The following is a 57,671-nucleotide window of genomic DNA, read 5'->3' as shown; positions in this document are numbered from 1 at the left end:
ACTCCCCTGTTAAAATATTGAATCGCTTATGTGAATAATCCTGTAAATCTGTATTTTTCATTTTATTAATATTTTGCAGACTACTTTACAATATGTGTCCCTTCAGATAATTCTATAAAGTAAACCGAACATGCTTTATCGAACTCTTTTTCATAAGCTTTAGATACCACATCTGCAAATGCCCTAGCCTTGGTTTTCTCAACTAGATTAATAGTACATCCACCAAAACCGCCACCCATCATTCTAGCACCCAGAACACTTTTATTTAGTTTTGCCTGTTCAACTAAAAAATCAAGCTCATCACAACTTACTTTATATTGCTTTGATAATCCTTCGTGAGATCTATAAATTAAACTACCAAGTGTCTCTAAATCGTTATCTTCTAAAGCTTTAGATGCCATGATAGCTCTATTATTTTCTTGAATAACATATAAGGCTTTTTGATAGTTTTCCGGCGTTACCTTGTCCTTAACTGTTTCTAAATCAATTACTGTTGCATCCCTTAAGGCCTTAACACCTAATAATTGGGCAATACTTTCACAGGCCGAACGTCTATCGTTATAGGCACTATCAGATAAACTATGTTTTACATTAGTGTTTATTAGCATTAACTGGTGGTCCTTAAAATTAATTTCATAAGGCTTAGATTGTACTGTTCTGCAATCCAATAATAAAGCATGGTCTTTCTTACCAAACATGCTGGCATATTGATCCATAATACCACACTTAACACCTACATAATTATGCTCCGCCTTTTGAGAAATTAAAATCATTTCCTCTTTGGTCAAATTCAAACCAAAAAGCTCATTAAGTCCAAACACTACACTATTTTCTAGTGCTGCCGATGACGACATTCCTGCACCACTTGGTATATCTCCCTTAAAAACGATATTGAAATTACCTACAACCTTATTCCTGTTTTGAATTTCAGCAACAACACCCAGAACATAATTTTCCCAACTACCTTCTTCCTGAGGTTTTAACTTATCCAATTCAAATTCAATATGGCCATCCATATCCAATGCATGTGCAGAAGAATACCCTGATTCGCTTTTTTGAATAGCAGCTGCAATACCCTTATCCACTGCTGCCGGAAAAACAAAGCCTTCATTATAATCTGTATGTTCTCCAATAATATTAATCCTTCCAGGTGAAAAAACAAGTAATGGTTCTATACCAAAGTTTTTTAAATAATTTTCTTTTACATCATTAATTAACTGCTCCTTCATTTTAGTTTGATTTTGTTTGTTATATTATTTTTATAAGCCATTCAATAGTATAAACTTCATTAGGTTTTAAAACCTCTAAGCCCAATTTATTGTTATAACTGTCTGATACACCGGTAGTAGGCTCAATAGCAATGGTATTGGCTTTTGGAGGCGTATATACTTGTAAAAAATTGTTATTCCCCGATGCGTTAAACTGCAGGTCATATTTAGGGGTTTTAAATAATACTTTATCAGAGTTCAAAGCCCAGCAATCATCCAACTGCTTGTTTTCTATTTTTATCGGTAGTTCAGTACTGGTTTTAGTCGTACCTGTGGTGATGTTACGGTCTCCCAAAATAATTTTACATGTACTATCCATAAGTATTTCACTCTCATAAAGATTCTCACTATGAAAATAAGGATGCCAGCCAAGTGTAAACGGAAACGCTTTTGCACTAGTATTTTTAACCGTTACTTTTAAAGCTAACACATCTTTTCTGAACTCATATTTTATTTGAATATTAAATGTATAAGGAAAGCCTTTAGTTTCATTGATTTCATTATATTGAAGTAGTATCGATACACAGTCTGCTTCAGTTTTTGATTCAACGACTTCAAAAGATTTATTGTATACCAATCCATGCAGCGCATTATTTTCTTCTTTCTGATTAGTTTCTAACTTAAAAACCTTTCCTTTAAACATATATTCCCCATCCTTAACCCTATTGGCAAAAGGGAACAAAATGGATGATGCGTAAGTGTCATCATATGTTAATGGTGATAAATCCCGAATAATAGCATGTCCGTTGAGTGTCAATTCTCGAAGGCTTGCCCCTTGATTTAAATATATTTTAGCATACAACCTATTTTTGGCATTTTCTACCTCTATAAAATGTGATACTTTATTATAATTTATCTGGTACATTTAAAAAAGTTATAATGAATTTCTAATAATTAAACTATGGGGGTTTTCAATTCGCACTTGTTCTTTATTAAGTATCATTTCCGCAAGTCGTTTTCCCATAGCATTAAAATCTGTAGATATGGTAGTAATACCTCCTTCAACAATTTCCTTGAGTAAGGTATCATTGTAAGATATAACCCCTACATCCTCAGCCAAAGATAGCTTCTCCTTTTTTAGAGCTTTAATGATATACAACAAACTTTTATCGTCCGGGATAATATATACATCTCCAAGTTTAGGAATATGATTTTTAACTGATTCAATTACTACATTTGAAAAGTTGTGGTCATCACAAAAACGCTGAAATCCCTTTAACATGCCTGCAGGCTGTTTATCTTGTGGAAATACTAATATTAACTTTTCATATTTTTCTATAAGTTGGATCGCTTCTTTAAGATTCTTATAAATTGCTTCTTCAAAATTTTGGTATATGGAAGCATATTCTGTTAAATCATCATGCACCTGATCTAAAATATACACCCTCTCGGCTGGCAAAATTTTAATAACTCCATTAGTATTAAGCAAATTAGCAGGCATAATTACATAGTAACTATACGCTCCTAAATTGTCATAAATAAGTTTGTCGAAAATTGATTTATTAAAATGATGAAAAAATATATCGACATGAACATTATCGGTTAAGTGCTCCAAAAATGAATTATACAAGTCTTCCTTAAACGAATTCAACTCGTCAAACAACAAAAAAATTTTTTGCTGCACTTCTATGTCTTCGCTTGAAACATAATAGCCTTTCCCAACAATGGACTGAATAATACCACGGTTTTTTAATTCATTAAACGCCATTAAAACCGTATCCCTTGACAGTGAATGCTCAGCTTTAACTTTATTTATCGAAGGGATTTTGTCTCCTTTTTTGAGCACACCCGAAGCAATAGCATCTTCAATTGAATCAACAATTTGCTTGTACTTTGCTTTACCAATATTACTCTTAACAGATATCATATTATTAGACAAATATACATATTTTTAAAAAACCTACTACTACCCACTAGTTTGGTTTTTTTAATTGAAATTTCAATTTTAATTTATATATTTGGCTTTCGCATTCATTTTTTATGAATGATTTTAAACAAAAATTATTTATAAACCAATTAAAGATTATACAAACTAAACACCACTAAAAACTATGACAACCGGATTTCACACATGGGATTATATTGTCTTCATCGCTTACGCCATTCTAATTTTAGGCGTAGGCCTATGGGTATCCAGAGACAAGAAAGGGCATCAAAAAAATGCTGAAGATTATTTTTTGGCAAGTAAATCTTTACCCTGGTGGGCCATTGGAGCATCGCTTATTGCCGCCAACATATCTGCCGAACAGTTTATTGGCATGTCCGGTTCTGGTTTTGCCTCGGGCTTGGCCATAGCATCCTATGAATGGATGGCTGCCATTACCCTTATTATAGTCGGTAAATACTTTTTGCCAATCTTTATCGAAAAGGGCCTATACACTATCCCTGAATTTGTTGAAAAACGCTTTTCCACAAACCTAAAAACCATTTTAGCTGTTTTTTGGATTGCATTATACGTATTTGTTAACCTCACAACAGTGCTTTACCTAGGATCTCTTGCCCTTGAGACCATTATAGGTGTCCCTCTAATTTATGGCGTTATTGGTTTGGCTTTATTTGCAGCCGCTTATTCTCTTTATGGTGGTCTATCGGCAGTGGCCTGGACTGATGTTATACAAGTGGTATTTTTGGTTTTAGGTGGACTTGTAACCACTTACCTAGCATTAAACACAGTGTCTGGAGGCGAAGGTGTCCTAGCTGGATTAAATTCCGTTTTTGAGGCAGTTCCTGAAAGATTTGAAATGATACTTGACAAATCTAATCCAGAATACAAGAACTTACCAGGCTTAGGTGTGTTGGTAGGCGGAATGTGGGTTGCCAATTTATATTATTGGGGGTTCAATCAGTATATCATTCAAAGAACTTTAGCTGCCAAGTCCTTAAGAGAGGCCCAAAAGGGTATATTGCTGGCCGCATTTTTGAAACTTATCATACCCCTAATTGTTGTTATCCCTGGAATTGCCGCTTATGTTATTATTAACGATCCTGAATTAATGGCAAGCCTTGGCGAAATTGCAACAAGAAACATCCCATCGTTGGAACAGGCCGATAAAGCTTACCCTTGGTTATTGCAGTTTTTACCAACTGGGCTAAAAGGCGTTGCTTTTGCCGCATTGGCCGCTGCCATTGTATCGTCTTTGGCATCGATGCTTAATTCCACATCCACCATCTTCACCATGGACATTTACAAGCAATACATAAATAAGCATGCAAGTGATAAGGCTACGGTAAATACTGGGCGGATTTCTGCCTTCATTGCTTTGGTCATTGCCTGTGTCATGGCACCCCTTTTAGGCAATCTAGATCAAGCGTTCCAATTTATACAAGAATATACAGGAGTGGTAAGTCCTGGCATTTTAGCGGTATTCCTATTAGGCCTGTTCTGGAAAAAGACCACGAACAAAGCTGCTATTGTTGGTGCCTTGTCCTCAATACCTATCGCTATGTACTTTAAAGTTGCCCCTAAAGGCTGGTCTTCGTCACCGTTCTTTGTTGACGTTCCGTTTATGGACCAAATGGGATATACCTTGTTATTGACCATGTTGGTAATTGCCATTTACAGCTACGTCCAACATAAAGGTGCTGATGATACCAAAGGCATTCCGATTACAAAAGCCCTGTTCAAAACATCACCTTTGTTTAATATAGGCTCATTTGTTGTTATGCTTATACTAACTGTATTATACGCTATGTTTTGGTAAAATTAAACCCTCTCAAAAATTACCTTTAGCCTTATAATCCTTTTATAAGGCTATTTTTTTATCAATTACCATATAATCAAATAACAATAAATTGCTGGCTTTATAGTTATAAAAAAATGAAACGGATAAAATTATTCATAGTATTAATAGCTATTGCTCAACAATACTTCTCTTGTTCTAGTAATGGTGAAGGCCCTGAACCGCAAAAACTGGAATTTCAAGCAATAACTAACATCTCTTACGGCACTGATAGTAACCAAATTTATGACATCTATCTACCTGAAGGACGAACTACAAATACTAAACTAATGATTCTGGTTCATGGAGGCGGTTGGACTTCAGGGGATAAAAGTAGCATGAATTATCTTATTGAATTATATCGTGCCTATTTTCCAGATTTGGCATTGGTAAATATTAATTATAGGCTTTCGGACGAAAATAATCCCCCCTATCCCATGCAAATCAATGATATTACTTTAATCATCAATCAGTTAAAAAATAAAAAAAACGAGTATGTCATCTCAGAAAATTATGGGTTTTTAGGTGTAAGCGCGGGCGGTCATCTATCACTATTATGGAGTTATGCTTTTGACAAGGGTAATAACGTAAATATGGTTTGTAGCATTGTTGGACCAACTAATTTTACCGATCCGGCTTACCTAAATAGTACCAATCCCCAACTGCAGGAACTTTTGGAAATCTATGGAATCAATCCTTCCATAGATTATTTAAAAGAAGTAAGTCCGTTACATCAAGCCACAAAAATGTCACCACCTACAATTTTATTTTACGGGGGACAAGACCCTTTAATTCCCACTTCTCAAGGCACCGATCTGAGAGATAAATTAAATATTTTAAATGTTGTTAATGAGTTTACTTTATATCCTGGAGCTGGGCATGGTTGGGGTGATAATGAAGAAGAATTAGCTTTACTATTGGATACCTGGAACAAAATAAAAAACTTCACCCAAACCTACCTTTAATTAAAAGTATCTTTCTAACCTACAAAACCATTTCTTGAATGCGAACCATCACAAAATGGTTTGTTATTAGAATGTCCACACCTACAAAATGCAGTAGTTTTACGTTTTTCCTCTTTTGTACCGTCTATATTTGTTACCTCTAAGTTCCCATGAACTAATAATGGTCCGTTTGCCATGACCTCAACTTTAACATCTACCTTATTTATAGGGTCTTTAGGTTTGTTATTCAAATAAAAACTTAAGGCTCCAGATGGGCATTGTTTAACCTGGTTTATTATTGTATCTGTATCGGCCGAATCTATTCTTACCCAGGGTCGCAATCTGGGTCTAAACACTTGCGGAAGGCCTTTGGCGCAAATTCCCGAATGCACACACTTTTCAGCTTCCCAAACTACAGTAACTTCACCATTTGTATATTTTCGTTTAACACCCATACCATAAAGTTTAATTAAATATACAAAAAAGTCCTCTTGAAATTAGCAATTTTTGACTGTCTTAACTTAAGTTAGAATTCTTATTTTTGTTAGAAACCGAAAAACATTCCAAATTGTCCAGTTATAAATTAGGTCTCGATTTTGCTTTACATCAAGATCAAAATGACCAATTAAAACCCTATAAAAATCAGTTTCACATTCCTAAAAATTCCAAGGGCAAGGAATTAATTTACATGACTGGAAACTCGCTTGGACTTCAACCTAAACAAACTAAAGCATATGTTGATCAAGAGCTACAGGACTGGGCTAATTTGGGTGTTGAAGGTCATGTTCATGCAAAAAACCCTTGGCTTTCTTACCATGAATTCTTAAATGATAGCATGGCCAAAATTGTTGGCGCCAAACCTATGGAAGTCGTTGTAATGAATACGCTTACTGCTAATTTGCATTTTATGATGGTTTCTTTTTACCAGCCAACAAAAAGACGGTTCAAAATACTTATTGAAAGTGATGCTTTTCCATCAGATAAATATGCTGTAGAATCGCAATTACGACATCATGGCTTTGATGACAAAGAGGGTTTAATACTTTGGAATCCGCGTAAAAATGAAGAACTGCTAAACTATGACGATTTAGAAAGCATTCTTGAAACTCAAGGTAACGAAATAGCACTCATTCTGATTGGCGGTGTTAATTACTATACGGGGCAGTTTTTTGATTTAAAGCGCATTACCCAACTAGGGCATAAATATGGTTGTTTGGTTGGTTTTGATTGTGCACATGGTGCTGGCAATGTAAAACTCAATCTGCATGATTCTGGTGCCGATTTCGCCGTTTGGTGCACTTACAAATACTTAAACTCGGGACCTGGAAGTTTGGGCGGCTGTTTTGTACACAAACGCCATGCTTATCGCAAGGATTTAAATCGTTTTACAGGTTGGTGGAGTCATAACAAGCAAACCCGATTTAACATGCGAAAGGAATTTGATCAATTACCTGGTGCAGAAGGCTGGCAATTAAGCAATCCACCTATCCTATCTATGGCAGCCATAAGGGCGTCTATGGATATGTTTAATGAAGTAGGAATGGAAAAACTTATCAAAAAATCAAAAAAACTAACGGGCTATTTTGAGTTTTTATTAAAGGCATTAGGAGAAGATATTATTAGAATCATAACCCCAGAAAAACCTGAAGAACGGGGTTGCCAATTATCCATTCAAGTTAAGAACGCCGATAAAACATTACATAAAAAATTGACTGAAAGTGGTGTTATAAGCGATTGGCGAGAACCAGATGTGATTCGTTGTGCACCTACACCATTATACAATTCGTTTGAAGATGTTTATCGTTTGGTTGAAAAATTAAAGGCCATTTTAAATGCGTAAACAACAAAACATAATTATTATTGGGGCAGGACTTTGTGGTAGTCTGCTGGCATTGCGTCTAGGACAACGTGGTTACAATGTAACGGTTTACGAAATGCGGCCAGACTTGCGCAAAGTAAATATAAGTGCAGGTCGCTCTATTAACTTGGCCTTTTCAAATCGTGGCAACAAAGCCATGAAACTTGTTGGATTAGAGGATAAGGTAAAAGCACTTTGCATTCCTATGTATGGCCGTATGATCCACGACAGAAATGGAAACACATTTCAATCTAATTATAGTGGACGGAAACATGAGTATATCAACTCTGTGTCTCGTGGCCAACTTAATGCTTTGCTCCTAGATGAGGCGGAGAAACACGAAAATGTTTCGCTTTATTTTAACAAAAAGTGTAAATCCGTAAACTTTCAAAAAATAACAGCCCTATTTAAAGACTACAATACCAATACAGAATTTGAAGAAGATGCCGATGTTATTATTGCAACAGATGGAGCGGGATCCGCTATGCGGAAAAGCTATTTTTTAGGCAAAAAATTCCTGTTCAGTTTCTCGCAGGATTATTTAACCCATGGTTATAAAGAACTAAGTATTTTACCCAATAACGATGGGAGTTATAAAACATTTAAGAATGCACTTCATATTTGGCCACGTGGTAATTTTATGCTCATCGCCCTACCTAATTTGGATGGTAGTTTTACGGTAACTTTATTCTTAAGTTACGATGAAGGAGAATACAATTTTAACAACCTGACCAACGACAAGATCGTTTTGGAATTTTTCAAAAAAGAATTTCCAGATGCCCTTGCTATAATGCCTAATCTACTAAAAGATTTTTTTAAAAATCCAACAGCTGCTTTGGGTACCGTAAAATGTTCACCCTGGCACTATAAGGGCAACACTTTATTAATGGGTGATGCTGCCCATGCTATTGTACCGTTTTATGGGCAAGGTATGAATGCTTCATTTGAAGATGTAGTAGAATTTGATGCTGTTATGAACAAATATGAGCAGAGCTTCTCTGCTGACAAAGCCAACTGGGAAACTGTCTTTACCGAATACGAAAAAACACGAAAAAAAGATACCGACGCCATTGCCGACTTGGCTATAGACAACTTTTATGAGATGCGCAATCATGTTGCCAATACTATGTTCCAAGAAAAGCGTAAATTAGAGATGACTTTAGAAAAGGCATTTCCAAATGAATATTATTCAAAATATGCATTAGTTACATTTAATGAGGATATTGGTTACAGAGAAGCCATGCTAAAAGGTCGCGCTCAGGATAAAGCCATTTTAAAGCTACTTGCAGATGGAAAATTGAATATAAATGATGATTTAAAATCAATATTAAAACAAATAAAACAAGAAACTGAAGCTATTCTAGAAGACGATAGAATAGTGGGCATGAAAAACTAGCTGTATGAAAGACGACACAGTAACACCACGAGGAGCATATCCCCACACTAAACGTGTAGGCAATTTTATATTTGTATCAGGCACAAGCTCTAGACGTCCAGATAATACCATCGCTGGTGTAGAAACCATTGACGGCTTGGGTACCAAGCATCTCAATATAGAAGTACAAACCCGTGAAGTGATAAAAAATATTGAAATGAATTTAACCAAAGAAGGTGCTTCACTAAAAGATGTAGTAGATATTACTTCTTTTTTGGTTAACATGAACGATTTTGCTGGTTATAACAAAGCCTATGCGGAATTTTTTGATGCTGAAACTGGCCCCACCAGAACAACGGTAGCAGTGCACCAATTACCACATCCAGACTTAGTAGTAGAAATTAAGGTTGTGGCATATATTGGAAATTAAATAATAAACTAAATATCATCTATTTTACCATGACTCGATAAAGAACAAGCATGAAAATCCAAAACTTCATAAATGGTCAATTCCATGACCCCATCTTAAACAATTGGTTGGACAATTATTGTCCGGCCAATGGTGAAGTGTATGGACAAACCCCCAATTCTTCGAGAATCGATGTTGAAAATGCGTATATAGCCGCCCAATCGGCTTTTCCAAGTTGGTCACAAACTTCATTTGAGGAACGTAGTAAGATACTTATAAAAATTTCAGAGCTTTTAGAAACCAATTTGCAACGTTTTGCCGAGGCTGAAAGTAAAGACAATGGGAAGCCTGTAAATCTTGCTAAGACAATTGACATCCCAAGGGCGGCAAGTAATTTTAGTTTCTTTGGTAATGCCATTACTCAATTTGCAAGTGAAAGTCACGAGAGTGTAGGGCACCAAGCCATTAACTATACATTAAGGCAACCTCTTGGGGTAGTTGGCTGTATTTCACCTTGGAATCTTCCACTTTACCTCTTTACCTGGAAAATTGCTCCAGCTTTAGCCACAGGCAATTGCGTCATAGCCAAACCTAGTGAGATTACTCCTTTAACAGCTTATCTCTTGGGAGAGTTATGTAATGTAGCTGGACTCCCCTCAGGTGTTTTAAATATCGTTCATGGTTCAGGAGCCACAACTGGACAAGCTATTATTGAACACCCAAATATTAAAGCTATTTCGTTTACTGGCGGTACAAAAACGGGAGCACACATTGCCAAAATTGCAGCTCCCATGTTTAAAAAATTATCCCTGGAATTGGGAGGCAAAAACCCAAACATCATTTTTGCCGACTGTGATTACCATGATATGCTAGATACCACAATACAATCATCATTTAACAATCAAGGTCAAATTTGCTTATGTGGCAGTCGTATTTTTGTACAGTCTTCAATTTATTATAAATTTAAAAATGATTTTGTCCATCGCGTTAAGCAACTTAGAGTTGGCCATCCATCGAAAAAAGACTCCCAAATTGGTGCTTTGGTTTCAAAATCACATTTAGAAAAAGTCTTGCAATATATTAAAATTTCTCAACAAGAAGGTGGCAATATTTTATGTGGTGGTAGTAAAGTAGCGGTCAAAGGTTTTGAAAATGGGTATTACCTTGAACCAACCGTTATTGAAGTGGCAACCAATGCATGTACCATTAACCAAGAAGAAGTATTTGGCCCAGTCGTTACTATGATGCCCTTCAATAGTGAAGATGAAGTGCTACGAATGGCTAATAATGTGAAATATGGTCTTTCGGCCACCATTTGGACGAACGATTTAAAGCGCACCATGCGTTTGAGCGACCAAATTCAAGCTGGCATTGTGTGGGTTAACACATGGATGATGCGGGATTTACGCACGCCTTTTGGTGGCTCCAAAGCAAGTGGCTTAGGACGCGAAGGCGGATTTGAAGTCCTGCGCTTTTTTACAGAACCTAAAAATGTATGTATAAAATATTAATGCGAACTATGCTACTGAACTGCCATACTAAGTTTAAAGAAATGTAGGTAAAATCTAATTATTAATTAAATCAACTCATGAAACAGCCTGAAATAAGTTCAGGAAAACATATTATGAATTTAAACCTAACCAACAAAAACGCCTTGGTTTGCGGAAGCACCCAAGGCATAGGAAAAGCAACAGCCATCGCATTGGCCCGGGAAGGCGCTAATGTTGTACTCGTAGCTAGAAATAGAGAACGTCTAAAAGAAGTATTATCACAATTACCTGAATCTGGAAACCACAGCTATATTGTAGCCGACTTTTCTAACCCAAGGGATCTACAAGAGCAGGTCATTAAATTTATTGAAAAGCATCACGGTTTTCATATTTTGATTAATAATACCGGAGGTCCTAGAAGCGGTGATATTTTAAACGCTAGTTTAGAAGAGTTTGAAAAAGCCTTTACCCTGCATCTTAAGTGTAATCATGTATTGGCGCAGTCTACTATACCGTACATGAAAGAAGCTGGTTTTGGCAGAATTGTTAATGTAATTTCCACTTCGGTTAAAGAACCTATTCCTGGTCTTGGAGTGAGCAATACCATTAGAGGTGCAGTAGGTAATTGGAGTAAAACATTAGCTACTGAACTTGGTCCATATGGCATTACTGTAAACAATGTATTGCCCGGATTTACTGAAACCGAACGTCTTACTGAAATTATAAAAATTAAGGCCGCTAATGAAGATAGGGAATATGAAGATATGGCCGAAATTATGAAAAACTACACCCCCGCAAAGCGATTTGCCAAACCTGAAGAAACAGCCAATGTTATCACGTTTTTAGCAAGTGAAGCGGCAAGTTATGTTAATGGAATTAACATTCCTGTGGATGGTGGTCGCACAAAAAGTTTGTAACTTTATGAATATAAATTCAATCCCATGAACAAATTAGTTTCTCCTTTAAATTTTAAAACTTGGATAGAAGAAAATAGACATCATTTAAAGCCTCCTGTTGGCAACAAAGTGATTTGGAAAGACGCTGACTTTATCGTCATGGTTGTTGGCGGCCCAAACAGCCGTAAAGATTATCACTATAATGAAACACCTGAGTTTTTCTATCAGGTTGAAGGCGATATTGTTTTAAAGGTAATTGATAACGGCACACCCAAAGACGTCCATATCAAGGAAGGTGATATTTACCTGCTACCACCTAAAGTACCTCATTCACCACAGCGAGGGGCCAATACCGTTGGATTGGTAATTGAATACAAACGCCCTGAGGGCATGAAAGATGCGCTCTTATGGTATTGTGAAAATTGCACCACCAAACTATATGAAGAAGATTTTACTTTGGAAAATATTGAAACCGATATGCCAAAGATTTTTGACAATTATTACAGTAATGAACTCAAAAGAACCTGTCCTAATTGTGGTCATGTTATGCAACCGCCTAAAAAAGTTAAAGTTAATTGAAAACAACCCATTGGTAAATACAAAGAAGTATGATAATGCAATCTTTAAACTTTGAAAGGTTGCCATTCCCAGAGTAATAGGGGTCACAACAACAAATAAATGGAAAAACGCAATCTAAGGATCAATGGCCATTCGCACTTACTTCCTTATCCTGAGGAAATACCAGGTTACATGCGTGAAAAGGGCATTTTTTGGGTAGATAAGGATAGGAAATTCATGCTTCAAAAAGATTGGAACCGTCCCATAACTGATTCCAGTTTCTTTTTGAACGAGAAATTAGAGTGGATGGAACGCAACAAAATAGATCATGCCGTAGTACTTAATTTATCACAACTATATGGCAATGGTTTACGTGTTGAAGAAATGAAAACAGCTCTTAGGTTTCAAAATGATTTTAATGCTCGTATACAACATGATTACCCCCGTAAATTCACCTGTGGCTTTGTTGTACACCCAGGTTTTTTAAGAAGCGCATGTTGGGAAATTGAACGTTGTGTAGAATCACTTGGCCTACAATTACTTTGTTTACCTACACACTACATGGATACCATAGGTACTTGGCGGTGCATTTTCGACGAAGAAAATGAACCCATATTCGAGCTAGCTAGCAAATATAACCTTGCTGTTGAAATACACCCATATGATGGCGAAAAATTCATAAAACTGGAAAACACCTCCTGGCGTTTCCACCTTATTTGGATGTTAGCCCAATGTGCAGATGCCTATCATTTTTTAACCCTAAACGGTTACCAAGAAAAGTTCCCCAATATGCGTACCTGCTTTGCCCATGGTGGGCAGTTAGCCCAAATAAATTTAGGGCGTCGCATACAAGGCTTTGATGGTCGTCCCGACCTCTTTGAAGGCAAGCATCACCCAAGAAAAGCTGTTGGACATAAAAACATCTTTTTCGATACATTGGTACACGATACAGGATCTTTAGAGCTCCTTATTAAAAACCAAGGTTCTAAACAAGTATTAATAGGGCTAGACGACCCATACCCTTTAGGTGAAATGGAAAGCGACAAGCAATCATCATATCCCGGAAAAATTTTAGATTTGGCTATTGAAAGAAATATCATTAATGAAACAGAACGTGACGCCATCTGGGAAGACAATGTCATTCAATGGCTTTGTGGTGATGATGAAACTGCAAAAGAAAAGTTATATAATAGAATTTTAAACTAATGCACTTTATACCCGAAGATTTAGATAACTATGTGGTAAACCATTCTGAAGACGAACCAGAATTATTACAGCAACTCAGTCGAGAGACTTATCAAAAAATATTACAGCCCCGAATGTTAAGCGGTCACTACCAAGGGCGGGTACTGAGTATGATTTCTAAATTAATTAACCCAAAAAACATACTGGAAATTGGTACCTATACAGGGTATTCAGCGTTGTGTTTAGCAGAGGGCATGAAATCTAATGGTGAGTTACACACTATCGATATCGATGAAGAATTATTTGATTTTCAACGTAGGTATTTTGATAAATCTACCTATGGAAAGCAAATTTTTCAACATTTAGGTAATGCTTTAGATATTATACCTAAACTTGATATGATTTTCGATTTGGTTTTTATTGATGCAGATAAAGAAAATTATTCAAACTATTTTAATGCTATAATTAATAAGTTAAATACGGGTGGTATTATTTTAAGCGACAATGTACTGTGGAGTGGTAAAGTATTAGACAAAACATTCAAAAAAGATGACACATCTACTCCTGCCCTTATTGAATACAATGCGTTATTAAAAAATGACAAACGTATTGAAACTGTTCTTATACCTATTAGGGACGGATTAACAATTAGCAGAAAAATGTAATAGCCTAATAAGACAATCTTATTAGAACTTGCGTTTCACCGACCCCGTAAAATCTTCTAAATCGTCTTTTACTTTGTCGAGTTCTTTTTTTACATCGGAAGTAATGCTGGTATCTATACCATGATTTTCGGCACTCTTGGTAATTTCATGTTTAATATCATTAGTAGCATCCTTTAGCGTACGCATACCTTTTCCTAAACCACGGGCTATTTCAGGTAACTTATCGGCACCAAAAACCATAATAGCTATAAATAGTATGAAAGCTATTTCTCCACCACTAATAAATAAAAATATTGCTTGTTGTATCACAATACAAATATAGTGAGTTGTTTGTTTAGAAAACAAAAGCCGATTGTAAAAAATCGGCCTTTATAAATAAAACGTTAGTTATCCTTGGATTTTCTTCTTAAACTTATCAAATTGACTTTCTTTTTCTTGTTTTGGCCATGAGTTATTGGACATATCTACATCTGCTGTTTCTAAATCTGGATCTACTACAATATTAGTAATTGCTTTATCCGTTTTAAAAACTTTAGTTACTTCTTTATCATTATAGCGCCATATCTGTGCCGGATATGTTTTTCTTTCTTTTGTACCATCTTCGTATGTCAATTCAACAATTATAGGCATGACAAGTCCACCTGGTTTCTCAAAAGTAACTTCGTAAAAATGATTAGGTGCTTTTTTTAATGCTTCTCTTTCACTGTCTGGTAACATTGCCAAATAATTATTTAAAACCTCAAAATCTGAAACTTCTTTAGCATCACTAGGCACAATGCCTTCTACAGCCTCCGCATAATAAATCAACTGACCTTTATAATCGTCTAGATTCATGTTGTAACGCTCTGCTATCTTCTTAGCATTTTCTGTTGGCTTATCAGTTAAATAATACTGCTTAACTTCTTTTACACCTATATCGGTATAATCAGTAGTATAAAACCACCCTCTCCAAAACCAATCTAGATCCATAGCAGAAGCATCTTCCATAGTTCTAAAAAAATCTGCTGGAGTTGGATGTTTAAACATCCAGCGTTGTGAATAGGTTCTAAAGGCGTAGTCAAACAATTCTGGCCCCATAATAGTTTGTCTTAGCATGTATAATCCAGCGGCAGGTTTTGTGTAAGCATTAGGACCAAATTGATACACATAATCACCTTGTGACATGATGGGTGATAAATAGGATTGATCACCACCCATATATGGCACAATATCTTTTGGCAAATTACCTGTTATAAAATTTGGATCGTAATCCAGCTCGGCCAAGGTTTCCACAAAAGAATTTAACCCCTCATCCATCCAGGTCCATTGACGTTCATCGCTATTTACTATCATAGGGAAAAAGTTATGTCCCACTTCGTGGGTAATAACGCCTATCATACCTCTCTTGGTTCTTTCAGAATAAGTACCATCTGGATTGGGGCGACCAAAGTTAAAACATATCATTGGGTACTCCATCCCCTGTCTTTCAGAGTGTACCGACACAGCCTTACTGTAGGGATAATCGAATGTTAATTTAGAGTACTCTTCCAAAGTATTAGCTACAACTCTAGTAGAATGTTCTTCCCATAAGGGATTACCTTCTTTTGGATACAGAGAAATAGCCATCACCGTTCTCCCATTAATATCTACAGCCATGGCATCCCAAATGTATTTTCTAGAGGATGCAAATGCAAAATCTCTAACTTGATTGGCTTTGAAATGCCAAGTCTTTGTTTTTGTACTACGCCCTTTTTCAGTTTGCTCTGCTTCTTCCTGTGTCACTATAAAAACAGGATCTTTGAATGATTTTTTAGCTATATCAAAACGTTTTTGCTGTTCTTTTGTTAAAACATCTTTTGGATTTTGTAGATCTCCAGTCGCCTCCAAAACATGATCGGCAGGAACAGTAATCTTCACTTCAAAATCACCAAACTCAAGAGCAAATTCACTTCTTCCCCAAAACTGCATATTTTGCCAACCCTCTACATTGTCATAAACACATAACCTTGGGTAAAACTGGGCAATAGTGTAGTTGTTATTTCCATCTGGAAACCTCTCCAAACCAGAACGGCCTCCATCTACATTTATATCGTTGATATTATACCACCATTTTATTTGAAACTTAAAAACGTCACCCGGAGCCAATGGCTTAGATAAGTTAATACGCATCATGGTTTGATTAATTGAGTGAGACAGATTAGAACCATCCTCATTTTTAACATATTCAATATTAAACCCACCATCGAACCGATCTTTTAAATTATCATTTATAAATGATACCGGGCCATTAAATGGATTGTTAAAATTCTCTGAATCAATATCTGGGGTTTTAGAGTCTTTTGCCCTCATATTTTGATCCAACTGAACCCATAAATACTCCAAGTAATCTTTTGAATTGTTATGGTAAGTTATCTTTTCATCTCCATAAACTCTATTGTTTGGTTCGTCCAACATAATGTTCATCACATAATCAACCTTTTGTTGTGTATAGGCATAACCAGGTGCACCTGATGCTGTTCTACTCTCATTTGGAGTTGCCAAAAGGTCTTTCATTTGCCTAAACTTATTTTGGTCGGTATGACCCTGTGGCTTAACTTTTTCCTGCTCTTGGGCAAATACACTAGAAGAAATAATAACAATCGATAACACTAAGTACTTAAATTTTTCCATCAATGAGTTTGGATTATTTATTAAATTATTGTTTTTAAGCTTAAAACATCGCGTTTTTTGCAATTTTTAGCGCCCGAAAATAGTAAAATATGAGCTTCTTCTAATCTTTTTAATTAAACTTTAACATTGCAGAATGGCTCTGTTTAGTGAGGATTACACTTTTTTGGTTGGAATAAATTTTGGTTTTAACAATATTTTGTTGATCCTCAAAAAGATCAAATAACACTTTATTGCTTATTTCAAACGTTTTTATACTATTTATGTTTTCAATTTCAAGATAACAACGCATTATATCCCCATCATATTCTTTACCAATAAAAATAATAGGTCGGTTTTCTCCATTAATCTTTATTTCAACCCTTTCCTTCAAATATTTCTCCAAGTATAGATCTGTTTCCTCAGGCTCATTTTCACCAGCAAGTATAATATCTTCATCGTACCTGCTTCTTAATACATTTTCCATGTCATCAATAAAAACCCTGGATATAATTTGTACAGACTGTTTATTCTCTACATAATTTATTTGAGAAACACTAACATAAAACTTGTGTATTGTTGTATATGCAAAAAAAGGCAACAGTATTAAACCAATAATTGATAGTTTCATAATTGCTTTCCGTATTTTTTTGCTAAAGTAGATATTTTGAATTTTAATTATATAATTTGGTCATTTCAAAAAGCATTCCAAAAAATTCAATAAAAGTCTATTTATTTTAGGGAAAGATGCACTTATACCATTTATTAGAAACAGTTATAGCCTCATTATCATTGCCATAAAAAAAATTACTTTTATCATTATTACTTTAAGTTCTAAAAAAAAAGCAATGAATATTTTAGTAAATATTAAAACACAAACGACTACTAAAACACTATAAAACATTAGGAAGTCTTCATCTTCAAAAACTCTTGACTCTTTTTATAAAGTAATTCTAGAAATTCAAGTTCCTTACCATAATTCAATAAGTTATAGTCAAAATCTGGATGGTCTTCTACAAATCGTATAAATTGTTCCACCCGATGTTTTGGAATATTGAAGTTATCAATTATAAATTCAGACCCAAAATAATATTTAATAGACTGAACAGGAACTTCTGGTACTCCAACCGTTTTTTTATCCTTAACCTGAGCACGAAATAAAGGTAACAATAGTTGATCTACTACATTAATAATGTTAAGACCATTAATCATAGGCCTAACATCTGGATTTTTTAAGGTAATATTATTAACTTTTGAGCTTTGATTGGTCTCAAACTCAAACTCTTCTTTATTTTTTATAGCAAAATAAAGCACATCTAATTTAAGTTTAAATGTTTTTGTATTATTAATGTCTAATTCTAAATTTCCTGTTATACTATTTGAAAAAATAACAACTTCATCTAATTTATTGATTTCTTCGATAAGAAAAATCTTCATAATTTTAGAAGCCAGAATATTCTCGTTAACACGAAAACTTATATTTTGATATTGTAGTGCACTAACCTCTATTAAATCATTTAAGGCGACTGCAAGGGTAAACTCGCCATTAACATCTGTAATAGTCCCTTTATTCGAAGAGGCATTAAAAATGGTAATACCAATAACATCGTTATTTTCAACAACTAATTTACCTATAACTTTTGTTCTCTCAATATCTTGAGCATTAACATAGTAATAGTTAAAAGCAATAAATAGAATTAGTAGTTTTATTTTTCGCATCTTTTTTCTTTAAATTTAGTAATTATAATTTGGATACTTAGACTTGAAGCATCAAAACTTTTAACTCAAAACAATATTAATTAGCTTTACCTAAAATAGTATAATAATGAAACACATTATAATTGCTAGTACCTCAACGTTACATGGTAGTAGTTATTTGGAATATATTTTAAATGATTTAGAAATCCATTTTAAGGCAGACAAAGAACTTTTATTTATCCCATATGCTAGACCTGGAGGCATTTCCCATGACGAATACACGAATAAAACAAATGATGCATTTGCTAAAATAGGGAAATTAGTTAGGGGCATACACACCTTTGAGAATCCTATTGAAGCCATTAAAAATGCCAAAGGTATCTTCACTGGTGGAGGAAATACATTTGTATTGCTAAACCAACTATACAAACACCATCTAATAACTCCACTAAAAAATGTGATTAATAGTGGTACACCCTATTTAGGCACTAGTGCAGGCAGTAATATTTGCGGTTTAAACATTAAAACCACAAATGATATGCCCATTGTATATCCGCCAAGCTTTAGGGCTTTAGGTTTGGTCCCTTTCAATATCAATCCACATTATGAAGACCCTAATCCTGAAAGTAAGCATATGGGAGAAACCCGTGAAACCAGAATACAGGAATTTCACCATTACAATACCAATCCTGTTGTAGGTTTACGTGAAGGAAGTTGGCTAATGGTTAAGGAAAAATCTATTGTGTTAAAAGGTAATTTGAACGCACGCATTTTTGAATTCAATAAGGAACCTTATGAAGTTGAACCGGAAACAGATTTAGCATATTTGAAATAAACTTTCAAACATAAAAAAAGCCCCATATTTCTATGAAACTTCTTGGAGCGGGAGACCGGGTTCGAACCGGCGACATTCAGCTTGGAAGGCTGACGCTCTACCAACTGAGCTACTCCCGCATTATGCCTGCAAATATAAAATCAATTTTATTTTACACAATAAAAACTAAAGCTTTTTTAGAAAATGATAACCCAAAATTTTAAAGCCCTCGTTATAATAAAATTTATGAGAAGCATAATTGGACACATAAGTATTTAATTCTACAACTTCATAACCTTTTTCGCTAACATAATTATAAATCCACTCAAAAAACTGCTTTCCCAAACCATTTCCTCGATAAGCTTCTTCTATGTATACATGATCAGGTTCTACACTCCTCCCCGAATAATGTCTAGTGCAGTACCACAAACCCGAAACGCCTATAGCAACCCCATCTTCTAGTATCACGGCACATTCATAATTCTGGTTCACCATATCAGCAAAGCGCGCTTTTAAAACCTCAACTAAAATACGACCTTGGTTTAGTTTATAAACCAATGGAACAACCAAATCGATTTCTCTTTTTTCTAAAATCTTAAATTGAAACATCGCCTTTAAATTTATGCTTTTCGTATTAACCCTGAACTGATAAAAGTTATTAACACAAAATAAGCTTATTTTTTGCAATTTTAAACAGAATAACACTAGAGTCCATAAAAAAAGCCCTAATTAAAGGGCTTTTAAAAGAGTGACTAGCTCTAAAATAATTATAACTTAAACCGTAAATTATTTTTTCTTATTAGACATAGCATCCTTTAAAATAGCATGGGCTTCTTTTGCCTTATGTATTTCAGCATATTTTAAAGCGGTCATACCTTTATCCGACTTAACTTTTAATTTAGCACCGTTTACTATTAAAAGTTTTAATATTTCTGTTCTGTTAAATTTAGCTGCATACATGGCAGGGGTCATTCCATTGGATTTTTCATTGACATCGGCACCCAAATTAATTAGCTTTCTTACAGTTTCTAGATCACCTTTAGCGATGGAAACACAAAAAGGACTTACTTTAAAAACAGTTGTTTTAGTATAATGATCTAAATTGGTGTTTGGGGATTTGGCGTTTACGTTTACTATTGCAAAACATAATGCCATAGCAGAGATAATGAATGTTTTTTTCATGATGAAAGATTTTAATTTGATTAATGATTCGTTTTTTGATATACTAAAGAGACGACTTTTTTTTCAATCTGTTACACAAAAAACAGAAAATAACACGTTTTTAACGTTTCTTTTACTTTTCTTTAATAGTCCTATTCAATTTATTGAGATTTTAAAAAAATTACAAACACAGCTTATTACAAAGGTTTTCAGAAATATTCTTCCTTATTGTTTGCTATCTTTGCAGTGTTAAAAAAGTCATCATTAAAATGAATAAAAAAGTTATCCTTATGATATTGGATGGCTGGGGACATTCACCAGACCCAAAAGTATCTGCCATAGATCATGCCGACACACCTTTTATAGATTCTCTATACAAAAACTATCCGTCTGCCCAACTTAGAACAGATGGGCTCAACGTAGGCCTTCCAGAGGGGCAAATGGGAAATAGTGAAGTGGGACACATGAATCTTGGAGCCGGACGCATTGTGTATCAGGATTTGGTTAAGGTTAATCTAGCAGTTGAAAATAAAACCTTAGAAACCGAACAAATATTGGTTGAAGCTTTTAAATATGCAAAGGACAATAACAAAGACGTTCATTTTTTAGGCTTACTGAGTGATGGTGGAGTGCATTCCCATATTAATCATTTGTTAGGTTTAATCGACTCCGCCAATAGCTTCGGACTAGAAAATACTTTTGTACATGCCTTTACGGATGGTCGTGATGTTAGTCCAACTTCAGGCAGTGGATTTGTGAACCAATTACAAGAACATATTAAAAACAACAATACCAAGTTAGCTAGCATAACGGGACGCTATTATGCCATGGATCGTGATAAACGCTGGGAACGTGTTAAATTTGCTTATGATGCGATTGTTAATGGACAAGGTGAACAATCGAAAAATGCTGTTGATTCTATTGAACATAGCTATAAAAATGACATTACCGATGAGTTTATTAAACCCATCATCATGGTTAATGAAAATAATGAACCTATTGCCACGGTTAAAGATGGTGATGTCGTTATATTTTTCAATTTTAGAACAGACCGAGGGAGAGAACTCACCGAAGCCTTATCACAAAAAGACTTTCATGAGTACAACATGCACAAACTTAATCTGCATTATGTCACCTTAACCAACTATGATGACTGTTACAATAATGTAAATGTTATTTTCAACAAGGATAATTTAACCGAAACCTTAGGTGAAGTCTTAGAAAAGAACAATAAAAAACAAATTAGGATAGCAGAGACTGAAAAATATCCACACGTAACCTTTTTCTTTTCAGGTGGAAGAGAAGTTCCTTTTGAAGGTGAAACCCGTATTTTAAGAAATTCGCCTAAAGTGGCAACCTATGATTTAAAACCGGAAATGAGTGCTTATGAATTACGCGATGCCTTAGTTCCCGAGTTACAAAAAGGCGATGTTGACTTTGTCTGTTTAAACTTTGCAAACGGAGATATGGTTGGACATACTGGAGTAATGGAAGCCGCCATTAAAGCTTGTGAGGCTGTTGACGACTGCGTAAAAGATGTGGTTACTGAGGCTTTAAATAATGGTTACACCACATTATTAATTGCCGATCACGGAAATTGCGAAACCATGGTAAATCCTGATGGTTCACCACACACGGCACACACAACCAATCCCGTTCCAGTAATTTTAATAGATAAGGAACTAAAATCAATTGAAGATGGTATTTTAGGAGATATGGCTCCAACCATATTAAAGTTAATGGGTATAACACAGCCTGAAGCCATGACCAGACATGCATTAATTTAAAAAATTGTAGCTTTACATATACTGTTTGAAGCTCCAAGGTTATGACCTTTAATCAATCGCTCATTATTGCAGTAGACTTTGATGGCACTATAGTTGAAGATACTTACCCTAAAATTGGAAAGCCTATACGCTTTGCTTTTGAAACTTTAAAAAAGCTTCAAGAAAATAAACACAGGTTAGTATTATGGAGCTATCGTTCTGGAAAACGACTGGATGAAGCTGTTGCTTTTTGTGAAAAAAATGGCTACATTTTTATGCTATAAATAAAAGCTTCCTCGAAGAACAATACACTTATGAACAAAGTAGAAAAATTCATGCTGAAGTCTTTATTGATGATCGAAACATAGGGGGATCATAGGTTGGGGTAAAGTTTATCAAACAGTCATAAGTATAGAAAACAATATAAAAAGAGAACAACAAAAGAAACGATTTTTAGATTTTTTTAGATAATTAAAGACTTACCTCCATAAAAGATTAAAATTCTAATTTTAAGTATCTTTGCCATTATTTTTAACAAATGATTGTAGTAAAAACAAAGGAAGAAATAGAATTAATGCGTGAAAGTGCATTAATAGTATCTAAAACCCTAGGCATATTGGCAAGAGAAATAAAACCAGGGGTTTCAACACTTCAGCTTGATAAAATAGCAGAAGAATATATTAGAGACCATGGTGCCGAACCTGGTTTTTTAGGATTATATGATTTTCCTAATACGCTATGTATGAGTCCCAATTCTCAAGTGGTACACGGCATACCAAACAGTGAGCCATTAAAGGAAGGCGACATCATTTCAATAGACTGCGGAGCACTCAAAAATGGATTTTACGGTGACCATGCCTATACTTTTGCCGTAGGTAAAATTGACCCGGAAACTGAGAGACTGTTGCAGGTAACAAAAGAATCTCTTTATGTTGGCATTAGGGAATTTAAAAGGAATAATCGAGTTGGTGATGTTGGTTATGCAATCCAAAAATATTGTGAAGATCGTGGCTATGGGGTAGTTAGGGAATTAGTAGGTCACGGTTTAGGAAAAAAAATGCATGAAGATCCTGAAATGCCCAATTATGGTAAACGTGGAAGAGGCAAAAAGTTTGTTGAAGGTATGGTAGTTGCTATTGAACCCATGATTAACATGGGCTCCCATCGTATAAAACAGCATAGAGACGGCTGGACAATTACTACGATTGATAATAAACCAAGCGCACATTTTGAACACGACGTGGCTTTAGTTGATGGTAAACCAGAATTACTTTCAACTTTTGCATATATATATGAAGCTTTAGGTATTGAAAGTAACGAAGAGGAGGAATTTAGGCAAAAACAGCTAATACTATAATTTATCATGACCCACAAATTTTCAGATATATCAGAAAAAGTGCTTATCAAGGGCATCAAAGTAAAGTATATACATACTGAAAACAATTCTATTGGATTCATTACCATTGAAAAGGGATCTGTTTTACCTCCACATTCTCATTTTCATGAGCAAATAACACAAGTCATTTCTGGCAAATTAGAAATGACTATCAATGGTATTACACAGGTTCTTGAACCTGATTCCATAACTGTAATTCCTTCCAACACCATACATAGTGCAAATGCGTTAACCAATTGTGTGGTAATTGATACTTTTTTCCCAGTGCGTGAAGATTATAAATAACAGTCTTTGAAAACAATTTTTAAAGCAATACTTAACTTTATTCCTAGACCTCTGCTCATAAGGTTAAGCTATATAATTCGTCCAATTTTAGCAATCTTCTTAAAAGGCAAAACCTACACAGACCCCATAGATGGAAGAAGTTTTAAAACCTTTTTACCTTATGGTTATGGCATCCAACGTGAAAATGTACTCTCACCATCAACATTATCATTAGAACGGCATAGGTTATTATGGTTATATTTAAAAAATAAAACCAATTTTTTTAATGACAATCTTAAGGTTCTCCATTTTGCTCCTGAACAGGCCTTCTATAAGCGTTTTAGAAAGCTGAAAAATCTTGGTTATATAACTACTGATTTAAATTCTCCACTTGCTGATGTTAAAGCCGATATTTGTAACCTACCTTTTAGTGATAATAGCTTCAATGTAATTTTGTGTAACCATGTTTTAGAACACATACAAGACGATACCAAAGCGATGCAGGAACTGTATCGAGTTATGAAACCTGGTGGTTGGGGTATTTTTCAAATTCCACTGGATCTAAAAAGAGAAAAAACCTTTGAAGACAATAGCATTATAGACAAAAATGAGCGTGCCAAAATATTTGGACAATACGATCACGTTAGAATTTATGGTCGTGATTATTTTGATAAACTTCGTCGAATAGGTTTTCAAGTTAATAAAGTTGATTATACTTCAAGCTTAACGGAAGATGAGATTGATAAATACCGCTTGATTAAAGGCGAGATCATTCCTCTTGTCACAAAATAATTTAATTAAAACAGTAATCTCTTACCCTTAAACAGATTGTCATCTACATTAACATTTGATATGAAATAACAACTAGCTTTCTGGAAAACCATTTAAGGAAAGTGATTTCAGTTCCTGCTGTTCATTTTCAAAAATTAAAAACACTTGAAGTTCGGGATGTGATTTTAAAAAGGTTTTTATTTTTTCAATCCCCATAGTCTTAAATGCAGTAGCGTAGGCATCGGCCGTCATACAATCATTAGCAATTACAGATATGCTTAACAAATTAGTTTCACTGGGGTAACCTGTTTTTGTATTAATAATATGGGCATAACGATTACCATATTCATCAATTTTAAACTTTCTATAAGTTCCAGATGTTGCCATAGCTTTATTCTCTAAAGTAACAACGCGATTAATGGATTGCGTGCCATCAAAATTGGGATCTTCAACACCTACTTTCCAAGCCAAACCCTTTTCAACATTAATCCCTTCAGCCCTTAGCTCACCTCCAATATCAACCAAATGGTTTTCGACACCCTTGCCCCTTAAAAAATCGGAAACCAAATCTACGGTATAGCCTTTAGCTATGGCATTAAAATCAATAAAGGTTTCTTCAGGTTTAATTATACGGTTATCTTCAATTTTCACTTTATCCAATCCAACAAAAACCATTAAACTATCAATTTTAAGACTATCAAGATCAATAATCTTACCCTCTGGACCAAAATCCCAAGCATTAACCACAGCGCCAATGGTTGGATCAAAAGCACCTTGAGTTCCCTCATAGGTAGCTTTTGATGCACTAAACACTTTAACAAAATGCTCATCAACGGTAATAGCTTCATTCCTATTCAATTTAGAAATATCAGAATTTACTTGATAAGTAGACATCGATTTATTGATAACATAAAATAAGCTATCGAACTGTTTAGTGTAATCGATATCAGAAGCATAGGTTACTCTGTAATAGGTGCCAAAAATGGAGCCTTGAAGTTTGGTGTTAACAATAGGTTGTTTACAAGACAAACATCCTACAAGAATTAATAAAATGCTACTAAATCGATTCATATAACTTCAAGGCCCTATTTAATTTAAATGTGTTTCTACTATTTGTATACCATTGTATTCCAACAAATATTCCTCGTTTAGGTAAAGCGGCAACTTTTCTCCTTTTATATTTCCTAAACCCACACCTGCATACAATACTTTAGCATTTTTATCTCGTGCGTGTTTTTTAAAGGACTCCATCCATACCACATCATAATTATTTGGATTATCTGGTAAAATTACGGCTCTGACAATCACAAAATAATATTGATTGTTTTTATCTATACAAACAAACTGTGGATGCTTTTTCAATTTGCTATTAACAGCTATAAATTCAAATCCCCGTTTTTCCAAATCCTTTCCTACATGATTCATGGCAAGATTATGCAACTCCTGAGCTGTAAGTACTTTTCTCATATAGCAAAATTACCATATATATCTTTTGAATTAAAATTTTGTTTGCTTATTAGCTAATCAAACTTTTTTTGTATCTTCGGTAAGCTTCTCGATCAGTCATAGATCCTACTTTAAGTAAAAATGAGGGTCCACCAAACTATCACATTCTTTTACACTTACAGGTTTTGGTATATTAAATAACTAAAAAACACTATTGTTAAACACTAATTAACCAACTCTATGAAAGCAAAAACATTTTCATTAATTAGCCTTTGTTTTTTATTGTTAGCTTGTAACTCCAATAAAAAAGAACAAACGACAGAAGAAAATTATCAACCTGCAGAGGAAATAGACATAGACCCTGTAAAGCGAGGTGAATATTTGGTGAATTCCGTAGGCTGCCACGATTGCCATACTCCTAAAAAATTTACAGAACACGGTATGGAATTAGATTCTAGTAGATTACTTTCTGGTCACCCTGCTGATGAAGAACTTCCTCCCTATGACGCTATAACAGCAAAAGGCTATATCTTATTCTCTATGGGACTTACTTCAGCCACAGGTCCTTGGGGGACATCGTTTGCAGCTAACCTAACACCAGATGATACAGGTATTGGCTCTTGGACCGAGGCTCAATTTATGACTGCTATTAGAAAAGGGCTTTATAAAGGCCTTGAAGGTAGCAGGCCTCTGTTGCCTCCAATGCCATGGGAGCAATACCGAAACTTAAACGATGATGACCTTAAGGCTATTTTTGCATATTTAAAAAGTTTGCCTCCTGTTGAAAACCTTGTACATGCACCAATACCACCCCAAATGAACTAAAATTAAACCCCTAAACAATCAAAGCCCAACATAAGTTGGGCTTTGATTTTATATAGTGCATTAGATTATCCTCCAAAGTCATCAAATCGAATATGCTCATCTGGGATACCAAAATCTTCTCCCATTTTTTGAACAGCTTTGTTCATTAACGGGGGACCACAAAAATACAATTCGATATCTTCTGGCGCATCATGTTTGCTTAAATAATTGTCGATAACACAGTTATGGATAAAGCCTACAAAACCATCACCTTCGGAATCATGAATATCCTTTTTAACTTTCCAATTGTCTTCTGGTAATGGTTCAGACAAAGCCAAGAAAAATTTAAAGTTAGGAAACTTACGCTCTAACTCGTAGAAATGTTCTAAATAGAACAATTCACGTTTAGAACGCCCACCATACCAATAGGTCACGGTTCTTCCTGTTTCCAAAGTCTTAAATAAATGATACAGGTGCGAACGCATAGGTGCCATACCAGCACCACCACCAACATAAAGCATTTCGCTATCACTCTCGTTAATAAAGAACTCACCATAAGGTCCTGAAATGGTTACTTTATCACCTGCCTTTCTAGAAAATATATAAGACGAAGCTATTCCTGGATTAACATCCATCCATCCATTTTTAGCACGATCCCATGGTGGGGTAGCAATACGTACGTTTAGCATGATTTCTCGACCTTCAGCAGGGTAAGAAGCCATAGAGTAAGCACGCTCTACTGTTTCATCATTTTTCATTACCAATGGCCATAAGCCAAACTTATCCCACTCGGCTTGAAACTTATCTGGTGTTTCGTGCTCTTCTGGATGTGCTGTAATGTCTATATCAGAATATTTTATCTCACAAGGTGGAATTTCTATTTGAATATATCCCCCTGCCTTGTAATTCATGTCCTCTGGAATTTCTACCACAAACTCTTTAATAAATGATGCTACATTATAATTACGAACAACAACAGCTTCCCATTTTTTAATACCAAAAACTTCTTCTGGAATGGTGATATCCATATCTTGCTTTACTTTCACTTGACAGGCCAAACGTGCTCCATGTTGTAATTCCTTACGGGTAAAGTGTGGGGTTTCGGTCGGAAGTGCTTCACCGCCTCCAGATAATACATGACACTCACATTGGATACAAGTTCCACCACCACCACAAGCCGATGGTAAAAATATTTTCTGACCTCCCAAAGTCGATAATAAACTACCTCCAGAAGCGACTTCAATTTCCTTTTCCCCATTAATGGTAATCTTTACTGGACCAGATGGAGATAACTTTTGCTTAACAACTAATAATAGTGCAACTAATAATAATGTAATTATTAAAAAAGCGACTACCGTAACGACTATTGTTCCTGTTGTACCTGCGGCTAAAATCATCTTACTCATTTCCTTTATTAGTATTCGACAACTCCTTTTTTTCTTCAGTAGGGATTGAAGTAACCGTAGCTACTTCTACTGGTTTATTCTCTTGTTCTAAAACAGCCGTTTTTTCTTCTTTTTTACCTGCATCATCTCCTCCTGTAAGCATACCTCCAAAACTCATAAAACCAATGGCCATTAATCCTGTAGTAATAAAGGTTATACCTAAACCTCGTAATGCTGGAGGCACATTTGAATATCTTATTTTCTCACGAATTGCCGCTATAGCTAAAATAGCCAAAAACCATCCTATACCAGAACCAATACCATATACTGTAGCTAATCCTAGAGTAGGTATTTCACGGGATTGCATAAACAACGATCCTCCCAAAATAGCACAGTTTACCGCAATAAGTGGCAAGAAAATCCCCAATGAATTGTATAATGAAGGTGAAAATTTTTCAACTACAATTTCAACTAACTGTACCATAGTTGCAATAGTTGCAATGAACATGATAAACGACAAGAAACTTAAATCGAAAGATGCATAATCTTCACCTAACCATCTTCCTAATGCTCCTGGTTGCAAAATATATTGGTCCAACAACCAATTTAAAGGTACCGTAACCAACAATACAAATATTACAGCAGCACCAAGACCAACTGCAGTACTTACTTTTTTAGACACTGCCAGATATGAACACATTCCCAAGAATGTAGCAAATACCATGTTATCTATAAATATTGATTTGAAAAATAATTCTATATGTTCCATTTTTATAGTATTCTGTACTCAGTGTTCAGTTATCAATAATTGCTTACTGTTACTGCCAACTGCTTACCAATTAATGATCTTCAATTAATGCTTTATTTCTTGAACGTTGTACCCAAATAAGGACACCTACAACTATTAAGGCCATTGGGGCCAATAACATAAATCCGTTATTTTCATATCCAAAAGCATACAATCCTGTTTTTGCTATTGGGTCTCCTAACACCTTAAACCCTAATAAGGTTCCAGATCCAAGCAATTCCCTAAAGAAACCTACTATAATTAAGATGATACCATAGCCCAAGGCATTACCTACACCGTCAAGGAACGATTTCCAAGGCCCATTCCCTAAAGCAAAAGCTTCAAAACGTCCCATGATAATACAGTTAGTAATAATTAAACCAATAAAAGCCCCTAGTTCTTTACTTAATTGATAGGAAAATGCTTTTAATACTTGGTCTACAATAATTACAAGTGCTGCCACTACCGTCAATTGCACAATAATTCTAATCTTGGAAGGAATAATATTTCTAATCAACGAAATTACGACGTTTCCAACACCTAACACAAAAATCACCGAAATGGTCATTACGATAGATGCTTTAAGCTGAGCCGTAATGGCCAATGCAGAACAAATACCTAACACTTGAATAGTGATTGGGTTATTATCTGCTAATGGATCTTTAATTAAAGCGGCGTCTTTTTTTGATAAAAGTCCCATACTATATTAATTTTTTAATGTGTTAAAATAAGGCACGTAAAGCTTAAGCTCCGACTTAATCATAGCCGCAACACCATCACCAGTTATAGTAGCTCCTGCAATAGCATCTACCTCATTATCTGTTTTATCATTATTCAAAGGATCTGCATTACTTTTAGAAATGTTAACACCAACAAACTTACCTGAAGTATTTAAAAGATGTTCACCCGTAAAATCATCCATAAAGAAACGCTCCTTTATATTTGCTCCAAGACCAGCTGTTTCTCCCTTATGGTCAAAATATGCTCCTTGAATCACCATATTTTCATCCATAGCCACATAACCCCAAACAGCATCCCAAAGTCCTTTCCCTCTTATTGGAGCTATATAAAACGTTTTACCTTCTTTTTCGCCAACAAACAATGGTAATTGTCTTTCTTTACCTTCTTTCGCTTGAGACTGTTCTTTTTTAACATCTATTAGGTAAGCCTGATCATTTTCCCTGGTATCAGTTCCATTAGTAATAACTAACTGTTTTTTAATGTACTTTGCAAACTCTGTTTCTACTTCGTTATCTGCTATAAATGCTACAGAACCCTCTTCATTTTCATTGACCCCCATAGCATATAAGATGTTTTGTTGCTTTTCAATACGTTTATTCTCATCAATTTTAGGCCGTAAAGATGATGCTACAAATGCCAACAAAGAACCTACTACTATTACCATACCAATGGCAAATAGAATTGTATATGAATTTTTTTCTGTTCTCTTTTCCATCGCGTTAAGCAGTTTTAACCTTTAAACGTTTCATTCTTTTCTTTACATTACCCCTAACCACATAATGGTCTATAGTCGGTGCAAAGACATTCATTAATAATATGGCCAACATCACACCTTCTGGATAAGCTGGATTGAATACACGAATCATAATTGAAATAAATCCAACCAAGAACCCATAAATCCATTTGCCTTTATTAGTTTGAGAAGCCGTTACAGGATCGGTTGCCATAAATACAATACCAAAAGCAAATCCACCAATAAGTAAATGATGCCACCAAGTGGTACTCATTAAACCATAAAACTTACTACTTTCTCCAACAATCCCAGCATCAACAAGACTATTAAAAATTAAACCCATGGCTATTGCTCCTAAGACAGAGGACAACATGATTCTCCAACTTCCTATTTTAGTAAAGACCAAGAATAAACCTCCCAATAAAATAAGTATTGCCGAGGTTTCACCAACCGAACCTGGAATAAATCCGTAAAAGGCATTCCAAATATCTGTTGCCGAATCAACCATCTCTTTACTATTTTGTGCTAAACTTCCCAAAATGGTTTCGCCAGAAATAGCGTCTAAATTTTTTCCTGCCGCAATTTGATTAGCACGCTCTTTTGCACCGTGAACCCAAACCTTATCACCAGACATCCAAGTAGGATAGGCAAAGAATAAAAATGCCCGAATAGTTAAGGCCGGATTAAGGATATTCATTCCTGTACCTCCAAAAACCTCTTTACCTATTACCACACCAAATACAACGGCTACGGCTAACATCCATAATGGGATATCAATTGGAACAATTAACGGCACTAACATACCGGTTACCAAATAGCCTTCTTCTACTTCATGTCCTTTTATAATGGCAAAGATGAATTCAATACCTAGACCCACACCGTATGACACAATAACCAATGGTAAAATCTTCCAAAACCCAACCATAAAGTTATCCATGGTCCAAAACTCTGGACTAAAAAACCCTTGAGTTACAGCCTGGATTTCACCTAAAGCCAAATGATGCTGATACCCTGCATTAAACATACCAAAAATCAAACATGGCAGCATAGCCATAATAACCGTATTCATGGTACGCTTCAAGTCGTCTGCCGCCTTAATATGTGTACCTCCATGGGTTGTTTCGTTCGGCAGGAATAAAAATGTATGTATTGCAGAAAATGCTGGCAACCATTTTTTATCCCTATTCTTTTCTTTAAATTGATGTAATTTACTTTTTAAACCCATTATCCTATCTCTTTAAGCATTAAGTCTAAACCTTCTCTTATTATCTTTTGATGCGGTTGTTTCGACACACATACAAATTCTGTTAATGCAAAATCCTCTGGTGCTACTTCATACATCCCCAAAGCTTCCATTTCATCTAAATCCTTATACATACATGCTTTTAAGATTTGTAAGGGGTACATATCCAACGGAAATACTTCTTCATAACTTCCCGTAACCACAAAGGCACGGTGTTCACCATTAGTATTGGTGTTTAAATCATATTTTTTATTCGGACTTAACCAAGAAAATGTCAATGCCCTAGAAGTGGATACTTTATCGAAAATAGGTTTATTCCATCCAAAAAAATCATAATCATCACCTTCAGGAATAACAGAAATTATGTTACTGTAATAATCTAAAGCACCATCGGGTTGCACTTGCTTTCCTGTTAATACATTACCAGAAATGATACGCGCATTGACGTCTTTAGAAATGCCCTTATCGTAAACCATAGTAGACACCTCACTACCAATAAGTGTTTTAAAGTATCTTGGCTTTTCTACTGAAGACCCCACTAAAGCTACTAAGCGTTCTGCATTAAACTTACCTGTTAAAAACAATTCCCCAATAATGACCAAGTCCTGCGGATTCACCGTCCATACAATCTCTCCTTTATTGATAGGATTAATTTTATTGATTTGTGTCCCTACGTTACCTGATGGATGTGGCCCAGAAACTTTATGCAATGTAATTCCAGATAGTCCAGCTAAGGGTGAACTTGATGCTTTTCCAATAGAGACATGTATTTTTCCATCGGTTAATTTACTCAAAGCAGTAATAGCAGCTTGTAATTCGGCTTCCTTACCTTGAAGAGTGAAATCTAAATCGGCTGCTAAAGGTGCGGAAGCATAACCCGAAATAAATATCGCTTTTGGCAACTTATTTGGATTGGCAATCACATCGTACGGGCGTTGTTTTATAAACGGCCAACAACCCGATGCCAATAAATGGGCTTTTATTGCTTCAGCCGTAGCTGAATTTGCATCCAACTTACCAAAATCATGGTAATCTAGAGACTTATCGGACTCAATCTTAATCGCGTCGATGCGTCTTTTGGGTCCACGAACCACCTCAATTACCTTACCCGATACCGGAGAAACAAACTTGATGAGTTCGTTAGACTTATCATAAAACAAAACTTCCCCAGCTTTTATCTGGGTCCCTTCTTTTGCAATAAGTTTGGGAATTATGCCGTGAAAATCTTCTGGTCTTATGGTACAGTAGTTGCTGATAATTGCCTGTTCGATAGTTTTTTCAGCTTCACCTTTAAGTTTAATGTCCAGACCTTTTTTAATACGAATGTCGTTTGACATATTTACTATATTGAATATTAGTTGTCTAAAAATCGGTGCAAAAATACAAATTTATAACACAGTTTATATAAAAAAGATTTATAATTTTATTTCTAAAAATACCGTTATCACTTTAGGAATGAATTTTGTTTATATTTACAAAAATCAATTTTCGGTAATGCCTTTCAAGTCTTTATTTTTGATTGTTTTCACTATAATGTCCACTTTTGTACTTGCTCAAGTACAAGAGGTCAATCCGCCTAATTATATTAAAACCATAAATTTTAAAGGCAATACACCTGAAAGTCAATTACCAGTATTGCGTTTAGGGGAATATTTGGTCTTGGAATTTGATGCCCTTAATGGCAACGAAGACGATTATTACTATAAAATCAAACATTATAATTTTGATTGGACACCATCAAATTTGGTGCAATCGGAATATATGGACGGCTTCGACAACCAACGCATTAGAAATTACGAAAACTCTTTAAATACTTACCAAATCTATTCTCACTACAAATTAATCATTCCCAATAACCAAACTAGGGGGCTAAAAGTTTCGGGTAATTATCTTATTAGTATTTATGACAATTATGGCGATTTGGTGTTTTCGAGAAAATTTATGATTTACGAAGACAATGCCAATGTAGGCGTTACTTTAAAACGCTCCAGAAACATTGAATACATTGAAGAAAAACAAAGGGTGGAAATTGTTATTTCTCCAAAAAACATGCAACTCAACAACCCTAAGCAAACGGTTAATACGCTAATTGTTCAAAACAACAATTTAAACACTGCCATCAATAACCTGAAACCACAATACACCATTGGCAACCAGTTAATCTACAGGTATGATATGGAGTCTAGTTTTTGGGGTGGCAACGAATATTTGTTTTTTGAGAACAAAGATGTGAGGGCTGCCAATACTGGTGTTCAAAGTATTGCACTGGAAGACATTTACCACAATTATTTGTTTACCAATTTTGAAAGGGCGTCCAGACCATACACCTATAATCCAGACATTAACGGTAATTATCTAGTTACCAATATAGACGCAGAAGATTCATCTATTGAAGCCGATTATGTTTGGGTACATTTCTCTCTGTTACCCAATGTAAATTTTAAAAATAAGGACATCCATATTTATGGTAATTTCAACAATTATGCTATTGAAGAAAGCACCAAACTAACCTTTGACGATTATACCAATCGTTACCATTGTACTTTATTACTCAAACAAGGGTTTTACAATTACAAATACGTCGTAATAAATAATGATGGATCTATAGACGAAGGCTTGATTAGTGGTAATTTTTATCAAACGGAGAACAACTATAAAGTATTGGTGTATTATCGTGATTTAGGGGCGCGTTACGACAGAATCATTGGTTTAGGAGAAGGAAGTTCGGTTAACATCTCCAATTAATGCATTTTAACGGTTTTTATAATTTATCAATCTTAAAATTTCTTATTTTAGCCAACCTAAACATATTGTTTATCAGTATTTAACATGGTTCAACAAGTTACAAAAGGCATAAAAATTTCGGTAGAAACCAACTTCGAAGGGTCATTTTATAAAGATTATAAAATACAATACGCTTTTGGCTATACGATAACCATTGAAAACCAAAGTAAGGATTCGGTACAGCTCTTATCTCGTCAATGGCGTATTTTGGATGCCCTAAACAATGTTGAAACCGTAACCGGCGAGGGCGTTATTGGCAGAAAACCTGTTTTAAAGCCAGGAGAGTCCCACACTTATACCTCTGGTTGCTTATTGACCTCCCCCTTTGGTGCTATGTATGGCCATTACAATATGGTTAACTTTACGACTACTAAACAGTTTAGGGTATCTATACCCGCGTTTAAGCTATGTGCGCCTTTTGCTATTAATTAGTTATTAGCCAATTAACAGTTACAGACATTTTTAAGCCTATAACAATCATTTTTTCCACCTAAAGAACACTATGGCTTCAGTGAAAAACTAACTTCTCCTATCAAACCGAAATACCTGTCCATTCTGTTTCACATGAAAGAATTTGCAGTTGGAATAGTGTACAAATTCAAACTTTAAATTGTAATTAAATGATGAATCGTTTACCACATACTTGTCGTGAACATCAATTTTTCCATGTGGTGAAATGCGTTTAAAAAAATACTCTAAGTCATGCCCAACATTATGAAGCTCAAACCAAGCACCTGCAGCAATACCAGGCAACCACTGTGCTTTTTCATGTAAATTATTCACAGGTCTGGGCTCTAAAGTTCCAATAAAATGTGGTTCGTGATTTTTTAAATTATCTAAAAAGCATCTTACATTTTCACTTTTAAGGGAACCTTCAAATGTTGAGACAACACCTGAATCAGACACTTCATAAACCTGATTTTCGGTATCGGCCAACAGCACATTGCCAACCGTACTGGGCGTAAACCACTTCGACTGTTTCAGTTTCTTTTTAATGCCTAAATCGGTAACAGAAGCAATTAGGCTATCGGTTACAAAACGTGCACAGTTACAGCCTTTTTTTATAAACGCAGCATACCTAATAAAATGCTTATTTTGCATATTGGTAATATGTTCCCTTGCTTTTTGATAATCGACCGCTCCACATACAGACGCTATTAATTTACCATCACCATGCGTTTGCTTTGGATGGGTCGCTAAAAACTTTAAGATATCATTTAGATTAACAATCCTGTCGTTTTCGATGTGTGCCTTGAGCGGAAAATCCAATTCATTATCGGTATCCTTACCACGTACCCTACCTGTAGGTTCTGGGGTTATGTAGCGTCCAAAATCATGATACTCTAGTTCACCAGTAGCTTTGTTGATTAACACCAAAGCCGCATGACCTGCCCGTACATAGTTTTTCTTACCAATACCAAAAAACCGTAAAAACGGGGAAAACCATTCTTTGGACACCATAACAATGGTATCGGGATAAGCCAATGTTAAAATAATCCCCGTATTATCCATTAATTGTTTGTGAAAGATTTAAAGTTTTACTGGTAACCGAATGGCTTAGCAGATTTTCATAGCGCATGGTAACTGTATCGGATTGTTTATCAATTTGGGTGATGCTTGTTGTTCTCACAAAGCCCCGGTCCATAACAACCCCATAATCTGAATTATTAGCTTCGGTATTTTTATGAAAGTCCAACAAGGTCTCTTTATTCAATACCTGCTTGGCCTTAAAATCTTCAAACCAGTGAAAGCGTTCATTCTTCATTATTTCATTATACAATGTTGCAGACGACCAAATTTTAGGCTCCAAGGGCAATTTGGTAAAATGTTTTACTGCACCATCCCATATTAACTCATAGAACTTTAGGCTTTCGTTCCAATCGGCAATCACCATGGTAAAAGGTTCAATATATTTAAAATCATAAATTTCAACAAAAGGTTCAAATTTTTTATATATTAAAAAGTCCTTAGCAACCACCCCCCTGCTCTTTCTATAATTTGGTTGACGCTTATGTCGCTCAAAACCACCATTTAACACACAAACCACCCTGTTCACTTCACTGATTCCAATCCAAGTACCACCAGAGAGTTTGTCTTTTGGAAACAATACCAAAGTATCATTTACCTGATAAGATTCTGGAGGCAACGACACCCTATTCGGAGCTTCATCCCGGTTCGAGGTTAAAATAAAATCCTGCTGTCCTTTTGGAACTAGAGTAACTGTACACATAAACCAAGTAGTCTTTGTAATAGTGGCTAACTTACAAAGTTATATGCAAAAATAATACACACATTTAAAGAAAGTATCTACCTTTTTCGATTTAAAAATTCGTAATTTTGCAGTCCATTTAATGAAAATTCAATAATAAAAAATTAAGAATCATGGGAAAAGGCTTTTTTAATGTGCCAATTGCGATTAATGAACCTGTTAAAAATTATGCACCTGGCTCACCCGAACGTGAGGCTGTGCTTAAAGCATACAAAGATATGTTTAGTAGTAAGATTGATGTTCCACTTTATATAAATGGTGAGGATGTTATGACGGGAAACACTAGAACTATGTCGCCCCCCCATGACCACCAACACATAGTAGGCACTTATCATGTCGCTGAAAAAAAACATGTTGAGGAGGCTATTGCAACCGCTTTGGAAGCCAGAAAAACATGGAGCCAAATGCCTTGGGAACAACGTGCCGGCATCTTCTTAAAAGCTGCTGAACTCATTGCAGGTCCTTACCGTGCCAAAATAAATGCGGCTACAATGATAGCGCAATCCAAAACCATTCATCAAGCGGAGATTGATTCTGCCTGTGAATTGATAGATTTCCTGCGTTTTAACGTGCAGTATATGACCGACATTTACGCTGAGCAACCCGAAAGCACAAGTGATGCGTGGAACCGTGTGGAATACCGTCCGTTGGAAGGGTTTACCTATGCGGTTACCCCTTTTAACTTTACAGCAATAGCCGGAAACCTTCCATCTTGTATGGCTTTAATGGGCAATGTGGTGGTTTGGAAACCTAGTGATAGTCAAGTATACTCTGCAAAAGTAATTATGGACGTGTTTAAGGAAGCTGGTGTTCCTGCTGGTGTTATTAATGTGGTATTTGGAGATCCCGTGATGATTACCGAAACGGTATTATCCAGTCCTGATTTTTCAGGTCTGCACTTTACAGGATCTACCTTTATTTTTAAAGAATTGTGGAAACAAATAGGCAACAACATTCATAACTATAAAACCTACCCCAGAATTGTGGGCGAAACAGGTGGTAAGGATTTTATAGTAGCACACAAATCGGCTGATACCAAGCAAGTTGCCACAGCTATTGTTCGTGGTGCTTTCGAATTCCAAGGTCAAAAATGCAGTGCCGCCTCAAGGGCATACATTCCAAAAAGCTTATGGAATGATGTAAAAAACTTTGTAATAGAAGATTTAAACTCCTTTAAAATGGGATCACCAGAAGATATGGGCAACTTTATCACTGCGGTAATCCACGAAGGATCATTTGATAAATTGGCAAAATACATTGACCAAGCTAAAGCTGATAGTGATGCCGAAATCATTGCAGGTGGAGGCTATGACAAAAGCAAGGGCTATTTTATAGAACCTACGGTAATTGTAACGACCAATCCAAAATACACGACTATGTGTACCGAATTGTTTGGTCCCGTTATTACCATTTATGTGTATAAAGATGACACATATGCTGAAACCTTGAAACTTGTTGATGAAACCAGTGAATATGCCTTAACAGGTGCTATTTTAGCCACAGACCGTTATGCAATTACCGAGGCTACAACAGCTTTACAAAACTGTGCTGGCAATTTTTACATTAACGATAAACCCACTGGTGCCGTTGTAGGACAACAGCCGTTTGGAGGTGCAAGAGCATCAGGTACCAACGATAAAGCAGGTAGTGCACAAAACTTACTACGTTGGGTGTCTCCAAGGTTAATTAAGGAAACCTTCGTAACGCCTACCGATTACCGTTATCCTTTTTTGGGAGAGTAACAGAACAATTCCTTGTTGAAAAAGGACTAATTAAAAAGTATATTCAGAACGAGTTTAGATAGTTTTCTAGACGAAGTGAAGCATCTTATTTATATGTTGTTTTAAAGAGATTCTTCGCTCTGCTTTGGATAACACCTTCTAATTAGTCTTTTTTTTTACGATGTATTCTTTAACCGATAAAACATATATGTGTTTGATTTGTAAATAAATGTTTAGCCTCCTAAACTAAATCTTTAAATATCCTATACTAAATATACCAGATAGATACATTTTGCCTCAGTAAGTAGCAATTAGGATAAATCTATTTAAGGACCAAAGTAGATTATTATACCAATTTCTGAAAACTCAACAAAGCTATTCACTTTCTACATTTAGATTTACAAACCGCTAGAATAAATAGAAAAGGAGTATTTATAAAAAAGTTAAAGCAAATAATCTTAAATAATTCTGATTAATTCATTTTTCATCTTATATTTAATAAAAATAACCCTAATTTTATTTCTTAAAAAACGGCATATTTTTTGTTGAATAAGTTGCTGATGAAAAGACTATTAATCACTTTACTTACCATACTGCCCTTGCTCACTTTTGGACAAGCCAATAAAATTTACAGGCAAGCACTTAGAGCTACCGATTTAAATGAAAAAATAGAATTACTCGATCAAGTCATTTCGCAAGAACCAAAAAATTTAGATGCGTATTTTTATCGGGGACTGACAAAAAATGATTTAGGTGATTACGAAGGGGCTATAGTTGATTATTCCAAAATCATACTTCTTGAGCCCGATGCCGACACCTATTTTAACAGAGGCAATTCCAGGTTTAATCTAAAGGATTTACAAGGTGCCAAGACCGATTATGAAAAGGCGGTAGAATTAGATAAAAGTTTTATAGATGCACGATACAGCTTAGCATGTACAAAATACGATCTAGGGGAATATGAAAATGCAATAACCGATTTTAGTATTTTACTTTCTATTATACCTGACCTTCAAATTGCTTATACTCTTAGGGCGGCATCTCATGTTGCAATGGAAAATTACAAGGAGGCTATTAAAGATTATTCAACAGCCATTTTGGTTAGTCCTGATTCGGATGCCTTTTTCGATCGTGGATCGTTTTTCTTAGACATTAAATATTACCAAAGAGCAAAAGCAGATTTGAATATAGCCATTAGGTTAAATAAGAACAGCCCTTATCTTTACTTTTACAGGGGGGCTTCAAATTTATTTTTAGGAAAATATAAAGAAGCTATAGACGATTTCTCTGTCGCCTTAAAATTTGATTCCCAAGATTTTGAGGCGCTATTGGGTTTATCAATGACCTATCTTAAAATGGATGATTTAGAAAATGCCGAAACATATTTCAAAAAGGTAAAATCCATATTGGAAATGGATGCCAATGCAGACGATCTTGAACAGTTTTCAAAATCCTATTGGTATTTAAAGCATTATTACTATTTTAAAAATAGTGTTGAGGAATTAAGTAAGCTGTAACTTGCTACAATCTCTGCTTTAATGGTAAATGCACTACTTTTTTAGTATCGAAAAAGTCTTCTTTAAAGTAATCGGTTAAATTATAAATGGTGGTCGTTCTATAATCCTTAAGCTCCTCGGTTAAATCACCACCTTTTAAATACAGAATCCCATTCTTTAATTCGTGCCTCTGTTGTTTGTCTATTTTACCTTTTACCCAATGCACAAAGGTTGGCATAGCAGCTACGGCTCGACTAACAATAAAATCGTATGTCCCCACGATTTCTTCAACACGGCTATGGGTGGTTTTTACATTGGTCAGCCCTAGACCTTCAACAACCTCATCTACAACTTTTAATTTTTTACCAATACTGTCTACCAAATGAAATTGACAATGGGGAAACATAATAGCCAATGGTATACCCGGAAAGCCACCACCAGTACCAACATCCAAAATCCTAGTGCCATCTGTAAACTGAATCACCTTTGCTATTCCCAAAGAGTGCAGAACATGTCTTAAATACAGCTCATCGATATCCTTTCGTGAAACTACATTAATTTTCAAATTCCAATCTTGATATAGCGACTCAAGTCCCTTAAATTTGTTGATTTGGTCTGCTGTGAGATTTGGGAAATATTTTAGGACAAGATCCATTTCTGTTAAATTTTCAACAAAAATATACTTTTTATATCCATTTTTTTGACTAAAAAGGGTATAACTTAAAAACGTTTATACCTATCTTTGCGCCAGATATGGCAAATTAACATTTTGTTAAATTCCGTAAAAATTAATAGCATGACCAATCAGTCACTTTCATTCTCCAGAAAAGATTCAGCAAAGTTTTTTAGAACGCTTAACAAACGCGTTAACGATTATTTTAAGGAAAATAATATTAAACGAACGGGAAATTGGAAACTATGGATTAAAACTATAATAATGTTTTCTATGTTTTTAACACCTTATTTCTTAATCCTAACTTTAGATATTCCACAATGGCTACAATTAGTACTGACCATAGTAATGGGTGTTGGTATGGCTGGAGTAGGTATGAACGTAATGCACGATGGCAACCACGGTTCGTATTCAAACAAAGAATGGATTAACCGTCTTATGGGTAGCAGCATTTATATTTTAGCAGGAAATGTTTACAACTGGAAAGTACAACACAATGTATTGCACCATACATATACTAATATTCATGGTCATGATGAAGATTTGGATGCTGGTCGAATTTTACGTTTCACTGAACACTCCGAATGGAAATGGTACCATAAATTCCAGCACTATTATTCAGTTTTATTATATGGGCTCTTAACAATTAATTGGGCCATCACGACAGATTGGCAACAAATGAAACGCTATATGCAACGCAAATTATCGTATGGCAAATTTCCAAACCCTGTTTGGAATTGGAGCAAATTGGTGATTTCCAAAATCATTTATATAGGTGTTTGGATTGTAATACCAATGGTATTTTTAGATATAACTTGGTGGAAAATTTTAATCGGCTTTTTTGTAATGCACTACACAGCAGGTTTAATTTTAAGCGTAGTGTTTCAGTTAGCTCATGTTATGGAAGATGCTGAAATGCCAATGCCGGAAGAAGATGGGACTATGAAGAATACATGGGCCGTACACCAGCTTAAAACTACTGTTAATTTTAGTACTAAGAACAGAATTGTAAACTGGTTTACAGGAGGCTTAAACCATCAAGTAGAACATCATATTTTTCCTCATATTAGCCACATCCATTACACTAAAATTTCAAAAATAGTTAAGGAAACGGCACAGGAATTCAACTTACCATATAACGAATACAAGACTACACGTAAGGCCATTATCGCCCACTTTAAGCACTTAAAGGAAATGGGAATGAAGCCAGCTTTACAAGTTTAACAATAATTTATAACATTTTCATGCAATTACTATCTGATAGAATTTTAAACATGTCTGTATCGGCCACCCTAGCTATGGCTGCTAAGGCAAGGGAATTAAGAGGAGAAGGTAAGGACATAATCGGTTTAAGCTTGGGCGAACCCGACTTTAACACTCCTGATTTTATTAAGGATGCCGCCATTAATGCCATTAACGAAAACTACAATTCTTATTCTCCAGTTGATGGTTATGGTGATTTAAAAGAAGCCATTATCACAAAATTTAAAAGAGACAATAACTTAATCTATACTCCAGCTCAAATTGTGGTTTCTACAGGGGCTAAACAATGTTTGGCAAATATAGCTGGTGTGATGTTGAATGCGGGTGACGAAGTCATTTTACCTTGTCCATATTGGGTAAGCTATTCAGACATTGTTAAACTTAACGATGGTGTTCCTGTTGAAGTAAAAACTTCTATTGACACTAATTTTAAGATGACACCTGCTCAATTGGAAGCTGCCATAACTCCAAAAACCAAAATGATTTGGTTTAGTTCCCCATGCAATCCAAGTGGCTCGGTGTATAGTAAAGAAGAATTAAGAGGTTTGGCCGATGTTTTGGTTAAACACCCTAATATTTACGTAGTTTCAGATGAAATTTATGAGCACATCAATTATATTGGAGGACACGCTAGCATAGCTGAATTTGAAGACATGTACGATAGAACCATAACCGTAAATGGCGTTTCCAAAGCTTTTGCCATGACTGGATGGCGTATTGGTTATATTGGTGCTCCTGAGAAAATTGCTAGAGCCTGTAACAAACTGCAAGGCCAAGTAACAAGTGGTGCCAACTGTATTGCCCAACGTGCGGTAATTACAGCGTTAAATGAATCGCCCTCACGAGTTCAATACATGATTGATGAGTTCAAGGAGCGTCGTGACTTAGTTTTAGACCTTCTTAATAATATTGATGGCTTTAAAACCAACACACCTGACGGTGCTTTTTATGTATTTCCAAATGTATCAGCTTACTTTGGAAAAACTTTAAAGGGAAAAACCATAAACAACGCCACCGATTTCTCTTTATATCTTTTGGAAGAAGCTTTAGTAGCTACTGTAACAGGAGACGCTTTTGGTAATCCAGATTGTATTCGTATCTCTTATGCAGCTTCAAAAGAACAAATTATTGAAGCCATAAAAAGAATAAAGGAAGCGGTTAGTTAATCAAGAGCATACGTTTTAGAAAATAATTCAATCAGACCTGCCAGATTTTAAAACTTGGCGGGTCTTTTTATTTATAAACAAATAGAAAATACAACACTATTAGAATCAACAAAAATGTCAATAGCCTCTTTTTTCTAATTTGGTTTTGTCGCTTTTTTATTCGTTCCCTTAATATTTGTAATTGTTCAGGCGAAGCCTTTGGAAAATTAAATTGCTGACCCTTAACTTTATCATAACCTCCTAAAGTTTTTCTAAACCGCTTGCTTTTATCAAGCATAATGGCTTTATTGCTTCTAATAACACTTAACATAGATTCTACTAATGGCATAGCAAAAATGTTTAAAACAAAACTTTAATAAGTAAGATGATTAACATTAGGATTAATAAGAACACAAATACTTGTTTAATTTTGGTTTCCTTTCTACTTTGTTTTAGCTTTTCTCGAAAAGGGACAACTGCTTCTTACTTGCCTTTGGAAATGAAGCCATTTTAACGCTCGCATAACTTCCTGAAAATACTTTTCTCCTTTTCTTTTTAGCTAAAAGATCTCGATTCGTTTTTAACGAATTATTGGAGTGCATCATGGAGCCTTCTCCTCCCATAGCATTTTAATTTTTTAGATAAAATTACTCAATTAAAGTAATTTATATATCTGTACCAATTTTAAGAATTTTGTTACAGAAAAGAAAATTTGGATATTTCTAGATTACCTATTCCGCCAGAAGAAAGGGGTAAACAAAACCAATACGGTAAACAATTCCAATCGTCCTATTAGCATTAAAAAGCTACACCACCACTTTCCTATACTAGGCAGGGCAGAATAGTTATTTACTGGACCAAAATCACCCAAAGCAGGCCCTACATTTCCTAAACCAGATGCTGCTAAACCAATCGCAGATTGAAAATCGATACCCAAAATGGAGAATACCAAGGCCCCAATGATAAAAGACAACATATAAAGAATAAAAAAGGCCAATATGTTAAATACAATATCACCTGAAATGGATTTGGTATTATACCTTACAGGTAATATCGCATTAGGGTGTAGGGAGCGCTTAAATTCTAAAAAACCGTTTTTAATCAAAATTAAGTGACGTACCACTTTAACCCCTCCAGAAGTACTTCCTGCAGAGCCTCCTAAAAACATTAGCCCGAAAAAGAAAACCACTAAAAATGGGGTCCACATAGTATAATCTGCCGTAACAAAACCTGTTGTGGTCACTATGGCCAAAACCTGAAATATAGCATGCCTAAACGCACTTTCTCCCGCTCCCCAAACCATGGGATGGTCTATTGATGAAACCGATACATCCGCCTTAAAATAAATAATAAGTGCCGCTATTAAGGTAAAAACAGCTATAAACTTAAAATACAACTTAAATTCTTCATCCCTTAAAACTTTTTGTACTTTTCCCTTAAACGCAAAATAGCTCAATACAAAGTTTGTCCCCGCCAAAAACATAAATAGAATGATAATATACTGTATTATAGGCTGTCCGTTCCAATGGGCAATACTGGCATTCTTGGTAGAAAACCCTCCAGTCGAAAGCGTGCAAAGCGCATGGTTAATGGCATCAAAAAAAGACATACCAGCCACTTTAAGCAGAATAGTTTCGGCAGCAGTATAACCAAAATAAATGAGCCACAAACGTTTAGCAGTATCGGTAATTCTAGGATGTAATTTATCCGCACTGGGACCAGGTGCTTCAGCTGCAAACATTTGCATACCTCCAATACCCAAAAGTGGCAAAATGGCAATTGCCAATACTATTATGCCCATACCACCTATCCAATGGGTTAAACTTCTCCAAAACAATACCCCTTTTGGTATGGCTTCAATATCGTTTAAAATGGATGCCCCTGTAGTGGTATAACCGGACATGGTTTCAAAAAAAGCATTAGTAAAACTTGGTATACTTTGGGTGAACACATAAGGCAGAGTACCCGATAAGGCCATAATTATCCAACCAAAGGCCACTACAATGTAACCTTCGCGCTTGTTCATTTCCTTGTTATGCTTTCTCGTGAAAAGCATGGCGACCCCACCACATATCAATGTTACAAAAGATGCCAGTAATAATGCGCGTGTAACACCATCATTGTAAATAAGACTTATCAATGTTGACAGCAACATGAAGCCTCCATTAAACAAAATGAGCAAGCCTAAAAAATGAAAAATTATTTTGTAATTAAGCTTCATCTAAAGGAACAATTTTTCAACACCCTTTATGGAACGCAACAAACTACATACTACCACCCTGTCTCCTTTTTGAATCTTAAAATCACCCAAGGCAATCAATCCAACACCATTTCGAATAACACCTCCAATGATTGCAGACCTTGGAAATTCAATATGCTTGATCACCTTATTACAAATAGCTGAAGTTTCCTTTACTTCAAACTCCAACAATTCAGCATTCATATTACTCAACTTGGTCATGGCAACCACTTCGCCTTTCCGTATATACCTAAATATATTGTTGGCCGCAAGAAGTTTTTTATTAATAAGCGTATCAATACCAATGGAATGGGACAATTCAAAATAATCCATGTTTTCAACTAAGGCTATGGTCTTGTTTACCCCTTTCGATTTTGCCACCAAACAGGACATGATATTTGTTTCAGAATTATCGCCTACTGCTACAAAAGCATCCATATCACTTAGACCTTCCTCATCCAAAATATCTACCTTTCTACCATCGCTATTAATTACCAGTACATTTGGCAACTCATCTGCTATATCGAAAGCGCGTTCTTTGTTTTTCTCCAAAAGTTTTACATTAAATCCTTTGTCACTTAAGTCCCTTGCTGATTTGAACCCTATTTGGCTTCCACCAAGAATCATAACATTCTTAATTTCTAAATTGACCTTTCCAGTTAATTTGCAAAGCTCTTCTGCCCCTCCCTCCGAAGTAATAAAAACAACATTATCTCCTCTCTTGAACTTAGTGTCACCACGAGGTATTAAAGTAAACTGGGTTCCTGCACGTTGAATGGCGATAGGTACAAAATGTATTTCAGGGAAAATTTGTGCTGCTTCCTTTACCTTTTTCCCAACAAAAAGGGCCTCTTTGGACAGTGTTAGCCCGGCCATGGTTAAAGCGCCATCTTCGAACTCATAATTATCGTTAAACGAAGTCTGTTTAAGTGACAATTCAATTTCTGAGGCTGCCAGTGCTTCTGGTGAAATCAATTCGTCAATACCAAACTTGGTAAAACCAACCTCATCCTTATTAGTAATAAATTCGGTATTAGAAATTCTGGCAATAGTTTTTTTTGCCCCCAATTGCTTTGACAATACACATACAGTTATATTGGTCGTTTCTGACGCGGTAACACCAATAACCAAATCACTAGATTCCACGCGCGCCTCCTTTAATATAGCTATAGATGTGGCATCACCCCTAATAACTTTAATATCTAAATGCGTATCGGCGTGTATTAGACTCTCTTTATTGGTATCTATAAGTGTGATTTCCTGTGATTCGTAGGATAGTAATTTTGCTAAATGAAACCCAACTTCTCCAGCTCCTGCAATAATTATTTTCACACGTTTAAATTTTAGTAATTATTTGATTATTATATCAATTATAAAATTGAGAACATGTGCAACCACTTCGTCCTCTCATTAAAATTTCAAACACCCCTTTTGTAAAGAAAAATTTAAAATTTATTAATGTTTGTTTCATCTGTATACTTGATTAACAGGAAGAACAAAGATATGCATTTTAACCTAATACAATTATTTGTTTTCAAGTTTCTTAATGACCTCCAATAGTTTATATTTGTCAAAAACTTTTTCATTTGACAAAAATTAAGCCTTACAAAGACAGTGTTCTTGGAAAAAAAGAACAGGTTACTAAAATGTTTGATACCATTTCTGGGGATTACGATGGATTAAATCGCGTGATATCCTTTGGCATTGATATAAAATGGCGCAAAAAAGTGGTGGATATAGTGAAACAGACCAATCCTAAAACGGTATTGGATATTGCTACAGGCACGGGAGACTTAGCCATTAATTTAGCTGTAACTGGGGCTAAAAAAATTGTAGGTCTAGATATAAGTAGTGGGATGCTGGAAATTGGTAAAGAAAAAGTGACGCAAAAAGGATTAAATTCGCAAATTGAAATGATTCTTGGCGATTCTGAAAACATGCCTTTTGAAGATAATACTTTCGACGCCATAACTGTTGCTTTTGGCATTCGTAATTTTGAAACTTTGGAAAAAGGCTTAAAAGAAATATTTCGTGTATTAAAACCCGGAGGGGCTTTTGTGATTCTAGAAACTTCAAAGCCTGAAAAGACACCATATAAACAAGGGTATAATTTTTATACAAAAAACATTTTACCGCTTATTGGCAGCATGTTTTCAAAAGATAAAAGTGCTTATAAATATTTATGCGAATCGGCATCCGTTTTCCCTTATGGAGAGGCTTTAAACAATATTTTACGTAAAATTGGGTTTATTAATGTTACAGATTTGCCACAAACCCTTGGGGTAGCTACAATCTACACATCATCTAAACAGTAATATGAAGTATTTTTTTATTTTACTAGCATTCATTTTTATAACAAACCAATCTCAGGCCCAATTATTTACTAAGAAAAAAATACAATATGATGCCAATCAAGGAAGGCGTTCAACCGATAATGATTTGCTGCGATGGGGTTATTTTTTAGGGATTAATATATACGATTTTAATTTTGATTATAACCAAGATATACGAGACATTTATGTAAAGCGAAGTCCTGGATTTAGTGTTGGTCTTATTGGTAATTTACGTATAAACAATTATATGGATTTACGTTTAGAACCTGGTTTAATAATCACTACCAGAGAGCTTCATTATAGTTCTACTTACTTTATGGGTACATCTTTTAACAACTCTGATTTAATGCGTGAGGTAAAGTCAACTTACATACATATTCCTCTATTAGTTAAATTTTCAACCAAACGTATCAATAATTTTAAGCCTTTTGTTGTTGGCGGAGTTTCTACGGCATTAAACTTATCGAGCAATGAAGAAAACCCAAATGATAATAGTAATGGGCAGTTTCGATCTGTGAAAAACACTCTGTTTTACGAAATGGGATTTGGTATTGACTTCTATCTATACAATTTTAAATTCACACCATCCGTTCGCGGTGTGTTCGGCATTAATGATGAATTGGTAAGGGACAAAGACCCAAACAGCCCTTGGACAAGCAATATTACCAATATGAAAACCAGAGGGGTCTTTCTTAATTTTACGTTCCAATAAAGTTTATTTTTGTAAAGACGTTGAGTCACAATTAGCTTAAATCTACTAATCAACGAGCGAGTAAACAATTACTTTCTCTTAAACTCGCTCATTAAAATAGCAGTAGCTGTTGCCACATTTAAGCTTTCCGTCTCTTGAAGATTACCAAACCTAGGAATTGCAATTTTTTCTTTTATCAATGCTTCAATAGCTTTAGATATACCGTTAGCTTCATTTCCCATAACCAAAATACCAGAGTCAAGCAACTTGCTCTTATAAACATTTTTGCCATCCATAAAGGCTCCATAAACAGGTAAACTTACAGTACTTAAAAATGTTTCTAAATCTGTATAGTTAATATTTACACGGGTAATAGAGCCCATAGTCGCCTGTATAACTTTCGGGTTAAAACAATCTACCGTTCCTACACTACAGACCAAATCGGACACCCCAAACCAATCGCACAATCTTATTATTGTGCCCAAATTACCAGGATCTCTAACATCGTCTAATCCAATAATTATCCCGTTTGGTTTTATTGGTTTCGCTTTAGGTATTTTAAAAACGGCTAATGCTGTATTAGGAGTGGTTAAAAAACTAATACGTTTTAAATCGGCTTTAGAAATTAAAATTTCTTGAAAATTATTTTCAATATTGGCATCAATATTGAACGAAATAGTCGTATATAAAGATTGAAGCTCGAAATGTGATTGTAAAAGTTCCTGAATAGCCTTAACACCCTCAACAACAAAAAGTCCATGCTGTAATCGATACTTTTTTTGTTTAAGACTGTTAATTAATTTTATTTGGGATTTTACAAGCATTTTGCTTTGGTTTTATTTTATAAAGAAAATGAATTTTAATGGAATTAGTCATTTCAAAGATGTTTTATTTTAAATATTTTCAATCGAAATAATGTATTTTTGATTCCGTATTTGTTTTGAAATCAACATAACCAATAACTTATATCAATTCGTATTATTTGAAGCTCAAACACTTTAAAATATTAGTCCTTATTACTACCCTCACACTGTTTACTTCGTGTGATGCCGTAAAAAGAGTTCCTCTAAACGAATATTTACTTACTAATAATACAGTTGTTATAAACGATAAAAAAGATAATTCTGAAACAATAAACAACCTATTACACCAAAAACCTAACAGGGCTATTTTAGGTTTTCCGCTACGCTTACACCTTTACAATGCGGCACGTCCAAACATAGATTCCATTTTACAAGCCAAAGTATATAATAATGAAGAAAAAATGGCATGGAAAACTAAAGTACTGTCTAGAAAGCAACTGGAAAAAGATATTGCCTCTAGAAAAGGTTTCAACTCATGGCTAAAGCGAACCGGTGAGGCTCCAGTTATTTTAGATGAAGAAAAAACTAAACAATCGATAATTCGCCTTGAGAGTTACTACATCAATAATGGGTGGTTTGACGTAGATGTTACATACAATATAAACAAAACAGACAATAAAAGAACGGAAGTATTATATAATGTTAACACAGGCAAACCTTTTATTATAGATTCCATTACCAAAAAAATTGAATCCCCATTGGTTGAATTACTTTATGAAGCTTCTGAAAAAAAAGCACTATTAAAAACTGGCGAACAATATGAGACCACTAATTTTGCTCAAGAACGCGATAGAATTACCACCGAACTTCGTAATACAGGTCTATTTCATTTCGGACAAGAAAATGTAACATTTGAAATAGATACTATAGGCACCAACAAAAAAGTAAATGTAGGGGTATTAATTAGCAACCGTAAAATTACCACACTAGATACAACCTTCACCAAACCTTTTAAGATATTTAAAGTTAACAGAGTTAATATTTTTACCGACGACTCATTTGCTACAAGAGATTTACCTTATAAAGACTCCATTATTTATAATGGCTATAAACTTAAAAGCCATGATAAATTACGTTATCGTCCTAAAGCCATTACCGATGCTGTTTTTATTGCTCCAAAAACCATTTTTAGGGATATTGATCGCACGCGATCTTACAGATATTTAAATGAATTGCGTACCTTTAAATATCCTGAAATAAAGTATGAACCCGAATCCGATTCAACTCTAACTGCCAATGTATATCTAACACCACTTAAAAAATTCCAATTAGGGTTTAGTACCGAAATATCTCAAAGCAATATTCAATCAGTAGGGTTGGGATTAAACTCTAGTTTACAAATTAGAAATATTTTCAAAGGAGCTGAAACTTTTGAAATTTCAGCAGTAACATCAATAGGAGCTTCAAAAGACAAGAACAATTTGGACGATCCTTTTTTTGATATTAATGAATATGGTGTCGATCTAAAACTTCGTATTCCAAGGTTGTTTTCACCTTTTAATACCGATAGGATTGTACCCAAGTACATGTCGCCCAGTACCAGAATTAGTTTGTCTGCTACAAGCCAAACAAACATAGGACTTGACAAACAAACATTTAGTGGTAATTTTAATTACAATTGGTCGCCTTCAGACAAGATAACCAATGACCTTGATTTATTTAATGTTCAGTATGTTAGAAACCTAAACGTAGAAAATTACTTTCGTGTTTATGAAAGCTCTTTCAATTCGTTAAATCAAATTGCTAAAGACGTTAATTATACATCACCCGATGCGGATTTAAGTATCCCAGAGGACACCAATGCTTTTTTAGACTATGCCCTTACCGACCCAACACCTAATGAAATAAACGACAACCAGCTTTCCACTATTAACGGCATAGGGGAACGAAAAGACAGATTAACGGAAAACAACCTTATTTTTTCTACCAGTTTTGGTTTAACCAGGGATGTTAGGACCAATTTGTTTGATGAAGATTTCTCCATTTTTAGATTTCGGTTGGAATTAGCAGGAAATTTATTATCCAACACCTCAAAACTTCTTGGGTTAGAAAAAGATGAAGACAATAGATATAAAATTTTTAATGTCGCATTCTCACAATATGTAAAGACTGAACTAGATTATATAAAACACTGGGATTTAGGAAAAAAAAACATATTGGCCATGCGAAGTTATTTTGGCATTGCCATTCCTTACGGTAACTCCAACAACATACCTTTCTCAAAAAGTTTTTTTGCTGGCGGGGCAAATGATAATAGAGCTTGGACAGCCTATAGTTTAGGGCCAGGCAGTTCACAAACCAGCAATGAATTTAATGAAGCTAATCTAAAGTTAGCATTGGGTATAGAACAACGTTTTAACCTTTTTGAAGATTTAAATGCAGCTATATTTATAGATGCAGGTAATATTTGGAATGTTCTTGATGATGTTGAAGACGAAAATGCCACCTTTACAAGTCTAAATTCCTTAAAAGACATTGCCATAGGATCTGGTTTTGGTCTACGCTATGATTTTAGCTTTTTTGTATTTAGATTTGATATTGGATTTAAAACCCACGACCCTTCTTATCAAAACGAAAAAAGATGGTTTAAGGATTATAATTTTAGAAATGCTGTTTACAATATTGGTATAAACTATCCATTCTAAACCATATACAAACTAAGACCTGCCTGCTTCTGGAAGATAACAGGTCAAGATTATTTTCCTTTAGCTAAACACTACAACGTTTTAGTTTAAATTTCCTTTTTTCAACACCCAAAACAACAAGCGGTTACATAAAATTTAATTACTTTTGAAGCTTAATATTAATTAAATTAAACTATAAAATGGGACACAACATAAAACCCGGTGTTGCTACAGGAAAGGAAGTTCAAGCTATTTTTCAACATGCTAAAGCGAACAATTACGCACTTCCTGCTGTGAATGTTATTGGATCGGATACTATTAACGGTGTTTTAGAAACAGCAAGGGACCTTAATGCCCCTGTTATTATTCAGTTTTCCAATGGTGGCGCACAATTTAATGCGGGTAAGGGATTAAGTAACGAAGGACAACAAGCTGCCATTGCTGGAGCTATAGCTGGCGCCAAGCATGTACATACTTTGGCTGAAGCATATGGTGTTCCTGTTATTTTACATACCGACCACTGTGCTAAAAAACTATTGCCTTGGATAGATGGATTATTGGATGCGAGCGAAAAACATTTTGCCAATACAGGTAAATCACTTTTTAGCTCACATATGATTGACCTTTCTGAAGAACCCATAGAAGAAAATATAGAAATCTGTAAACAATACCTAGAGCGCATGAGCAAAATGGGAATGACATTAGAAATTGAATTAGGTATTACTGGTGGTGAAGAAGATGGTGTTGACAATACCGATGTCGACGACTCCAAACTTTACACACAACCAGAAGAAGTAGCCTATGCCTATGAAGAGTTAAGCAAGGTTAGTAATCAATTTACTATAGCTGCTGCTTTTGGTAACGTACATGGTGTATACAAACCCGGTAACGTAAAGTTAACACCTAAAATCTTAAAGAATTCACAAGAATATATTTCTAAAAAATATGGCGTTAGCCATAACCACATCGATTTTGTATTCCACGGAGGTTCTGGCTCTACTGCAGAAGAAATCAGGGAGGCTATAGGTTACGGTGTCATAAAAATGAATATCGACACCGATTTACAATATGCTTTTATGAGCGGTATACGTGATTATATGTCTATTAAATCAGATTACTTGCAATCACAAATTGGAAATCCAGAAGGAGAAGATTCACCTAATAAAAAATATTACGACCCACGTGTTTGGTTGCGTGAAGGTGAAAAAACATTTGTTGCCCGTTTGAAAAAAGCTTTCGAAGATCTAAACAATGTTAATACGCTATAAGTCAATTAACTTATTTTAAAAGCTATTATAAAATCCTGCACAAAAGGCAGGATTTTTTATTTGTAGTAATTCTCGCAATCAATAATTTTTAAAAGCATTACCCGAAATTAAAATAAAGGTTTAATTTTGTGGTCTAGGTTTAATACAAAATTGTTATAAATAATAATCCAACGAACCATCCTGAGCACCGCAATAAGGATTTAAAAATGTAAATCAATATGGCTTGGTTTAAAAGAAAAGATAAGGGTATACAAACTTCTACCGAAGAAAAGAAAGACACCCCAAAAGGGTTATGGTATAAGTCCCCTACTGGAAAAATAGTAGACACTAAAGAGTTAGAACAAAACTTTTACGTAAGCCCAGAAGATGGCTACCATGTAAGGATTGGAAGTAAAGAGTATTTTCAAATACTTTTCGACAATAATGAATTTAAAGAGCTTGATGCCTCCTTGGAGTCTAAAGACCCCTTAAAGTTTGAAGACACCAAAAAATATCCAGAACGCTTAAAGGCAGCTCAGGATAAAACCAACTTAAAAGATGCTATACGTTGTGCTGTGGGTAAATCTAAAGGCAAGGATTTAGTGATAGCTTGTATGGACTTTGGCTTTATTGGAGGCTCGATGGGAAGTGTTGTGGGTGAAAAAATAGTGCGTGCAGCCGATTATTCCCTAAAACACAATATTCCATTTATGATTATCTCTAAATCTGGAGGGGCCCGTATGATGGAAGCTGCTTTATCTTTAATGCAATTGGCTAAAACCTCAGTTAAATTGGCGCAATTAGCCGAAGCTGGAATTCCTTATATCTCATTATGCACAGACCCAACTACAGGAGGCACTACAGCATCGTTTGCTATGTTGGGCGATATTAACATTGCAGAACCAGGAGCATTAATTGGATTTGCTGGACCTCGTGTTGTAAAGGACACTACAGGCAAGGAACTGCCTGAAGGCTTCCAAACTTCAGAATTTTTATTAGAGCATGGTTTCTTGGATTTTATATCTCAAAGAAAAGAATTAAAAAATAAGATAAACCAGTATATCGATTTAATTACAAATCAGCCGTTAAGAGCCTAACACAAAACAATAATAAATGGTTTTCCGGCTAGTTGTAAAGTGTATAGTTAATGCTTATTAAGAAAGGGGTTAAAACCACACATACTTACCCATTAAGAACAATTACTTAAAAGATTTGTAAATCAATAAAAAAGCGTATATTTGCCGCTCGAAAGAAAGGCTTTCGTATACATAACAATCATTTACAATAATATTAGCATGTATTTAACTAAAGAAGTAAAAGAAGAGATCTTCGCTAAACACGGTAAAAGTAAAACTGACACTGGTACTGCCGAAGCTCAAATAGCGTTATTTACGCTTAGAATTAATCACCTAACCGAGCACTTAAAAAAGAATCGAAAAGATTTTAATACAGAACGTTCGTTAGTAAAATTGGTAGGTAAGCGTCGTTCCCTACTAGATTACTTAACTAAGAAGGATATCTTAAGATATCGTGCCATAGTAAAAGAATTAGGATTAAGAAAATAACAAAAAGAGGCTTTTACAGCCTCTTTTTGTTTAATAAAAACTCAATCGTAAGAGTCAAAAAAACGTAAATAAGAAGCTGGATCCTGAAATAAATTCAGGACTAAAGGTTTTTCATTGGTCATACACAACAACTACACACAACAACACAACGACCATTGTTTAACATCGTTCTGGTGCATATTTAATTTAACCAGAATTAGAATTAAAAATTATGATTCCACAAACATTTAAAGAGGTCATAGACCTTGGAGACGGTAGGGAAATTTCTATCGAAACCGGAAAACTAGCTAAACAAGCGCATGGTAGCGTTGTCGTGCAATCTGGAAACTGTATGCTATTATGTACTGTTGTTTCCAATTACAATCAATCAGACGTCGACTTTTTACCGTTAACCGTAGATTACAGAGAAAAGTTTGCTGCTGCGGGACGGTATCCAGGAGGGTTCTTTAAAAGAGAAGCAAGGCCTAGTGATGGCGAAGTATTAACCATGCGTTTAGTAGACCGTGTGTTACGTCCGTTATTCCCAAAAGACTATCATGCAGAAACCCAAGTGATGATACAATTAATGTCACATGACGAAAACGTAATGCCAGATGCCATGGCTGGTTTAGCAGCTTCGGCAGCAATTCAATTAAGTGATATTCCTTTTGAAACTCCTATATCAGAAGTTCGTGTTGGTCGTATTAACGGCGAGTTTATTATTAATCCTTCAATATCTCAATTAGCTGAATCTGACATCGATATGGTTATCGGTGCAAGTTCAGATTCTGTTATGATGGTTGAAGGCGAAATGGATGAAGTTTCTGAAGAAGAAATGACTGAAGCCATCAAATTTGCACACGAAGCCATTAAAGTACAATGCGAGGCGCAAGTGAAATTAGCTGAAGCCATTGGAAAAAAGGAAACTCGTGAATATGAACCAGAACCTGAAGATGAAACATTAGCAAAGAAAATTCATGATATGGCATACGATAAAGTGTATGCTGTAGCTAAAGCAGGGTCTTCTAAGAAAGAACGTGGAGCTGCATTTGCTGAAATAAAAGAAGAAATTATCGCTAGCTTTTCTGAAGAGGAACAAGAAGGATTTGGCGGTTTAATTTCTAAATATTACAGCAAAGCTGAAAAATCTGCAGTAAGGGATTTAACCTTAAACGAAGGTTTACGTTTAGACGGACGTAAAACAACTGAAATTAGACCTATATGGTGTGAAATAGATTATTTACCATCTACTCACGGTTCAGCTATTTTTACACGTGGTGAAACCCAAGCCTTAGCTACCGTTACATTAGGAACATCTAGAGAGGCTAACATGATTGACATGCCATCTTTTGAAGGCGAAGAGCGTTTCTATTTACATTACAACTTCCCTCCATTTTCAACAGGTGAAGCAAGACCAATAAGAGGTACATCACGTCGTGAAGTAGGCCATGGTAACTTAGCGCAACGTGCTTTAAAAGGTATGGTTCCCAAAGATTGTCCTTATACTGTTCGTGTCGTTTCTGAAGTTTTGGAAAGTAACGGCTCATCCTCTATGGCAACTGTATGTTCTGGTACCATGGCTCTTATGGATGCCGGTGTACAACTAAAGAAACCTGTTTCAGGTATTGCTATGGGATTAATCACCGACACAGAAAGCGGTAAATATGCCGTACTTTCAGATATTTTGGGAGATGAAGACCACTTAGGCGACATGGACTTTAAAGTAACTGGTACTGCAGATGGTATAACGGCTTGTCAAATGGACATTAAAGTAAAAGGATTAAGTTACGAGATTTTAGTAAAAGCACTAATACAAGCTCGCGATGGCCGTTTACACATTTTAGAAAAATTAACCGATACAATAGCTACACCTAATACTGAGGTAAAAGCTCATGCACCTAAGATGATTACAGCTACTTTACCAAATGATCTTATTGGTGCTTTTATTGGCCCTGGTGGAAAAGTGATTCAGGAATTACAAAAAACAACCAATACCACTATTGTAATTAACGAAGACCCTGTTACCGGAGAAGGTATCGTTGAAATTTTAGGTAATGACCAAGAAGGCATAGACAAAGTTTTAGCGGCGATTGAATCATTAACCTTTAAACCAGAGGTTGGCAGTATTTACGAGGTTAAAGTCATTAAACTACTTGACTTTGGTGCTGTTGTAGAATATACTGAGGCTCCTGGAAATGAAGTCCTACTTCACGTAAGTGAATTGGCTTGGGAACGCACAGAAAATGTTACCGATGTGGTAAATCTTGGTGATATTTTCGACGTTAAGTATTTTGGTGTTGACCCAAAAACTCGCAAGGAAAAAGTTTCGCGTAAAGCGATTTTACCAAAACCTGAGGGTTGGCAACCACGTCCTCCAAGAGACAATAACAGAGGTAATCGTGACAATCGTGGCAGAGACAATCGTAATCGCGACAATCGTCGCGACGATAGAAGGCCTAGAGGCGATAAGAAAGAAGATTAATTCTTACTACAAAACAAACCCCAATTTTAAGTTGGGGTTTGTTTTTATATCACTATTTCACTATCTGTTCCTTAAAAATCTTCCATTTAACAATATCCCCATTGATTATATAGGTTTCAGATTCTTTAAATCCAGCTGTAACACCTCCTATTGCAGCTCCTCCTGCCGCACCTAATAGCCCTCCAGCATAGGCTCCTTCTTCTGCTGTCCATAACCATCCGTCAGAAGTGGCAACACCTCCTATTGCCCCTAGCGAAAATCCTGCCAATGAACCTATCAAAACATTATGCCCTCCA

57 protein-coding genes, 1 tRNA gene and 1 pseudogene (2 of these 59 cut by a window edge) are annotated in these 57,671 nt (G+C 35.3%); 30 read left to right on the top strand and 29 right to left on the bottom strand.

The window, feature by feature from the left end:
- The 4 genes in view from K7G79_RS09230 to K7G79_RS09215 are tightly spaced (at most 19 nt apart) and all read right to left on the bottom strand, a layout consistent with a single transcriptional unit that may run on beyond the window.
- A protein-coding gene (locus tag K7G79_RS09230) for a UDP-glucose--hexose-1-phosphate uridylyltransferase (protein ID WP_223551266.1) crosses the window boundary here: on the bottom strand, positions 1–61 show its 5' portion. The gene continues 971 nt to the left of window position 1, outside the view; the window shows 61 of its 1,032 coding nt (coding positions 1–61); the start codon lies at positions 59–61; its stop codon lies beyond the left edge, outside the window.
- A 19-nt stretch (positions 62–80) separates the two neighbouring features.
- A complete protein-coding gene (gene galK / locus K7G79_RS09225; RefSeq protein ID WP_223551264.1) occupies positions 81–1,229 on the bottom strand; it encodes a galactokinase in 1,149 nt (382 codons plus the stop codon).
- A gap of 19 nt (positions 1,230–1,248) precedes the next feature.
- Positions 1,249–2,133, bottom strand: coding sequence for an aldose 1-epimerase (locus K7G79_RS09220; RefSeq protein WP_223551263.1), 885 nt, complete (start codon positions 2,131–2,133; stop codon positions 1,249–1,251).
- 9 nt (positions 2,134–2,142) lie between these two features.
- On the bottom strand, positions 2,143–3,135 hold the full coding sequence (locus K7G79_RS09215; protein ID WP_223551261.1) for a GntR family transcriptional regulator: 993 nt from the start codon (positions 3,133–3,135) through the stop codon (positions 2,143–2,145).
- Positions 3,136–3,319: 184 nt separating this feature from the next.
- Here K7G79_RS09215 and K7G79_RS09210 point away from each other — a divergent pair, with 184 nt between their 5' ends.
- Positions 3,320–4,969: a sodium/sugar symporter gene (locus K7G79_RS09210; protein ID WP_223551259.1), complete on the top strand. Its 1,650-nt coding sequence runs from the start codon at positions 3,320–3,322 to the stop codon at positions 4,967–4,969.
- 116 nt (positions 4,970–5,085) lie between these two features.
- The gene (locus K7G79_RS09205; protein WP_223551257.1) at positions 5,086–5,952 is read left to right on the top strand and encodes an alpha/beta hydrolase; all 867 of its coding nucleotides are present in this window, start codon (positions 5,086–5,088) and stop codon (positions 5,950–5,952) included.
- Between the two features lie 14 nt (positions 5,953–5,966).
- On the opposite strand, the gene K7G79_RS09200 is transcribed toward K7G79_RS09205, so the two are convergent.
- Positions 5,967–6,386, bottom strand: a complete 420-nt coding sequence (locus K7G79_RS09200; protein ID WP_223551255.1) for a (4Fe-4S)-binding protein — start codon at positions 6,384–6,386, stop codon at positions 5,967–5,969.
- 113 nt (positions 6,387–6,499) lie between these two features.
- Here K7G79_RS09200 and kynU point away from each other — a divergent pair, with 113 nt between their 5' ends.
- From kynU to K7G79_RS09160, 8 genes are all read left to right on the top strand, one after another.
- Positions 6,500–7,771 carry a kynureninase gene (gene kynU / locus K7G79_RS09195; RefSeq protein WP_223551253.1) on the top strand — a complete coding sequence of 424 codons (1,272 nt, stop codon included), beginning with the start codon at positions 6,500–6,502 and terminating at the stop codon, positions 7,769–7,771.
- Positions 7,764–9,185, top strand: a complete 1,422-nt coding sequence (locus K7G79_RS09190; RefSeq protein ID WP_223551251.1) for an NAD(P)/FAD-dependent oxidoreductase — start codon at positions 7,764–7,766, stop codon at positions 9,183–9,185. Before kynU ends, K7G79_RS09190 begins: the two co-directional genes overlap by 8 nt.
- A gap of 4 nt (positions 9,186–9,189) precedes the next feature.
- Positions 9,190–9,594, top strand: coding sequence for a RidA family protein (locus K7G79_RS09185; protein ID WP_223551249.1), 405 nt, complete (start codon positions 9,190–9,192; stop codon positions 9,592–9,594).
- Positions 9,595–9,644: 50 nt separating this feature from the next.
- The gene (locus tag K7G79_RS09180) at positions 9,645–11,084 is read left to right on the top strand and encodes an aldehyde dehydrogenase (protein ID WP_223551247.1); all 1,440 of its coding nucleotides are present in this window, start codon (positions 9,645–9,647) and stop codon (positions 11,082–11,084) included.
- Positions 11,085–11,197: 113 nt separating this feature from the next.
- Positions 11,198–11,980, top strand: a complete 783-nt coding sequence (locus K7G79_RS09175) for an SDR family oxidoreductase (RefSeq protein ID WP_223551282.1) — start codon at positions 11,198–11,200, stop codon at positions 11,978–11,980.
- A 24-nt stretch (positions 11,981–12,004) separates the two neighbouring features.
- Positions 12,005–12,538, top strand: a complete 534-nt coding sequence (locus K7G79_RS09170; protein WP_223551245.1) for a 3-hydroxyanthranilate 3,4-dioxygenase — start codon at positions 12,005–12,007, stop codon at positions 12,536–12,538.
- A 99-nt stretch (positions 12,539–12,637) separates the two neighbouring features.
- Positions 12,638–13,723, top strand: a complete 1,086-nt coding sequence (locus K7G79_RS09165; protein ID WP_223551243.1) for an amidohydrolase family protein — start codon at positions 12,638–12,640, stop codon at positions 13,721–13,723.
- On the top strand, positions 13,723–14,367 hold the full coding sequence (locus tag K7G79_RS09160; protein ID WP_223551241.1) for an O-methyltransferase: 645 nt from the start codon (positions 13,723–13,725) through the stop codon (positions 14,365–14,367). Before K7G79_RS09165 ends, K7G79_RS09160 begins: the two co-directional genes overlap by 1 nt.
- Positions 14,368–14,388: 21 nt before the next feature.
- Here the strand turns inward: K7G79_RS09160 and K7G79_RS09155 are convergent, their stop codons facing one another.
- The 4 genes from K7G79_RS09155 to K7G79_RS09140 form a co-directional block, all read right to left on the bottom strand.
- The gene (locus K7G79_RS09155) at positions 14,389–14,676 is read right to left on the bottom strand and encodes a twin-arginine translocase TatA/TatE family subunit (protein WP_223551239.1); all 288 of its coding nucleotides are present in this window, start codon (positions 14,674–14,676) and stop codon (positions 14,389–14,391) included.
- A 78-nt stretch (positions 14,677–14,754) separates the two neighbouring features.
- The gene (locus tag K7G79_RS09150; protein WP_223551237.1) at positions 14,755–17,016 is read right to left on the bottom strand and encodes a M1 family metallopeptidase; all 2,262 of its coding nucleotides are present in this window, start codon (positions 17,014–17,016) and stop codon (positions 14,755–14,757) included.
- 109 nt (positions 17,017–17,125) lie between these two features.
- Entirely contained in the window at positions 17,126–17,623 is a 498-nt protein-coding gene (locus K7G79_RS09145; RefSeq protein WP_223551235.1) for a DUF6702 family protein, read from the bottom strand.
- Between the two features lie 272 nt (positions 17,624–17,895).
- Positions 17,896–18,711 (bottom strand): carboxypeptidase-like regulatory domain-containing protein, encoded by an 816-nt coding sequence (locus K7G79_RS09140; protein ID WP_223551233.1) that lies wholly within the window; start codon positions 18,709–18,711, stop codon positions 17,896–17,898.
- A gap of 106 nt (positions 18,712–18,817) precedes the next feature.
- On the opposite strand from K7G79_RS09140, the gene pepE reads away from it, so the two are divergent.
- On the top strand, positions 18,818–19,525 hold the full coding sequence (pepE, locus tag K7G79_RS09135; RefSeq protein WP_223551230.1) for a dipeptidase PepE: 708 nt from the start codon (positions 18,818–18,820) through the stop codon (positions 19,523–19,525).
- 43 nt (positions 19,526–19,568) lie between these two features.
- Here pepE and K7G79_RS09130 read toward each other — a convergent pair.
- From K7G79_RS09130 to K7G79_RS09120, 3 genes are all read right to left on the bottom strand, one after another.
- Positions 19,569–19,644 (bottom strand) — tRNA-Gly (locus K7G79_RS09130).
- A gap of 46 nt (positions 19,645–19,690) precedes the next feature.
- Complete coding sequence (locus K7G79_RS09125; protein ID WP_223551228.1) at positions 19,691–20,113, bottom strand: GNAT family N-acetyltransferase; 423 nt, start codon at positions 20,111–20,113, stop codon at positions 19,691–19,693.
- 177 nt (positions 20,114–20,290) lie between these two features.
- Positions 20,291–20,686, bottom strand: a complete 396-nt coding sequence (locus K7G79_RS09120; protein ID WP_223551226.1) for an ankyrin repeat domain-containing protein — start codon at positions 20,684–20,686, stop codon at positions 20,291–20,293.
- Between the two features lie 248 nt (positions 20,687–20,934).
- Here K7G79_RS09120 and gpmI point away from each other — a divergent pair, with 248 nt between their 5' ends.
- The 5 genes and pseudogenes from gpmI (at position 20,935) to K7G79_RS09095 (ending at position 24,883) form a co-directional block, all read left to right on the top strand.
- On the top strand, positions 20,935–22,452 hold the full coding sequence (gene gpmI / locus K7G79_RS09115; RefSeq protein WP_223551224.1) for a 2,3-bisphosphoglycerate-independent phosphoglycerate mutase: 1,518 nt from the start codon (positions 20,935–20,937) through the stop codon (positions 22,450–22,452).
- Between the two features lie 41 nt (positions 22,453–22,493).
- Positions 22,494–22,902: pseudogene (locus K7G79_RS09110) on the top strand (BT0820 family HAD-type phosphatase).
- Between the two features lie 67 nt (positions 22,903–22,969).
- Positions 22,970–23,788 carry a type I methionyl aminopeptidase gene (gene map / locus K7G79_RS09105; RefSeq protein WP_223551222.1) on the top strand — a complete coding sequence of 273 codons (819 nt, stop codon included), beginning with the start codon at positions 22,970–22,972 and terminating at the stop codon, positions 23,786–23,788.
- 6 nt (positions 23,789–23,794) lie between these two features.
- On the top strand, positions 23,795–24,112 hold the full coding sequence (locus K7G79_RS09100) for a cupin domain-containing protein (protein WP_223551220.1): 318 nt from the start codon (positions 23,795–23,797) through the stop codon (positions 24,110–24,112).
- 6 nt (positions 24,113–24,118) lie between these two features.
- Entirely contained in the window at positions 24,119–24,883 is a 765-nt protein-coding gene (locus tag K7G79_RS09095) for a class I SAM-dependent methyltransferase (protein ID WP_223551218.1), read from the top strand.
- Between the two features lie 72 nt (positions 24,884–24,955).
- Here K7G79_RS09095 and K7G79_RS09090 read toward each other — a convergent pair whose 3' ends face one another.
- Together K7G79_RS09090 and K7G79_RS09085 are read right to left on the bottom strand one after the other, a co-directional pair.
- Complete coding sequence (locus K7G79_RS09090; RefSeq protein ID WP_223551217.1) at positions 24,956–25,933, bottom strand: FAD:protein FMN transferase; 978 nt, start codon at positions 25,931–25,933, stop codon at positions 24,956–24,958.
- Positions 25,934–25,951: 18 nt separating this feature from the next.
- Positions 25,952–26,329: a Na(+)-translocating NADH-quinone reductase subunit F gene (locus K7G79_RS09085; protein ID WP_223551215.1), complete on the bottom strand. Its 378-nt coding sequence runs from the start codon at positions 26,327–26,329 to the stop codon at positions 25,952–25,954.
- Positions 26,330–26,548: 219 nt separating this feature from the next.
- On the opposite strand from K7G79_RS09085, the gene K7G79_RS09080 reads away from it, so the two are divergent.
- Entirely contained in the window at positions 26,549–27,133 is a 585-nt protein-coding gene (locus tag K7G79_RS09080; RefSeq protein WP_223551213.1) for a diheme cytochrome c-553, read from the top strand.
- A 65-nt stretch (positions 27,134–27,198) separates the two neighbouring features.
- Here K7G79_RS09080 and nqrF read toward each other — a convergent pair whose 3' ends face one another.
- The 6 genes from nqrF to K7G79_RS09050 form a co-directional block, all read right to left on the bottom strand.
- A complete protein-coding gene (gene nqrF, locus K7G79_RS09075; RefSeq protein ID WP_223551280.1) occupies positions 27,199–28,509 on the bottom strand; it encodes an NADH:ubiquinone reductase (Na(+)-transporting) subunit F in 1,311 nt (436 codons plus the stop codon).
- Position 28,510: 1 nt separating this feature from the next.
- Complete coding sequence (gene nqrE / locus K7G79_RS09070; protein ID WP_223551211.1) at positions 28,511–29,266, bottom strand: NADH:ubiquinone reductase (Na(+)-transporting) subunit E; 756 nt, start codon at positions 29,264–29,266, stop codon at positions 28,511–28,513.
- Between the two features lie 70 nt (positions 29,267–29,336).
- Positions 29,337–29,984 carry an NADH:ubiquinone reductase (Na(+)-transporting) subunit D gene (locus tag K7G79_RS09065; protein ID WP_223551209.1) on the bottom strand — a complete coding sequence of 216 codons (648 nt, stop codon included), beginning with the start codon at positions 29,982–29,984 and terminating at the stop codon, positions 29,337–29,339.
- Between the two features lie 6 nt (positions 29,985–29,990).
- Positions 29,991–30,740 carry a Na(+)-translocating NADH-quinone reductase subunit C gene (locus K7G79_RS09060; protein WP_223551208.1) on the bottom strand — a complete coding sequence of 250 codons (750 nt, stop codon included), beginning with the start codon at positions 30,738–30,740 and terminating at the stop codon, positions 29,991–29,993.
- 4 nt (positions 30,741–30,744) lie between these two features.
- Entirely contained in the window at positions 30,745–31,983 is a 1,239-nt protein-coding gene (locus K7G79_RS09055) for an NADH:ubiquinone reductase (Na(+)-transporting) subunit B (protein ID WP_223551206.1), read from the bottom strand.
- Positions 31,983–33,338 carry a Na(+)-translocating NADH-quinone reductase subunit A gene (locus K7G79_RS09050; RefSeq protein ID WP_223551204.1) on the bottom strand — a complete coding sequence of 452 codons (1,356 nt, stop codon included), beginning with the start codon at positions 33,336–33,338 and terminating at the stop codon, positions 31,983–31,985. Before K7G79_RS09050 ends, K7G79_RS09055 begins: the two co-directional genes overlap by 1 nt.
- 196 nt (positions 33,339–33,534) lie before the next feature.
- Here K7G79_RS09050 and K7G79_RS09045 point away from each other — a divergent pair, with 196 nt between their 5' ends.
- Positions 33,535–34,746 carry a DUF5103 domain-containing protein gene (locus K7G79_RS09045; protein ID WP_223551203.1) on the top strand — a complete coding sequence of 404 codons (1,212 nt, stop codon included), beginning with the start codon at positions 33,535–33,537 and terminating at the stop codon, positions 34,744–34,746.
- An 84-nt stretch (positions 34,747–34,830) separates the two neighbouring features.
- A complete protein-coding gene (apaG, locus tag K7G79_RS09040) occupies positions 34,831–35,217 on the top strand; it encodes a Co2+/Mg2+ efflux protein ApaG (RefSeq protein WP_223551201.1) in 387 nt (128 codons plus the stop codon).
- Positions 35,218–35,304: 87 nt separating this feature from the next.
- Here the strand turns inward: apaG and K7G79_RS09035 are convergent, their stop codons facing one another.
- A complete protein-coding gene (locus K7G79_RS09035; protein ID WP_223551199.1) occupies positions 35,305–36,297 on the bottom strand; it encodes a DUF6695 family protein in 993 nt (330 codons plus the stop codon).
- Positions 36,290–37,015, bottom strand: a complete 726-nt coding sequence (locus K7G79_RS09030) for an NRDE family protein (RefSeq protein WP_223551198.1) — start codon at positions 37,013–37,015, stop codon at positions 36,290–36,292. The genes K7G79_RS09035 and K7G79_RS09030 overlap by 8 nt, the downstream gene beginning before the upstream one ends.
- A 152-nt stretch (positions 37,016–37,167) precedes the next feature.
- Between K7G79_RS09030 and pruA the strand changes: the two genes are divergently transcribed.
- Both pruA and K7G79_RS09020 read left to right on the top strand, forming a co-directional pair.
- Positions 37,168–38,796 carry an L-glutamate gamma-semialdehyde dehydrogenase gene (gene pruA / locus K7G79_RS09025; RefSeq protein WP_223551196.1) on the top strand — a complete coding sequence of 543 codons (1,629 nt, stop codon included), beginning with the start codon at positions 37,168–37,170 and terminating at the stop codon, positions 38,794–38,796.
- Positions 38,797–39,335: 539 nt separating this feature from the next.
- A complete protein-coding gene (locus K7G79_RS09020; protein ID WP_223551194.1) occupies positions 39,336–40,292 on the top strand; it encodes a tetratricopeptide repeat protein in 957 nt (318 codons plus the stop codon).
- A 4-nt stretch (positions 40,293–40,296) separates the two neighbouring features.
- Here K7G79_RS09020 and rsmG read toward each other — a convergent pair whose 3' ends face one another.
- Positions 40,297–40,926, bottom strand: a complete 630-nt coding sequence (gene rsmG, locus K7G79_RS09015) for a 16S rRNA (guanine(527)-N(7))-methyltransferase RsmG (protein ID WP_223551192.1) — start codon at positions 40,924–40,926, stop codon at positions 40,297–40,299.
- A gap of 141 nt (positions 40,927–41,067) precedes the next feature.
- Here rsmG and K7G79_RS09010 point away from each other — a divergent pair, with 141 nt between their 5' ends.
- A complete protein-coding gene (locus K7G79_RS09010) occupies positions 41,068–42,168 on the top strand; it encodes an acyl-CoA desaturase (protein ID WP_223551190.1) in 1,101 nt (366 codons plus the stop codon).
- A 20-nt stretch (positions 42,169–42,188) separates the two neighbouring features.
- Positions 42,189–43,373, top strand: a complete 1,185-nt coding sequence (locus tag K7G79_RS09005; protein ID WP_223551188.1) for a pyridoxal phosphate-dependent aminotransferase — start codon at positions 42,189–42,191, stop codon at positions 43,371–43,373.
- 67 nt (positions 43,374–43,440) lie between these two features.
- On the opposite strand, the gene K7G79_RS09000 is transcribed toward K7G79_RS09005, so the two are convergent.
- The 4 genes from K7G79_RS09000 to trkA all read right to left on the bottom strand — a co-directional run bounded on the left by K7G79_RS09000 (position 43,441) and on the right by trkA (position 46,923).
- Positions 43,441–43,701, bottom strand: a complete 261-nt coding sequence (locus tag K7G79_RS09000) for a hypothetical protein (RefSeq protein ID WP_223551187.1) — start codon at positions 43,699–43,701, stop codon at positions 43,441–43,443.
- 103 nt (positions 43,702–43,804) lie between these two features.
- Positions 43,805–43,975 (bottom strand): hypothetical protein, encoded by a 171-nt coding sequence (locus K7G79_RS08995; RefSeq protein ID WP_223551185.1) that lies wholly within the window; start codon positions 43,973–43,975, stop codon positions 43,805–43,807.
- Between the two features lie 104 nt (positions 43,976–44,079).
- On the bottom strand, positions 44,080–45,573 hold the full coding sequence (locus tag K7G79_RS08990; RefSeq protein ID WP_223551183.1) for a TrkH family potassium uptake protein: 1,494 nt from the start codon (positions 45,571–45,573) through the stop codon (positions 44,080–44,082).
- Positions 45,574–46,923: a Trk system potassium transporter TrkA gene (gene trkA / locus K7G79_RS08985; protein WP_223551182.1), complete on the bottom strand. Its 1,350-nt coding sequence runs from the start codon at positions 46,921–46,923 to the stop codon at positions 45,574–45,576.
- A gap of 254 nt (positions 46,924–47,177) precedes the next feature.
- Here trkA and ubiE point away from each other — a divergent pair, with 254 nt between their 5' ends.
- On the top strand, positions 47,178–47,906 hold the full coding sequence (gene ubiE, locus K7G79_RS08980) for a bifunctional demethylmenaquinone methyltransferase/2-methoxy-6-polyprenyl-1,4-benzoquinol methylase UbiE (RefSeq protein ID WP_223551180.1): 729 nt from the start codon (positions 47,178–47,180) through the stop codon (positions 47,904–47,906).
- 1 nt (position 47,907) lies between these two features.
- Positions 47,908–48,636 (top strand): porin family protein, encoded by a 729-nt coding sequence (locus tag K7G79_RS08975; RefSeq protein ID WP_223551178.1) that lies wholly within the window; start codon positions 47,908–47,910, stop codon positions 48,634–48,636.
- A 68-nt stretch (positions 48,637–48,704) separates the two neighbouring features.
- On the opposite strand, the gene K7G79_RS08970 is transcribed toward K7G79_RS08975, so the two are convergent.
- Complete coding sequence (locus K7G79_RS08970) at positions 48,705–49,439, bottom strand: RNA methyltransferase (RefSeq protein WP_223551176.1); 735 nt, start codon at positions 49,437–49,439, stop codon at positions 48,705–48,707.
- A 158-nt stretch (positions 49,440–49,597) separates the two neighbouring features.
- Here K7G79_RS08970 and K7G79_RS08965 point away from each other — a divergent pair, with 158 nt between their 5' ends.
- The 5 genes from K7G79_RS08965 (at position 49,598) to K7G79_RS08945 (ending at position 57,375) form a co-directional block, all read left to right on the top strand.
- Positions 49,598–52,123 (top strand): BamA/TamA family outer membrane protein, encoded by a 2,526-nt coding sequence (locus K7G79_RS08965; RefSeq protein ID WP_223551174.1) that lies wholly within the window; start codon positions 49,598–49,600, stop codon positions 52,121–52,123.
- Positions 52,124–52,302: 179 nt separating this feature from the next.
- Positions 52,303–53,370: a class II fructose-bisphosphate aldolase gene (gene fbaA, locus K7G79_RS08960; protein ID WP_223551172.1), complete on the top strand. Its 1,068-nt coding sequence runs from the start codon at positions 52,303–52,305 to the stop codon at positions 53,368–53,370.
- Positions 53,371–53,588: 218 nt separating this feature from the next.
- Positions 53,589–54,446 (top strand): acetyl-CoA carboxylase, carboxyltransferase subunit beta, encoded by an 858-nt coding sequence (accD, locus tag K7G79_RS08955; RefSeq protein WP_223551170.1) that lies wholly within the window; start codon positions 53,589–53,591, stop codon positions 54,444–54,446.
- A 198-nt stretch (positions 54,447–54,644) separates the two neighbouring features.
- Positions 54,645–54,914: a 30S ribosomal protein S15 gene (rpsO, locus tag K7G79_RS08950; RefSeq protein ID WP_223551278.1), complete on the top strand. Its 270-nt coding sequence runs from the start codon at positions 54,645–54,647 to the stop codon at positions 54,912–54,914.
- 211 nt (positions 54,915–55,125) lie between these two features.
- A complete protein-coding gene (locus K7G79_RS08945) occupies positions 55,126–57,375 on the top strand; it encodes a polyribonucleotide nucleotidyltransferase (RefSeq protein ID WP_223551168.1) in 2,250 nt (749 codons plus the stop codon).
- Between the two features lie 52 nt (positions 57,376–57,427).
- Here the strand turns inward: K7G79_RS08945 and K7G79_RS08940 are convergent, their stop codons facing one another.
- On the bottom strand, positions 57,428–57,671 hold the 3' end of the coding sequence (locus K7G79_RS08940; protein ID WP_223551166.1) for a hypothetical protein. 248 nt of this gene lie beyond the right edge of the window; 244 of the gene's 492 nt are visible here — the last part of the coding sequence; the start codon falls outside the window, past its right edge — the gene reads right to left on this strand; it ends in the stop codon at positions 57,428–57,430.

The sequence above is a fragment of the Aestuariivivens sp. NBU2969 genome, assembly GCF_019931125.1.
GTDB classification, from domain to species: Bacteria; Bacteroidota; Bacteroidia; order Flavobacteriales; family Flavobacteriaceae; genus Aestuariivivens; species Aestuariivivens marinum.
This window is presented reverse-complemented; position numbering and strand designations above follow the sequence as displayed.

Coding starts and splice junctions, on each gene's coding strand:
- galK (WP_223551264.1), bottom strand. CDS start 1,229: ATGAAGGAGCAGTTAATTAATGATGTAAAAGAAAATTATTTAAAAAAC.
- K7G79_RS09220 (WP_223551263.1), bottom strand. CDS start 2,133: ATGTACCAGATAAATTATAATAAAGTATCACATTTTATAGAGGTAGAA.
- K7G79_RS09215 (WP_223551261.1), bottom strand. CDS start 3,135: ATGATATCTGTTAAGAGTAATATTGGTAAAGCAAAGTACAAGCAAATT.
- K7G79_RS09210 (WP_223551259.1), top strand. CDS start 3,320: ATGACAACCGGATTTCACACATGGGATTATATTGTCTTCATCGCTTAC.
- K7G79_RS09205 (WP_223551257.1), top strand. CDS start 5,086: ATGAAACGGATAAAATTATTCATAGTATTAATAGCTATTGCTCAACAA.
- K7G79_RS09200 (WP_223551255.1), bottom strand. CDS start 6,386: ATGGGTGTTAAACGAAAATATACAAATGGTGAAGTTACTGTAGTTTGG.
- K7G79_RS09190 (WP_223551251.1), top strand. CDS start 7,764: ATGCGTAAACAACAAAACATAATTATTATTGGGGCAGGACTTTGTGGT.
- K7G79_RS09185 (WP_223551249.1), top strand. CDS start 9,190: ATGAAAGACGACACAGTAACACCACGAGGAGCATATCCCCACACTAAA.
- K7G79_RS09180 (WP_223551247.1), top strand. CDS start 9,645: ATGAAAATCCAAAACTTCATAAATGGTCAATTCCATGACCCCATCTTA.
- K7G79_RS09175 (WP_223551282.1), top strand. CDS start 11,198: ATGAATTTAAACCTAACCAACAAAAACGCCTTGGTTTGCGGAAGCACC.
- K7G79_RS09170 (WP_223551245.1), top strand. CDS start 12,005: ATGAACAAATTAGTTTCTCCTTTAAATTTTAAAACTTGGATAGAAGAA.
- K7G79_RS09165 (WP_223551243.1), top strand. CDS start 12,638: ATGGAAAAACGCAATCTAAGGATCAATGGCCATTCGCACTTACTTCCT.
- K7G79_RS09160 (WP_223551241.1), top strand. CDS start 13,723: ATGCACTTTATACCCGAAGATTTAGATAACTATGTGGTAAACCATTCT.
- K7G79_RS09150 (WP_223551237.1), bottom strand. CDS start 17,016: ATGGAAAAATTTAAGTACTTAGTGTTATCGATTGTTATTATTTCTTCT.
- K7G79_RS09145 (WP_223551235.1), bottom strand. CDS start 17,623: ATGAAACTATCAATTATTGGTTTAATACTGTTGCCTTTTTTTGCATAT.
- K7G79_RS09140 (WP_223551233.1), bottom strand. CDS start 18,711: ATGCGAAAAATAAAACTACTAATTCTATTTATTGCTTTTAACTATTAC.
- pepE (WP_223551230.1), top strand. CDS start 18,818: ATGAAACACATTATAATTGCTAGTACCTCAACGTTACATGGTAGTAGT.
- K7G79_RS09125 (WP_223551228.1), bottom strand. CDS start 20,113: ATGTTTCAATTTAAGATTTTAGAAAAAAGAGAAATCGATTTGGTTGTT.
- K7G79_RS09120 (WP_223551226.1), bottom strand. CDS start 20,686: ATGAAAAAAACATTCATTATCTCTGCTATGGCATTATGTTTTGCAATA.
- gpmI (WP_223551224.1), top strand. CDS start 20,935: ATGAATAAAAAAGTTATCCTTATGATATTGGATGGCTGGGGACATTCA.
- map (WP_223551222.1), top strand. CDS start 22,970: ATGATTGTAGTAAAAACAAAGGAAGAAATAGAATTAATGCGTGAAAGT.
- K7G79_RS09100 (WP_223551220.1), top strand. CDS start 23,795: ATGACCCACAAATTTTCAGATATATCAGAAAAAGTGCTTATCAAGGGC.
- K7G79_RS09090 (WP_223551217.1), bottom strand. CDS start 25,933: ATGAATCGATTTAGTAGCATTTTATTAATTCTTGTAGGATGTTTGTCT.
- K7G79_RS09085 (WP_223551215.1), bottom strand. CDS start 26,329: ATGAGAAAAGTACTTACAGCTCAGGAGTTGCATAATCTTGCCATGAAT.
- K7G79_RS09080 (WP_223551213.1), top strand. CDS start 26,549: ATGAAAGCAAAAACATTTTCATTAATTAGCCTTTGTTTTTTATTGTTA.
- nqrF (WP_223551280.1), bottom strand. CDS start 28,509: ATGATTTTAGCCGCAGGTACAACAGGAACAATAGTCGTTACGGTAGTC.
- nqrE (WP_223551211.1), bottom strand. CDS start 29,266: ATGGAACATATAGAATTATTTTTCAAATCAATATTTATAGATAACATG.
- K7G79_RS09065 (WP_223551209.1), bottom strand. CDS start 29,984: ATGGGACTTTTATCAAAAAAAGACGCCGCTTTAATTAAAGATCCATTA.
- K7G79_RS09060 (WP_223551208.1), bottom strand. CDS start 30,740: ATGGAAAAGAGAACAGAAAAAAATTCATATACAATTCTATTTGCCATT.
- K7G79_RS09055 (WP_223551206.1), bottom strand. CDS start 31,983: ATGGGTTTAAAAAGTAAATTACATCAATTTAAAGAAAAGAATAGGGAT.
- K7G79_RS09050 (WP_223551204.1), bottom strand. CDS start 33,338: ATGTCAAACGACATTCGTATTAAAAAAGGTCTGGACATTAAACTTAAA.
- K7G79_RS09045 (WP_223551203.1), top strand. CDS start 33,535: ATGTCCACTTTTGTACTTGCTCAAGTACAAGAGGTCAATCCGCCTAAT.
- apaG (WP_223551201.1), top strand. CDS start 34,831: ATGGTTCAACAAGTTACAAAAGGCATAAAAATTTCGGTAGAAACCAAC.
- K7G79_RS09035 (WP_223551199.1), bottom strand. CDS start 36,297: ATGGATAATACGGGGATTATTTTAACATTGGCTTATCCCGATACCATT.
- K7G79_RS09030 (WP_223551198.1), bottom strand. CDS start 37,015: ATGTGTACAGTTACTCTAGTTCCAAAAGGACAGCAGGATTTTATTTTA.
- pruA (WP_223551196.1), top strand. CDS start 37,168: ATGGGAAAAGGCTTTTTTAATGTGCCAATTGCGATTAATGAACCTGTT.
- K7G79_RS09020 (WP_223551194.1), top strand. CDS start 39,336: ATGAAAAGACTATTAATCACTTTACTTACCATACTGCCCTTGCTCACT.
- rsmG (WP_223551192.1), bottom strand. CDS start 40,926: ATGGATCTTGTCCTAAAATATTTCCCAAATCTCACAGCAGACCAAATC.
- K7G79_RS09010 (WP_223551190.1), top strand. CDS start 41,068: ATGACCAATCAGTCACTTTCATTCTCCAGAAAAGATTCAGCAAAGTTT.
- K7G79_RS09005 (WP_223551188.1), top strand. CDS start 42,189: ATGCAATTACTATCTGATAGAATTTTAAACATGTCTGTATCGGCCACC.
- K7G79_RS09000 (WP_223551187.1), bottom strand. CDS start 43,701: ATGCCATTAGTAGAATCTATGTTAAGTGTTATTAGAAGCAATAAAGCC.
- K7G79_RS08995 (WP_223551185.1), bottom strand. CDS start 43,975: ATGGGAGGAGAAGGCTCCATGATGCACTCCAATAATTCGTTAAAAACG.
- K7G79_RS08990 (WP_223551183.1), bottom strand. CDS start 45,573: ATGAAGCTTAATTACAAAATAATTTTTCATTTTTTAGGCTTGCTCATT.
- K7G79_RS08975 (WP_223551178.1), top strand. CDS start 47,908: ATGAAGTATTTTTTTATTTTACTAGCATTCATTTTTATAACAAACCAA.
- K7G79_RS08970 (WP_223551176.1), bottom strand. CDS start 49,439: ATGCTTGTAAAATCCCAAATAAAATTAATTAACAGTCTTAAACAAAAA.
- fbaA (WP_223551172.1), top strand. CDS start 52,303: ATGGGACACAACATAAAACCCGGTGTTGCTACAGGAAAGGAAGTTCAA.
- accD (WP_223551170.1), top strand. CDS start 53,589: ATGGCTTGGTTTAAAAGAAAAGATAAGGGTATACAAACTTCTACCGAA.
- rpsO (WP_223551278.1), top strand. CDS start 54,645: ATGTATTTAACTAAAGAAGTAAAAGAAGAGATCTTCGCTAAACACGGT.
- K7G79_RS08945 (WP_223551168.1), top strand. CDS start 55,126: ATGATTCCACAAACATTTAAAGAGGTCATAGACCTTGGAGACGGTAGG.